We start from the raw sequence: 57671 nt of genomic DNA, 5'->3' as shown, positions 1-57671 counted from the left end.
ACAACTCTCTGCAGGTGATCGACAGCGTCACCAGGGAGGTCCGTGTGTTCGGCCAGAAGGTCACTGAGCGTCGACACCGGTGCGCCCGATCATGCTCTAGGACACCACGGCGATGAGATCGCCCTGCTTTATGACATCGCCGACTTCGACGTCGATCTTGCTGACGATTCCCGCAACCTCGGCCAGAACAGGTATTTCCATCTTCATGGATTCGAGAACGACCAGCGTGTCACCGATTCCGACGGTGTCGCCTTCGGTGACCACGATCTGAAAAACCGTCGATACCATCTCTGCGCGCACGTCCTCGGCCATCGGATTCCCTCGTGTTCTCTTCGGTGGATCAGGGGCGTGATCGGCGCCGGGATCGTGGGCTGGTCCCATACCCGTGAACGGACAGCTGATCACACGTGAAAGACTGTAGTGAACATGCAGAGAGGAGCTCATCATGGGTAAGCGTGGGCGCAAGAAGCGCAGTCGTAAGAACAACAAGGCAAATCACGGCAAACGTCCGAACAGCTGACGAATTGCCACACCAACGGACAAGGCCGTTCAGTGGTTCAGTCGTTCTCGGTTTGCCTGATGAGCACCGTACGTCTGATCTCGACACTCAGACGCTCCCTCAGCCCCGCCGGGGCCTGATCGCCTCCGCACTTACGGCTGATGAGGCTCTTGACCTTCTCTTCGATTCCGTAGGCGGCAAAGCACGACCCGCACTCGTCGATGTGACGTTGGAGCCTCGTACGGCTGCCCTCGTCGCACTCGTTGTCCAGCATCAGCCACACGTCGGCTATCACCGCCGAGCAATCGAGCCGCTCGAACTCGTCTGCATCCGATGTCACTGGGAGACCTCCTGCTCGTGCGCATCGACCGCACCGTTGCGGTTGAATCCACGTTCGCGGGCCACGTCGGACAACAGGCCCCTCAATTGCTTGCGACCGCGGTGCAGCCGCGACATCACTGTGCCGATAGGCGTACCCATGATGTCGGCAATTTCCTTGTACGGAAATCCTTCGACGTCGGCGTAGTACACAGCCATACGGAAATCCTCGGGCAGCGACTGCAACGCGGCCTTGATGTCGTCGTCAGGAAGCGAGTCGAGTGCTTCGACCTCCGCCGAGCGCAGACCCGTCGAGCTGTGTTCGGCGGTGGCAGCAAGCTGCCAATCAGTGATCTCCTCGGTGGGGTACTGAGCGGGCTGCCGCTGCTTCTTCCGATACGAGTTGATGTAGGTGTTGGTGAGAATGCGATACAGCCACGCCTTCAGGTTCGTCCCCTCACGGAACGACCGGAACGCGGAGTACGCCTTGATGTACGTCTCCTGCACCAGATCCTCGGCGTCTGCCGGGTTCCGCGTCATTCGCAGTGCGGCACCATAGAGCTGATCCAACATCGGGAGCGCGTCGCGCTCGAACCGCTCGGTCAGCTCGGCGGCAGACTCCGTTGCCGACTCGTCCGCCGCCTGAGCAGGGCGCTCGACTTCCTCCACGCTGATCCCTTCGGTAGCCATGTTCGACCAGGTTACCGCGGACGTCGTCAGGTCCTTCACGTAGATCGAGCCAATGCCCGACCCGGCCCGAATCCTGCGTTCGGTCGTCGTCACTGCCACAGCAGGTTCCTTCCCTCCACAATCGCGTTCGTCTTGAAGGGAGAACACCGGCACCCGGTCTGCTGTTCCCGCCGCCGTTACAGTGATGGGCATGTCCACCGCGTCGACCCCTGCGATCGCTCTGCTGATCGAGCACGGAGTGGACCACCTCGTACACACGTATCACCACGATCCACGCTCGGAGTCGTTCGGCACAGAGGCATCCGATGCGCTCACCGCCCACCTCGGCGTCGTGCCGCAGCAGATCTTCAAGACCCTCGTGGTCAAGCGGACCGACAGTTCACTCGCTGTCGCGGTCGTACCGGTCACCTCAACGCTGTCGCTCAAGAGTGCGGCGGTAGCGCTCGGTACGAGGAAGGTCGTCATGGCCACTAAGGCGGAGGCCGAGCGATCCACCGGGTACGTGTTCGGCGGTATCTCCCCACTCGGTCAGAAACGTCCGCTGACCACGGTTGTCGACGAGTCCGCACTCCAGTGGGACCGCATCCTCTGCAGTGGCGGACGGCGGGGCCTGGAGATCGAGCTCGATCCACGCGATCTCGTTCGGCTCGCGTCGGCCGCCACGGCTCCCGTCGCGACGGGCTGACCGCTGATGCGCAAAGATGGTGACGTGAGTATCTGGCCCGCACCGTCGTCTTCGTCACCCGTCCACGCGACGGTCACCCTGCCCGGATCCAAATCCATCACCAACCGAGCGCTGATCATCTCCGCGTTGGCATCCGGTCGTTCCACGGTCACCGGAACACTCCGCAGTCGCGATACAGACCTGATGATCGCGGCGCTGCGTTCCATCGGGGTGGCCATAGAGATCGACGCATCCGACCCGACGGCGTTGACCGTCTCGCCCGGCTCGCTCCGCGGGGGTGCGGTCGATTGCGGACTCGCCGGCACCGTCATGCGATTCCTTCCGCCGCTGACGACCCTCGTCCCTGGAACCGTGTTCTTCGACGGCGACGAGCAAGCCCGCACACGGCCTCTGGACACCATTCTGGGAGCTCTGCGCGCATTGGGTGCACAGGTCGACGGTGATGCTCTCCCGTTCACTGTGACGGGCACCGGGCGCTTGCGCGGAGGGGCTGTCGACATCGACGCATCCGGCTCGTCGCAATTCGTCTCCGGCCTCATGCTTTCGGCCGCGAGGTTCGACGACGGCGTCACCATCCATCACATCGGTAAACCCGTCCCGTCCATGCCGCATATCGACATGACCGTCGAAATGCTTCGCCACGCGGGGGTACGAGTCGACACTCCTCAGGACAGCGGCGACGCCGACACCTGGCGGGTACACCCCGGCCCCGTCAGTGCCGCACGGTGGGAAGTCGAGCCGGATCTGTCCAATGCCACCCCGTTCCTCGCTGCAGCCGCCGTCACGGGCGGAGAGGTTCGTATTCCTCACTGGCCGTCGTCCACGACGCAACCCGGCGACGCCATCCGCGGCATCCTCACCTCCATGGGTGCATCCGTGGATCTGGAGGACGGGACACTCGTGGTCCGAGGACCGGACACACTGCGCGGCATCGACATCGACCTCCACGACGTCGGCGAACTGACGCCGACGGTCGCCGCGCTGGCGGTACTCGCGGACGGACCGTCGCATCTGCGCGGGATCGCACATCTACGGGGCCACGAGACCGATCGGCTCGCCGCGTTGGCCACCGAGATCGGCAAGCTCGGCGGCAATGCCGTCGAAACCGACGACGGGCTCGACATCACACCCACCGCACTCCACGGAAACGTGTGGAAGTCGTACGCGGACCACAGGATGGCAACCGCCGGTGCAATCATCGGTCTCGTCGTTCCAGGTGTGAAAGTCGACGACATCGGTACGACAGCAAAGACGCTTCCCGATTTCGAACTGCTGTGGGCGGACATGCTCGCCGGTGCGCCCGCACACGATGGGTCGACGTCCTGACGCGCCGCTACGACGAGTCGGATGTACGGATTCGTCCTGGTAAGAGTTCGCGGCCCAGAACGAAGACGCGGCCCGACCACGCCGATGCCGAGTCCGGCATGGTGGTCTCGGTGGACCGCGGCCGCTGGGGTTGCGTTCTCGGCGGAGACCCGGAGCGTCCTGTGGTCACCATGCGAGCACGTGAACTCGGCCGCACCCCGATCGTGGTCGGCGACGACGTCGACATCGTCGGGGATCTGTCGGGCAAGGTCGACACACTCGCACGCATCGTGCGGGTATCCGAACGCCGAACGGTCCTGCGCCGAACCGCCGACGACACCGACCCGTTCGAGCGAGTCGTGGTCGCGAACGCCGAGCAATTGCTGATCGTTGCGGCGTTGGCAGACCCGCCGCCGAGAACAGGGTTCGTCGAGCGCGCACTTGTCGCAGCGTACGTCGGCGGTCTGAAACCCATTCTGTGCCTTACCAAGAGCGATCTCGCGGACCCGGCGGAGTTCACCGCCGCGTTCGCAGATCTCGACGTTCCGGTGATACTCGCAGGCCAGAGCGAGGATCTCACCGAATTGACGACGACCCTGACGAACACTCTGACAGCATTGATCGGTCACTCGGGCGTCGGGAAGTCCACGCTGGTCAACAGACTCGTTCCCGATGCCCACCGAGCCACTGGCGTCGTATCAGGCGTGGGCAAAGGTCGACACACCTCGACGCAGTCCGTCGCACTCGCCTTGCCCGGCGGTGGCTGGGTGGTCGATACGCCGGGAATCCGTTCGTTCGGGTTGGCGCACATATCGCCCACGGACGTGGTCGCGGCCTTCTCCGACCTGGCCGAGGCCACCGAGAACTGTTCCCGCGGGTGCACACACCTCGGACCGCCGGCCGATCCCGAATGCTCACTCGACACGCTGACCGGAGATGCCGCGCGTCGTGTTGCTGCCGTGCGGCTTCTACTCGAGGCCGTACGCACGAACGACGCCTGGTAGTCGTCGACTCCAATTCGTCGACGACTACCAGGCGTAGTGGGTTCTTTCGTGCGGCTAGAGGACCTTCGCAACCAGTGCGCGGATCCCTGTCTTTCGCTTCGACTCGCGAAGGGCGGTACGAAGGCCGCGACGCTTGCCGGTCTCCGGGTCGATCGTCAGTAGACCGCGTTCGCCGTCGAACTTTTTCTCCGACGCAGTTTCCGGTGCGTCGTCGGCGGACGCTTTGAGGTACTTGTTCGGCAGTGACAGCTTGGCGATGGTTCGCCACGACAGCAGGTACTGCTTTCCGATCGAACCCGTGGTGTAAGGCAAGTCGTACTTTTCGGCCAGCTCGAGCACCCGAAACTTGATCTCCCGCAACCGATTACTCGGCAGGTCGGGGAACAGGTGATGCTCGATCTGATAGCACAGGTTGCCGCTCATGAACTCCATGACCGGGCCTGCGTTGAAGTTCGCGCTGCCGAGCATCTGGCGCAGGTACCACTGTCCCTGCGTCTCACCCTCCATGTCCGACTTGGTGAACTTCTCCGCGCCGTCCGGGAAGTGACCGCAGAAGATCACGGTGTTGGTCCACACGTTGCGAATCATGTTGGCCACGATGTTGGCCGTCAGAGTGCTCTTCCACGCCGGTCCGGTCAGCGCCGGATACATCACGTAGTCCTTGGCGATCTGCTTGCCGACCTTTTCGAGCACCTCGCGACGCTTCTGCTCGAATTCCGCGCGCGGGATGCGTCCCTTTGCGACCTTGCCGAGCTCCAAATGCTGCGCGGCGACGCCGTACTCGAAGAAAAGCTGAAGGAGCAGGTTGTACACGGGGTTGCCGATGTTGAACGGCTTCCACCGCTGGTCACGCGTGACGCGCAGTAGACCGTAGCCGACATCGTCGTCCATACCCAGCACGTTGGTGTACTTGTGGTGGATGTAGTTGTGGGTCTGCTTCCAGTGCGCGGACGGGCCCGTGTTGTCCCATTCCCACGACGTGGAATGGACCTCGGGATCGTTCATCCAATCCCACTGCCCGTGCATGACGTTGTGCCCGAGCTCCATGTTCTCGATGATCTTCGCGGCACCGAGCATGCCTGTACCGAGCAGCCACGCCGGGCGCTTGCGGCTCGCGAAAAGAACTGCACGCCCGCCGATTTCGAGTGACCGCTGCAGACGGATCGTGTTGCGGATGTAGCGCGCGTCGCGCTCACCCCGTGATGCTTCGATGTCTCGGCGGATGGCGTCGAGCTCGACGCCGAGCGCTTCCACGTCAGCGTCGGTCAGATGCGCGTATTCCTTGATATCCGAAATCGCCATGGGTTACGGCCCTCCAGGCAGTCGTCGGTGATGCAGCGAGTGCACGTTCACGTCCTACCGTACCGTAACTTACGGATGCGTAGGTTACGTCTGCGTAGGTGTGAGCGAGTTCACGCGATCTCGCCCGACCTGCTGCATCGCCTTCGCCTGGCGCTTGGCTTCCTTCTTGGCGTTGCCCAACGTCACGCGCGCTTCGGCGATCGCGGACCGCAGGCCGCGCCGCTTACCGGTAAGAGGATCTATTCGCAGCGCATGAACCACCGGCGCGTCGCCGGTGCGGAACCGGCGCTCGGAACTCGTCTCGGGTGCGTTGTCCGAGGTTGCCTTCAGCCAGCTGTCCGGGAACGACAGCTTGTGAATCGTTCGCAACGCGAGGAGGTACTGCTTGCCAAGCGATCCTGTGGTGTACGGCAGGTCGTACTTCTCGCACAGCGCATGCACCTTTTCCGAGATCTCCTGGTACCGATTGCTCGGGAGATCAGGGAACATGTGGTGCTCGATCTGGTAGCACAGATTCCCGCTCATGAAGGCCATGACCTTGCCCGCATCGAAATTCGCGCTGCCGAGCATCTGACGCAGGTACCACTCGGCACGCGTCTCGGTGTCGAACTGCCCCATCGTGAACTTCTCGGCGCCGTCGGGAAAATGCCCGCAGAAAATCACTGCGTACGCCCACAGGTTGCGCACCAAGTTGGCGGTGGCGTTCGCAGTGAGGGTGCTCTTCCACGATGGGCCGCTGAGGGCCGGGAACAGCACGAAATCCTTGCCGACCTGACGAGCGATCTTCCGAGCAAAGGCGCGGTTCGACGGCGACTGCCAGAACTTCTTCTGGTGCTCCCCGTCCAGTTCCTTCTGTGCGTCCAAGTCGTGAAGCGCAATGCCCCACTCGAACGTCGCAGCGAGCAGCACGTTCGCGAGAGGTTGAATCAGGTTGATCGGCTTCCATGGTTCGTCGCGCGTCATGCGCAAGATTCCGAAGCCGATGTCGTCGTCCATCCCGACGATGTTGGTGTAGGTGTGATGTGAGTAGTTGTGTGCGCGTTTCCACTGCTCGGATGGACCGGTCTGATCCCACTCCCACGACACCGAGTGAATTTCCGGGTCGTTCATCCAGTCCCACTGCCCGTGCATCACATTGTGGCCGAGCTCCATGTTCTCGATGATCTTCGCAACGCTCAGCAACGCGGTGCCCGCGAGCCACGCGGGCCGATACTTGCTGCCCAGCAGCACGACTCGTCCGCCGAGCTCGAGGCAGCGCTGAAGTTTGATTGTCCGCCTGATGTACGCGGCATCCTTCTCACCGCGGGAGTCCTCGATATCGCGACGTACCGCGTCGAGCTCCCGGCCGAAGGCTTCCATGTCTTCTTCGGTCAGATGAGCGAATTCCTTGATGTCCGTGATGGCCATCGTGGTCCTCCGAAAGTCGTGGGCGCCAGCCCTAATTACTTGTTCACGACAGTGCGCCGCGGGGTAAGGGCGCAATTGGGACAATGCTCCACTTGCCAAGGGTAGCCGAACTTACAGTGAAGTCCGTGTGTGCTCGTTCACGAACCGCGTGGTCTCGTAAGAAGCTACAACTCGAGAGTGCAGTCGCCCGCAGCAGCCGAGATGCACGTCTGAATCCGATCGCCCTCGCCGTGTTCCTTGCCGGATCGAAGATCGATGACGTGCCCGGCGGTCAACGGCACGACGCACGTCTGACAGATGCCCATACGGCAGCCGAACGGCATCTGTACGCCGATGCTCTCCCCCGCTTCGAGCAGGCTCGTTGCACCGTCGACATCCGCAGACCGATCCGATTTCGAGAACGTGACCTTTCCACCCTTGCCCGACGTGTCTGCCCGTGCGATCTCGAATCGCTCCAGATGGAGCTTGCCTTCGATGCCCTCGTGCTTCCATACTCGCTCGATTTCCTCGAGCAATCCGGCCGGACCGCATGCCCACGTCTCGCGTTCGCGCCAATCCGGATACAACTCGTCGAGCGACGCCAGCGCGAACTTTCCGTCCGATCGTGTCAGCTGGACATGTGAGGTGAACTGCGGATGAGTTTCGGCGAGCGCACCCAACTCGCCGCCGAACATGACCTCGTCCTCGGTCGGTGCGGAGTGGATGTGGACCGTGTCCGGCATGTCTCCGTGACGGTCGAGAGCACGCAGCATCGAGATGATCGGAGTGATTCCACTGCCGGCGGTCACGAACAGAATTTTCTCCGGCGGTGGCGTCGGGAGTGCGAAATTCCCCTTGGGCGCCGCCAGCCTGACGATCGTTCCCTGCGGCACGCCTCCGACGAGGTGGCTGGAGAGGAAGCCCTCCGGCATGGCCTTGACGGTGATGGAGATCAGCTTCTCGTCCCAGTTCGGAGCCGAGGTGAGCGAGTACGACCGCCAGTGCCATCGTCCGCCCAGATGAAGACCGATCCCGATGTACTGACCGGGCTGGTAATCGAAGTTGAAGCCCCACCCCGGCTGGATGACCAAAGTGACCGCCGTGGCGGTCTCGTTCTTGACGGTCACGACTCGTCCACGCAGTTCCCGTGCGGACCACAGCGGGTTCGCGAGATGCAGATAGTCGTCGGGAAGCAGCGGCGTGGTGATTCGCGTGATCGCTCCGCGCAGCATGTTGAGCTTCGGCCGCTTGGGTGCAGACACGCCGGCCGCAGGCGCCTCCAGCCACTTCTTCAAGTCCATCGGAAAGTTTCTACCCCTCGTTCGAGACACACCGATCGGTGGGTTGCAGCCACATCTGGCTGGCCCACCTTGCAGGTTACGCTACCGTAGGTTACCGAGGGGTCCGAGCGGTTACAGGAAGTCCAACAGAAACGGTAATTCCTGTGTCGCATACCAGGCAAGGCTGTGGTCCTCGGCGTCGCCGAGGACGAATTCGGCGTCAGGATCTCCCATGTCGGCGGCATCGATCACCTCCACTGCTTTCGCGACAGCAGTCTCGGCGCCCTCCAAATCGACATGTACCGACGCGACCTGGTCCAAGCGCAACGGATCGGCCAGCCGCACGACCGCGTCATCCAGATCGGGTCGCAACTTCGGATTCTCCACGTCGGCCGCGATGACGGCACGCCGGAACACGACGCTGCCGTCGACAATCCCGTCCTTCTCGTCGTCGAGACCCGCCGCAACGAGCCGGAGCGATGCGCGAGCCGCCTCTCCCAGTGCGACTTCCGCGAGTTCTTCGTCGTCCCCGGAGGAATACGCCTCGCGCAGGGTGGGCGTCACCGCGAACGCAGTGCGGCTCACTGGATGAAATTCGCCGTCCGCCACCAGCGTCCGCAGCATAGAAATCGTCGCCGGAACATAGACCCTCACGGATACCTCACACTCTCGAGTCGTTGCTGGCGTCGACCAACTCTTCGAGGGACTCGAACAGCAACGCGGTGATGACGTCCACATCCGGCATTGCGCCGCGGTCTGCGTTCAAGCCGAAACACACGAATCCGTCGTAGGACGTCAGACCGATACTGAGAGCTTGATTCTCGAACAGCGGCGACACGGGGAACATCTCCAACATACGTGCGCCGCCGACATAGAGCGGAAACTGTGGCCCCGGCGCGTTGGTGACGATCAAGTTGAACAAACGCTGCGAGAGTCGGCTCCCTGCGCGCGCACCCATCGCGTGCAGACTCGCGGGCGCGAATCCGGAGATCCGCATCAGCGTGTGCGCGGTGACGCCGGGTGACTGCTTCGCATGCGCCTCGGTGGCATGTGCGATGTGCGACAACCGCACCACCGCGTTGAGTTCTCCGACGGGAAGATCGATGAGAAACGACGAGATCTCGCTGCGAGGAGGCGCATCCTCCCTCGCCACATCGTGCTCACCCGTTATCCGATCGGTGTACTCGCCGAATCCGGCCCCGGAGTCCGAGACGTACACCGACATGGGCACCATTGCTCGCACCGTCGACGATGCGGTCACCGGTTCGCCCCTGGACAGAAGCCAATTACGAAGCGCCCCCGTGACAACGGCCAGGACCACGTCGTTGATCGAACAGTCGAAGCGAGTGTGGATCTTGCGATAGTCGGCCAGCTCGGTCTTCGCGACGGCGAAACGTCTGTTTCTCGAGATCGGCGCATTCAGCGGACTCGTGGGAGCCACCTGTGCGGCCGTTCGAACCGCGGAAAGGACCTTTCCGGCCGCACCCAAGACCCCACCTGCAGCGCCTGCAACTCCCGCTACTGCACCGCGCAACGCCTCGACGCCCTCACTCGGGGATGAGATCAGTTCGGTGATGGCATCGAATACGAGCGCCGACTCTTTCGGCTCGCGAGCGGGCATCCACAGTTCCTCGGCCATCGCGGGCGGATTCTTGCTCGCATCCAGAATGACCTGGCCGATCTCCAACGCGTTCTCTCCATCGACGAGAGCCGAGTGCGACTTGGTGAAGATCGCGAATCGATTCTTGCTCAGTCCCTCGACGAGGTACATCTCCCACAGTGGACGTGTTCGGTCCAGCGGTCTCGACGTCAACCGCGCAACGAGGTCGTGGAGTTGCTCGTCGGTGCCAGGCTTGGGCAGAGCAGACCGACGAATGTGGTAGGTGATGTCGAAATCACCGTCGTCGACCCACACCGGTCGCGCAAGACCCAAGGCGACCTCGCGAACCTTCTGTCGATACCTCGGCACGAGCACGAGTCGTCGTTCGACGAGTGACAGCAGCGCCTCGTAGCTGAAACCGCTGCGAGGTGTACGAAAGACGCCCAGCGAACCGAGATGCATGGGTGTGTTGCTGGCCTCGAGAAAGTAGAACGACGCGTCCTGCGTAGTCAACCTGTTCGCCATCGCGTGTACCGGTTCCCCGTTCTGCTCGTTACCGAAGGGTGCGAAGTGGACCAACAAGCCCCTGTGCAACACCGCCTCGGCCTAGAACCTAGACGAAGCAAAAGGCTACAGCCATTCGAACTCCGATCCGATGGAACCCACACGTGCCGCGCTCCGTCTGAATCGGTGACGGGACCTTTTCAACCGGCGATGCGGCCGTGAGGTCGGCGACGAGCACAGGGGCCAGAAGTGGACACACCAGACGAATCCGGCGCGCGCACCTTTCTCGTTCCCGCTCCCCCGTTCGAACCACCGATCGAAAGCGACTGCGTGCAACGCGCCCGAGCGTGCAGCCGACACGCACCGGCGCACGTACCACTCGGCGGTCCCGACCGTCGTCGGCGTCCGTTCCCGAGAAGTCTCGGTCCGCACCTCGACTCGACCGCGCCGGGCGCCGATCCCCGACAACGCTTCGCCGGTCACCAACCCGGCTCGACGGCTGAGCGACTCCTGTTGGCCGAGGCGCGGCGCGGCGCCGAACAGGCTGTCAAACTCCTGCTCGAAGTGCTCGACTGCCGCAGGCCCGCCGAACAGATGGAAGCACTGTTCGCCCCGTCCGTCGTCGAATCGGTCAAAACGATCGTCCGAACAAGGCCGCCGGGACTTCGGCTCGGAGCAGCCACCATGCGGCAAGTGCACATCACCAGATCCGCTCCGAACGCCGCCGAGATGTTCGGCACCTACACACGCGGATCACGCGTGTTCGCACTGGCTGCCCGGCTCGAGCACAAACAGGTGGCTCGACGCCCAAGCTGGACGGTGACCTCGCTCCGCGTGGTCTGACCTACGCCCGTCGGCGACGTCGACCAGCCCGAAACGTTGTCTCCTGTCAGCGCTTCTTCTTCGTGCGCGAGGACTTCGGACTCTTGGTCTGCGAGCGGGCAGCTTCGCGGCGCTCCCGTCGTGTCCCCTGCTGCGCGCCGTCGTTGCCGTCCGATCCAGCCGTCGATGCGCTGCTCGAGCGGCGAACAACCGTGCCGCCGTCCTCTGTCGGACCTGAGAACGTGAGCTTCTCTTCGGTCCGCTCGTCCAATCCCTTGGCGCGCAGCGCAGTCGGTACGGGAGCTGGGGCGGACGTTCCCTGAGCCGCTGCGGGCGTCGCCTGCGTGCCCTGCGGCGCCGCCTGCCGTGGCGCCGACTGCTGTGGGACCGACTGCTGCGGTGCCGACTGCTGTGGCGCCGCCTGCTGTGGGACCGGCTGCTGCGCGGTTCCGGATCTCACGGGCGAGGCCAAGCCGGGCGCTACCGCGAGTCCTGCTCCCACAGCTGGGCCCGTAGGAGCAGGAGTGGCCTCCACCTGCAGGTTGAACAGGAAACCGACAGATTCCTCTTTCAGACCCTCGAGCATTCCGCGGAACATGTCGTAGCCCTCGCGCTGGTACTCGACGAGCGGGTCGCGCTGCGCCATGGCACGGAGACCGATACCTTCCTTGAGGTAGTCCATCTCGTACAGGTGCTCACGCCACTTGCGGTCCAGCACCGACAGCAGAACCCTACGTTCGAGTTCGCGCATCCCGTTGTCACCGGCGATTTCCTCGATGCTCTTCTCACGCGTGGCGTAGGCCTCACGTGCGTCTGCGAGAAGGGCTTCGAGTAGCTCCTCGCGAGTCAGATCGCTCTTCTCACCGAATTCGTTCTCGTGCGAGAGTTCCTTGTGGTCGAGGCCGACCGGGTAGAGCGTCTTCAATGCCGTCCACAGCTGCTCGAGGTCCCAGTCCTCGACATATCCCTCCGCGGTGGCGCCGGTGACGTAGGCGGTGATCACATCGGTGATCATCCCTTCGACCTGGCCCTCCATGTCGGCGCCTTCGAGGATGCGGCGACGCTCCTCGTAGATGACCGTGCGCTGCTGGTTCATGACCTCGTCGTACTTCAGCACGTTCTTGCGAATCTCGAAGTTCTGCTGCTCGACCTGGGTCTGGGCACTCTTGATCGCCTTCGACACCATCTTCGCCTCGATGGGTACGTCGTCGGGGAGGTTCAACCTGGTCATGATCGACTCGAGCGCACCGCCGTTGAACCGACGCATCAACTCGTCGCCGAGAGAGAGGTAGAAGCGAGATTCGCCCGGGTCACCTTGACGGCCCGAGCGACCGCGCAGCTGATTGTCGATTCGGCGGGAGTCGTGACGCTCCGTGCCGAGAACGTACAGCCCACCCGCGTCACGCACGGTCTCGGCATCTGCCTTGACCTGTGCCTTCACGTCTTCGAGCGCGGAGTCCCACGCTGCCTGATATTCGTCGGGCGTCTCGACCGGATCGAGACCCTGCTTACGAAGCTGGAGATCGGTGATGATGTCCGGGTTCCCTCCGAGCACGACGTCGGTGCCACGACCGGCCATGTTGGTGGCAACAGTGACCGCGCCGTGGCGGCCTGCCTCGGCGACGATCGTCGCTTCCTGCTCGTGGAACTTGGCGTTCAGCACACTGTGGACGACTCCACGCTTGGTGAACTGCTTGGACAGGTATTCCGATCGCTCGACACTCGTCGTACCGATCAGCACAGGCTGGCCCTTGCTGTGCCGCTCGACGACGTCGGCGACGACAGCGTCGAACTTCGCTTCTTCGGTCTTGTAGATGAGGTCGCCGTTGTCCACGCGCACCATCGGGCGGTTGGTCGGGATGGGGATGACGCCCAAACCGTAGGTCTGGTGCAGTTCGGCCGCCTCGGTCTGAGCCGTACCGGTCATGCCGGACAGTTTGTCGTACAGGCGGAAGTAGTTCTGCAGCGTGATCGTGGCGAGAGTCTGGTTCTCGGCCTTGATCTCCACCTTCTCCTTGGCCTCGATGGCCTGGTGCATACCTTCGTTGTAGCGCCGGCCGACGAGGATACGACCGGTGAATTCGTCGACGATGATCACCTCACCGTCTCGGACGATGTAGTCCTTGTCCTTGGTGTAGAGCTCTTTGGCCTTGATCGCATTGTTGAGGTAGTTCACCAGCGGCGAGTTGGCGGCTTCGTAGAGATTGTCGATGCCCAGCTGATCCTCGACCAGTTCGACGCCTGCCTCGTGCACACCGACCGTGCGCTTCTTGATGTCGACCTCGTAGTGGACATCGACCTTGAGCAGCGGCGCGATGCGAGCGAACTCTCCATACCACTTGGACGATGCATCCGCGGGCCCCGAGATGATCAACGGCGTGCGCGCCTCATCGATCAGAATGGAGTCGACCTCGTCGACGACTGCGAACTTGTGACCACGCTGCACGAGATCGTCCAGAGAATGCGTCATGTTGTCGCGCAGGTAGTCGAAGCCGAACTCGTTGTTGGTTCCGTAGGTGATGTCGGCTGCGTACGCAACGCGCCGCTCGGCCGGTGTCATCCCTGCGAGGATCACGTCGGTCTTCAGACCGAGGAAGCGGTGTACGCGGCCCATCCACTCGGAGTCACGCTTGGCGAGGTAGTCGTTGGTCGTCACCACGTGCACACCTTCGCCTGCCAGCGCATTGAGGTATGCGGGCAGAACACAGGTCAGCGTTTTGCCTTCGCCGGTCTTCATCTCGGCGACGTTGCCGAAGTGAAGCGCGGCACCACCCATCAGCTGGACGTCGAAGGGCTTCTGCGACAGCACGCGCCACGCGGCTTCACGGGCCACCGCAAACGCCTCCGGCAGAAGCTCGTCCAGCGACTCGCCACCTGCGTACCGAGACTTGAACTCGTCGGTCTTGGCTCTGAGAGCGTCGTCGGACAGGCCCTCGACGTCCGGAGACAGGGTGGACACATGGTCGGCGATGTTCTTCAGTCGCTTGACCATGCGACCTTCACCGACTCGGAGCAGCTTGGAAAACGACAGCGAAGGCACGGGCTTTCTCGTCCTCGATCCTCGGTTACGAAAATATGGTTGGGCGGTGGGCAGCACAGCAGTCGGCCGGAGTGCGATCGAACGACACCGATGGCATCGTCCGGACCAGACCCGACGCGTCCATGGTAGGCGTTGGGAGGAAATGCGTAGCAGCCCCACCGCACCGGAGCGGGCCCGGCCTGGTGTTCACCAGGTCGGGCCCGCTGCATCGAATCGATTGCTTCTACGTCAGGTGAGCCTGATCAACCCGTAGTCGAAGGCGTGTCGTCGGTAGACGACCGACGGCCGGTCGGTGGCAGCGTCGTGGAAGAGGAAGAAATCGTGACCGACCAATTCCATCTCGTTCAGGGCGTCGTCGACACTCATCGGAGCTGCCGAGTGCACCTTGGTTCGGACGATCTGCCCCGGGCCGGCGGGTTCGTCCTCGAACGAGTCCAATTTGAGGTCGGGATCGATCGCAAGCGAGTCGTCCTCGGCGAGTTCGGCGGTGGCTTCGGCCACAGACACCGGTGTCTTCTCGCCGTAGTGGACCTTGCGACGGTCCTTGGTCCGACGAAGTCTGCTCTCCAGCTTGGATGTCACGGACTCCAATGCTGCGTAGAAGCTGTCGGCACAGGCTTCGGCACGAACCACCGGCCCTTTACCCTTGGCCGTGATCTCTACTCGCTGACATGCCTTGGCTTGTCGGCGATTTCGTTCGTGCTGCAGTTCGACGTCGAACAGGTAGATCGAGGAATCGAATCGTTCGAGCCTGGCGAGTTTCTCGGATACGTATATCCGGAAATGGTCTGGGATTTCGACGTTGCGGCCTTTGACCACTACGTCGGCATGGGTCTTGGTGGACTCGTCCGAAGGCTTCTCGTCGAAGAAAACCGAAGCTTGTGAAGGGGTCGTCACGCGTACCTCCCGATATCGGCCGCGCCGCCGGTGCGACGTGGCAAGTGCTCATGCCGAGTGGGGAACCAATCGGCATCAGAATCAGCCGCATCACCTCCGCGAACGTCGCTAGGCCCCTGCCGCAATTTCCTCACCACAAGGTCGTGAAATCGACGTTAGTCGGTCATCCGCTCGTGTGCCACCGTTCACCCTAAATTCGCTGCGCGTGGCGTGAGGCATGCACGCGTTCACACCGCTGCGACAACGAGAATTCCGTCGACACGAATGCCGTATTCGTTGAGTACACAGACTGATTCGTTGGCCGTGGCACCGGTGGTGAGCACGTCGTCGATCAGAAGTACTGTCCGCATCCCAGGCTCGGCCACCGGCTCGGCTCTACGGCCGCGCCGCGACCGGGACGGGCGGACAAGATGGATGCGCCCTGCAACGTTCTCTGCGCGCGCCGCAGCACTCAAACCGACCGAGTCCACCGCTCGGCTGCCCATCCGCAGCAATGGGGGAACGCACACGCGCTCGTTCGATTCGAGCATCGCCGCGGCGGCATCGGCGACACGTCGGACGGGATCTCCTCCTCGACTACGCGCAGCGCGTCGACGCGTCGGTGCAGGAATCAGAACGAGCTGAGCCAGCTCCGGCGGGTCGACGTGCCCGAAGATCCGCAGTGCCCCGATCGCCTCGGCCACAGCACTCCCTAGAGGCACTGCCAGATCGTGTCGATTCCGCTCCTTCAAAGCCAGCACCGCACCCCGGCGCGGACCCGAGTACGGGCCGAGAGCCCAGCATGGGACCCCCGGGTCGACGCGAGGACGCACCTGTACCGGCTCACGACGAAGGTCTTCCTCGCACCGGCCGCACCACGACGAATCGATGGCGTCACAGCCACCACACTCTCGCGGGAGCGCGAGATCCAACAAAGACGCCATTAGTCCGACCATGCACGGCAGTGTCGCAGCGGGCACCGACACGAAGTCGCGAACAGACCCGAGACGAAAGTCGTGGGCGTCTCGATCAGCCCGGCAGCACGGGTGTTGCTTTGACTCCGGCCAGTCCGGCGACCTCGCGCCAGTATCTGTCACCGGCAGGGTCTGCATTGTTCAACTGGAACACGGCTCGCGAGTCGGCGACGTACTCGGTGGTGGTGGAGGCATCGACGGACAACACCGGTGCGGTCAGGTTTCGGCTGGGCAACGCGTCGAGACGCGATCCATCGGTGGTCACCTGCACGACTGGGACGTCGGTGGCGATCCTCACCACGACCACAGCGTCACCCGTGCTCCAATCCAGTGCGAGCGCATCGCTACCGAGTCCGTTGGCCACGGCCTTCGGCGACACGAGTGAGTACGTTCCGTTCGCCTGACGCACCACTGTGGCGACGTACACCAGACCGTCGACGATCACCGCGGCGCGAACACCGTCGCGGGACAGTCTCAGATCCGTGATGCGAGAACCGAGTGCCGTCACCGCCCCTGCGTCCACGGGCAACACCGACACCTGCCCGTTCGCTGGATCTCGTGCTGCGCGTATGACATTGGTTCCATCGATGACTGCCCACGCGGCGTTGTTGTCCACTCCCCACGTAGGTCGGGTGATCGACTGGCCCTCGGCCACCGGGAAGGCCCCACTGTCATAACCGCCGATCATCAGCGTCGACGACGGTTGCGGAGCGGGTCGACCGGTGTCGGCTACTCCGGCGACCAGCGTGCCGTCGGTGGACAACGCAGCGCTGCGGAGGTTCTCCACCGTGCCGAAATATCCGGGCACGGGCGTCGTACCGCTGTCTTCGACCGATACGAGCCTTCCGTTGACCAAAGCATGCAGCCCGACGCCGGATTCGAGCGATGCCATCGGGTCGAGCGAGCCGACGTCGGCCGTCGTCCATCCGTCCGGTTTCGAATTGTCCAGGGGCTGGCCGTCTGCGAGCAGTACGTAGGGGCCCGCGATATCAGCGGATGCGAGCGTCCAGACCACCTGCGCGGCAAGAAGTTCGCGATTCTTGGCGTCCACCGCCTGCAGGCCGCCGAAATCGATCTTCACTCCGCCACCCGTACCTGCGCCGACCTGCGACGTGCGCCCGTCGGCCTTGGTGATCGGCCCACGAATGCCGACGTCTGGAGCCAATTCGTTCGACACCGCGGGCGCAAGTGTCGGCTTCGGACCGTCGATCAGCAACTGCACCAACTGGTTCGCCATCTGGTCGGCGCCGCCACTCACCCACCGCACGTCCGGGACCAGCGCGGCGCCGAGCGGATCGACGAAGAACAGTGACCTTCGTTGATATGCGCCGAAGAACTGAGAGCGGTCGACAACAACGCCCGGTGGCAATTCGTCGATTCGCCACTCCCCGTCCACCCGAATCATTCGGATACTCGAATCGACTGTCCCGGCCCCTGCCTGGTAGTCGCCTCCTGGAGCGAGCAGTCCCACCGTGTTGGACCGGAGCGTGAACTGCGCTTCGTTGTCGGTTCGAGGGCCTGTCAGCAGATCGATCTTGTCCGCAACGACGGTCTTCGCGCCGTCGTCCCACGAACTCGACGCCGTAGTCGTCAGAAACTGACGCGCAGCCTGGTGGCGGTTCGCCGAACTTGCGCTGGCAGTGACGAAATCGCGGAGCAAGAGGTCCGGTTCGCGGCCGGCGGCCGGCGGGGGTGGCGTCGTCGACGCCGCTCCTGCGGTGAGTGAGCCGATCGCCTGCGGACTGGAGGATTCCGGCAGATTGGCACACCCGGTGGACACGATCACCACCACGAGAAGGGGCGCGAGAAATGCCGTGAGCGATCGCCTGTTCGTCACCGCTTCTCCTCCGGACGAGAAGAATCCGACGGCGTCGCCATCAACTCGGGCCGACTCTCGCTCGACTTCGCGCTCGCATCGGTGCGGTCGGGCGAAGACGGAAGCGGCTGACCCTGGGTGTATCGCCGGGTGCTCGGTTTGAGGGGCAGCGGACTGCCGATCACCTTGTGCCCTCGCACGAGTGGCAGGGTCAGGCGGAAGCACGCTCCCTCCCCGACTGCACCCCATGCCTCCAATTTGCCATCGTGCAACCGCGCATCTTCGACGCTGATGGCCAAGCCGAGGCCCGTGCCACCGGACCTACGGACTCTGGACGGATCCGAGCGCCAGAAACGGTTGAACACCAGCTTCTCCTCGCCCGGCCGCAAACCGATCCCCTGGTCGCGGACCACGAACGCCGCTGCGTCCGCATTGGCACGAAGCCGAATCAACACCGGCCGTCCTTCGCCGTGGTCGAGAGCGTTGGCAAGGAGGTTCCGGAGAATACGTTCGACCCTCCGTGGATCGACCTCGGCCACGACAGCATGATCGGGCATGTCGACGATCACCTCCGTCGCACTCTCGCGCGCCAGATGCCGAACGGTCGAAACCGCCGCGCGTGCACACATTCGCAGATCGAGCTGTTCCGCGGCCAATTCTGCGACACCGGCGTCGTGACGCGAAATCTCGAGAAGATCACCGAGGAGCGTCTCGAAGCGATCGAGCTCGTTGACGAGAAGCTCGGACGACCGTTTCAGCGCAGGGTCGAGGTTTGCACTGCCGTCGTGAATGAGGTCGGCAGCCATCCTCACCGTCGTCAGCGGCGTACGCAGTTCGTGACTGACGTCGGAGGTGAACCGGCGTTGCAAACTACCGAATTCTTCGAGTTGAGTGATTTGTTTCGACAGACTCTCGGCCATCTCGTTGAACGACATGGCCAGCCGCGCCATGTCGTCCTCCCCTCTGACCGGCATTCGCTCCTTGAGCCTCCCGTCCGCGAATCGGACAGCGATTCGCGAAGCCGAGCGAATGGGTAGAACGACCTGGCGCGCAACGAGCATGGAGATTGCTGCGAGAAGCACCAGCAAGACGACCGCCCCGATCAGCAACGTCCCCCGCACGAGCGAGAGCGTTCGCTCCTCGCTGCCCAGTGGAAAAACCAGGTACAACTCGAGTTCGGCGATGTCCGAGGCCGTCGGGGTTCCGAAGATGATGGCAGGTCCGGTGTAATCACCCTGCTCGGCGTCACTGACCGTGGCATATTGCCAACTGATCAAGCCGTTCTGGACGAAGTTGCGCAGGCTTGCGGGGATCTGATTCGCCGGCCCGATCGAGGAGTCCGCGCGGATGTCGTCACCGCGAACGATCAATACCGGGTCGAACGTGCCCGCCGATCCGGACGTCTGTCCGGCGTCGACGTCTCTGTTCGTCAACTGCGCCCGCGCACGTTCGAGCCTTGCGTTCAGACCGGTGGTCTCCTCGGCCCCTGCCAGCGCGCCTTCGACGGTGGTCCTCGATCGCTCCAGTTCCTCGGTGGCGGCCGTGATCTTGGACTCCAGAAGACGATCGGTGATCTGACTGGTGAGCACCGCGCCGAGGATAGTGATGACGACCAAGGAAAGAGTAAGAGTCGACACGACGACTCGAAGCTGAAGCGATCGACGCCAGGCATGACCGACCGATGTGCTGAGCGTTCGAAACCAGCGCAACAGCGGCGAGAACGTTCCGTTTATTCTCCGCCGCGAAGGGTTGAAACGGATCACGGTGGTCCGGCCTTGTAGCCGACCCCCCTCACGGTCAACACCACCTCGGGATTCTCCGGATCCTTCTCGACCTTCGCGCGAAGGCGCTGAACATGAACGTTCACCAGACGGGTGTCGGCGGCATGACGGTAGCCCCAGACCTGTTCCAGTAGTACCTCACGCGTGAACACCTGACGCGGCTTGCGAGCGAGGGCGACCAGAAGGTCGAATTCCAACGGCGTCAACGACACCAGTTCGTCGCCGCGGCTTACCTTGTGGGCGGGGACGTCGATCACGATATCGGCGATCGAGAGCAACTCGGCCGGTTCGTCCTCGGTACGACGAAGGCGGGCACGAACGCGCGCCACGAGTTCCTTCGGCTTGAACGGCTTCATGATGTAGTCGTCGGCGCCCGATTCGAGACCGAGGACGACATCGACGGTGTCGGTCTTTGCCGTCAACATCACGATCGGTACACCCGAATCTGCGCGCAACACTCGGCATACGTCGATACCGTTCATGCCGGGCAGCATGAGATCGAGCAAGACCAGGTCCGGGCGATTCTCGCGAACCGCGGCCAGCGCCTGGGTGCCGTCTCCGACCACGAACGGTTCGAATCCCTCGCCGCGAAGGACGATGGTGAGCATCTCTGCCAGAGCCGAGTCGTCGTCGACTACGAGAATCCGAGGCTTCATGGACCTATGGTGTCACTTTCCGAGTCCTAGGTGGCTGATTGAACACGTCGGCGGCGAGTCGATCCGGATCGACGTGCGCGTCGACGACATGCCACGGCGATGTCCAATTCGCCGCGGCGAGTTGCCCGTACACCGCCGAGGTACGGCTCTGCAGCGAACTGTCGCGTTCGTATGCGTCTCTGGTGCGTGTCGCATCTTCGCTCTCGCGCGACGCCGCCCGCTCGGCAGCGAGCTCCACTGGGACGTCCAAGAGAATCTGAACGTCGGGCACCGGCACACGAAACCGCTCGAATTCGAGTGTTCGAATCCACTCGACCGCGTCGCCGTCGGCCGACTGCTCGAGGCGGGCAGCGGTGTACGCAGCGTTCGACGCCACGTACCGATCGAGCAGGACGATGTGGTTGCGTGACAACGCTTTTTTCAGCTCACCCACCGCGTCCCTGCGATCGAGCGCGAACAGGAGCGCCATCGCGTGAACACTCTCGGCGGTGTCGCCGTGCTCACCACGCAACGCCTCGGCTGCTAGGTCGGCATACACCGAGTAGTCGTACCGCGGGAAGCCGATTCTGACGACCTCGAGGTCGTCGCGTTCCCACGCCGAGACGAGCCGACGGGCGAGTGTGTTCTTACCCGCGCCGTCGACTCCCTCGATGACGATCAGTTTCCCCATGGAACGTGATCTTCGAGCGATCAGTACCGGTAGTGCTCGGGCTTGAACGGGCCCTCGACATCGACACCGATGTACTCGGCCTGCTCCTTGGTGAGCTTGGTGATGGTGCCGCCCAGCGCCTCGACGTGGATCTTCGCGACCTTCTCGTCGAGGTGCTTCGGGAGGCGGTACACCTCGTTGTCGTATTCGTCCGGCTTCGTCCACAGCTCGATCTGCGCGATGACCTGGTTGGAGAAGCTGTTGCTCATCACGAACGACGGGTGTCCGGTGGCGTTGCCGAGGTTGAGCAGGCGCCCCTCGGACAGCACGATGATCGAGTGACCGTCGGCGAACTGGAACTCGTCGACCTGCGGCTTGATGTTGATCCGCGTGACATCCTTGGCCTTCTCGAGCCCGGCCATGTCGATCTCGTTGTCGAAGTGACCGATGTTGCCGAGGATGGCCTGGTGCTTCATCCGCTTCATGTGATCGAAGGTGATGATGCCGAGGTTGCCGGTCGAGGTGATGATGATGTCGGCCTTCTCGATGAACTCCTCCACCGTGCGAACGTCGAAGCCGTCCATCAGAGCCTGGAGTGCATTGATCGGGTCTGCTTCGGTCACCGTGACGCGCGCGCCCTGGCCCTTGAGCGCTTCCGCACAGCCCTTGCCGACGTCTCCGTAACCACAGACGAGCACAGCCTTGCCGCCGATGAGCACGTCCGTGCCGCGGTTGATGCCGTCGATCAGCGAATGGCGGGTGCCGTACTTGTTGTCGAACTTGCTCTTGGTGACCGAGTCGTTGACGTTGATCGCCGGGAACGTGAGTTCGCCTGCCGCCGCGAATTGGTACAGGCGGAGTACACCGGTGGTGGTCTCCTCCGTCACGCCCTTGACGGACGCAGCGATCTCGGTCCACTTGGTCTTCGACGCCTCGAGCGAGCGACGGAGGAGTCCGAGGAACACCTTGTACTCGTCCGAATCCTGGTCGTCATCGGTCGGAGGCACTACGCCTGCCTTCTCGAACTGCGCCCCGCGCAGCACCAGCATCGTGGCGTCGCCACCGTCGTCCAGAATCATGTTGGCCGGCCTGGCAGTTCCATCGGCACCAGCGGGCCAGGTGAGCATCTGCTCGGCCGCCCACCAGTACTCCTCCAGCGACTCACCCTTCCACGCGAAGACCGGAACGCCCTTGGGCTCGTCCTCGGTTCCGTGCGGGCCGACGACGACCGCTGCAGCCGCGTGGTCCTGGGTCGAGAAGATGTTGCACGACGCCCAGCGCACTTCTGCACCCAGAGCGACGAGCGTCTCGATGAGGACGGCTGTCTGGACGGTCATGTGTAGCGATCCGGACACCCGTGCGCCCTTGAGCGGAAGCACGTCGGCGTATTCCCGGCGAAGGGCGATCAACCCTGGCATCTCGTGCTCTGCAAGACGGATTTCCTTGCGGCCGAATTCGGCAAGTGACAGATCTGCGACCTTGAAGTCGATTTCACCGCGGCGGTCCGCGGTGAGTGCCGATCCTGTTGCCGAACGATCGTCCGGCGTTACTGAGGTCGTCATCGTGCCTCTCCTGTTGTGCGTCGAGTTCCTGCACCAGGCTATCGGGTCGACGAGATGCGGGTCCGGGGTGCCTGTCGACGCCGACCGACCGCATCGCGACCGGGGGTTCGAGTTGTCCGATTTGCCGTGTCCGGCTCACCGAACCTGGCCAGAACCTGCTTGCGACGCCGCGGCAGAATGTTGGCGCGAGTGATGTCGCCGTCGTAGTGAGCGAGCACTCGCCGATCCATCACCTTGCGCCACAGCGGAGGCACGAGCGCGAGCAACACCATCGTTGCGTATCCGGCTGGCAGCTGCGGCGCCTCGTCGTGACTGCGCAGCGTCTGGTAGCGCTTGCCGGGATTGGCGTGATGGTCACTGTGTCGTTGCAAGTGGTACAGAAAAATGTTGGTGCAGAGCCGATCGCTGTTCCAACTGTGTCGTGGGGAGCACCGGACGTACCGTCCGCGCTCGTTCTTCTCACGAAGCAGTCCGTAGTGCTCGACGTAGTTGATCGTCTCCAGCAGCAGGAAACCGACTGCAGCTTGCACGAGCAGATACGGCAGGATTCCGGGGCCGAACACGAGCGCAAGCACGCCGAACAGACCCGCGCTCATCAGGGACGTGTGCAACAGGTTGTTGCGGATGCTCCACCGCCGGATCCCGCGCCGGTCCAGTCGCTGCATCTCGAGCGACCAGGCAGATCGAAGGCCGCCGAGCACACTTCTCGGCAAGAAGACGAAGAGGTTCTCCCCCACGCGCGCGCTGGCCGGGTCTCGCGGTGTGGCGACCCGGACGTGGTGTCCCTTGTTGTGTTCGACGTAGAAATGCCCGTAGAACGTCTGGGCCAGCGCGACCTTCGCCAACCAGCGCTCGTGTTCCTCGATCCGGTGTCCCAGTTCGTGAGCCGCATTGATGCCGGTCCCCGCGACGAGCCCGATCGTGACCGCGAGGCCGATCTTGTCGACCACCGCCAACGTACCGAACGCCCACATCCAGCAGGCGACGAGCAGTGTGAGGAACTGCACGGGCAGAAACAGGTAGGTGCACCAACGATAGAAGCGATCGTCTTGCATCTCTTCGATGTCGTCGTCCGACGGATTGTCTCCGTCCTCACCCGCGACCACGTCGATGAGCGGGATGATGACGAAGAAGACCATCACGCCGCTCCACCAAAATATGGGCATACCGGTCCACAGCACCAACTGCGACGGCAGCAGCGCCGAGGCAGGCGCCAGTAGGCCGAGCAGCCAGAGGGGCCGTTTACCGGCTCGTCTGGCTCCCCGCCCGTCTTTTGACGTGGACAAGGTCCGTTTCGATCTCACAGCGCGCGCGTCCCCCGACACGCATTCACCGGAGTGCTCGTCCAAATTCGTGGACGTCGCACCGGCTCGATTCATCCGAACTCCCCGTAAAAGAAACTCTAGGTCTGTTCGACACAGTAGCAGTCGGTACCGCGGCAAACGGTTTTCAGCCGAGGCGAGGGGGTCACTCGGAAAGCTGTTCCTTACGTTCGCGCAGCGTTTTCTCGACGTTTCTCTTGCTGTACACGAAGTAGATGACCACCCCGATCAGCATCCAGACTATGAATCGGAGCCATGTCTCGACGGACAGGTTCACCATCAGCCACAGGCAGGCGACGACGGCCAGAATCGGGATCACCGGCATGAACGGAACCTTGAAGCCACGAGGCAGATCCGGGCGAGTCCGTCGCAGAACCACCACTCCGATCGACACGAGAACGAAGGCGAACAGCGTTCCGATGTTGACCATCTCTTCGAGGACCCCGATGGGGAAGAATGCGGCCAGGACAGCAACGACGCCACCGACAAGCAGCGTGATGCGTAGAGGCGTGCCCCTCTTGCCCGTGTGGGCGAGCTTCCTCGGCACGAGTCCGTCCCGCGACATGGCGAACAGCACACGGGTCTGGCCCAGCATCAAGACCATCACCACGGTGGTCAGGCCGGCGAGCGCCCCGAAAGAGATGATGTTCTTCGCCCACGTCAGCCCGTTGAGTTCGAATGCAGTGGCCAAGGTCGAGCTGTCGCCCGCGAGTTCGGTGTAGTTCACCATTCCGGTCAGTACGAGCGTCACGGCCACGTAGAGCACGGTCACGATCAGCAGCGATCCGAGAATGCCGCGCGGTAGCGCCTTCTGCGGCTCCTTCGCTTCCTCGGCAGTGGTGGCGACGACGTCGAACCCGATGAACGCGAAGAAGACCAGGCTCGCGGCGGCCAGCAAGCCGTACCACCCGAACGTGCTACCGCCTGCGCCGGTCACGAACGCGAACAACGACTGGTGGATTCCGTCGGCGGTATCGCCCTCCTGCGCCGGCGGGATGTACGGAGAGTAGTTCTCGGCCTTGATGTAGAACGCGCCGACGATCACGACGAGCAGAACTACTGCGACCTTGATCGCGGTGATGATCAATGACACCCGCGAGGACAGCTTGGTTCCGCTGGCCAAGAGCGCGGTGATGATGACGACGATCAGTAGCGCACCCCAATCCACGTCGACGGAACCGATCGACAGGACGGGCGAGGACGATCCGAGAACTTCACCCAGGTACAGCGACCACCCCTTCGCGACGACCGACGACGCGAGTGCGAACTCCAGAACGAGGTCCCATCCGATGATCCACGCGACGAACTCACCGAATGTCGCGTAGGAGAATGTGTACGCGCTTCCCGCGACCGGAACCGTCGATGCGAATTCTGCGTAGCAGAGCGCGGCAAGGCCGCAGGCCACAGCGGCCAGTACGAATGCCAGCGACACCGAAGGACCGGCGACGTTTCCTGCCGTGCGCGCGGTCAGGGTGAAGATTCCCGCGCCGATAACGACCGCAACGCCGAACACCGTGAGGTCCCAAGACGTGAGTTCCTTACGGAGTTTGGTGTCGGGATCGTCGGTGTCGCGCATGGACTGTTCGACCGACTTCGTTCTGAAGATGCCGGTCTTGGTATCCGACTTCGGTGAGCGTGGGTGTTCCATTATCGAAGATTCCGCCTGTTCAGTCGATCGTGTTCGAGAGCGCGTATCACTACGCCACTCGAACCCCTTCGGTCACACAATATGCTTCCAGCGAGCCAGCGCGAGGAGCCTTGGCAAAACCGCGGAATTCAGCCTGCCAAGGCCCCGACGGTGGCCGAGAAGACCTCGGCGTCACCCCAACGCGCCTCGGCGATCAGAAGGGGGTCGGATGCAGACACCCATACGGCGGCGCCCTGCTCCAATACGTATTCCAACTCGCCGCCACCGATGACGACACGTCCTGCGGTACACAGCAGAATTCGTGGCGAGTCTCCATCGAAGCTCACGGACGCTCCACCGGACAGCACCGACCTCGACAGCTCGAACTCGGGCGCAGGCGTGCGATAGAGAACGGGCCCACCCGACCCGACATCGGGCTCGAGCACCTCGACCTCGGCAGGCTCGAAGTCCAACACCCTCAGAAGTTCCGGCACATCCACATGCTTCGGAGTCAGGCCGCCTCGCAACACGTTGTCGGAGTTTGCCATGACCTCGACGCCGGTTCCCGATAGATACGCATGCAGATTGCCCGCGGCCAGATACAACCCTTGGCCCGGACTCAGAGTGACGCGATTGAGAAGCAACGCCGCGAGAACGCCTGCATCGCCTGGATACGACTCCCCCAGTTCAAGCAAGGTGCGGGCCTCGGCGACGAACCGCCCTCCGTCGTGATGAGCCGTGGTGGACAGGTACCGGATGCAGCCGTCGGCCACAAGTGGAAGCAGAGCATCGAGCGCAGGTCCCGGCAGTGTGATCCACGACGTGAACACCGTTCGCAGACCCGCGTCGTCCGGTTGGTCCGCGAGCAACGACCGGTATCCGGACAACGCACCGACATCGAGGGCGTCGATGAACTCCACGGTCTGCCTCGGGCACCGAAACCCTGCGAGGGCATGGAATTCGGTGAGAGCGACGATCAATTCAGGCTTGTGGGAGGCGTCGCGGTAGTTTCTGACCGGCGAATCGATCGGGACCCGACGCGATTCCTCGCGCGCGAAACCTTCTTTGGCCTGATCCGAACTCGGATGTGCCTGCAGCGACAAAGGTTCGTCGGCGGCAAGGAGTTTCAGCAGAAATGGAAGCCGCCCGCCGTAGACGTGCGCGGTCTCCGCACCGAGTTCCAGGCGCGGATTCTCGTCGATCGCCTCCAGCAACGACTTCGGTGACCCGTCACCGAGCAAATAAGCAGGATCGGCCGGATGCGCACCGAGCCATATCTCGGCCTCGGGGTGCTCCGAGGGCACCGACCGTCGCTGCAACCGCGCAAGCGAGGTTCGAGATCCCCATGCGTACGACCGAACTGCACCGCGCAGTGGTTGCACTATCTACCGCCCATCAGATGTAGATACGCGGCGGCCATCTCCAGCCGCGTCGCCGACAATGCCATCGATTCGAACTCACCGAGCCCCGCTCCGCGACGCGCGCGTTCGGGCGGCTCACCCGGTTCGGCGACACCGGAGACGACGACGTCGACATCGTCCAGAGCCGCGGTGCGTCGCTCGGCCGCCGATGCGGCTGTGGGAGAAGCAATAACGAGGACTCGTACGGCAGCCTCCGGACGCGGCCCGTCCACCTCGTCATCGTGGAAGAACGGATCGTAATCGGCCGGACCCGAGGCTGCGGACCGCGACGCATGCACGACTGCCCGGACGACGTCGGACAATTCACCTGCTGCCGAGACCACTCCTGCCACGCCCAACATCACTTCGCTGCCGTGGCGAGCAATCTCGAGGGCCGTCGAGTCGACGCCGCTGAAGACAATGCGTCGATCGGCCATTCGAACTGCGATCGACTTCGCAGGGTTGTGGAAGACCTCGTGGAGAGGGTGATCTTGGGATGCCTCGTCGTCGAGGGCATCGGCAAGTCGATCGAGATCTGGCAGGAGGGAGCGATATACCCCGTCGGAAACCGCGCCGAGAACACTGACTCCTGCGGCAACGTATCGCATGAGGGTGTTCGGTTCGCGGACTGCAATTCGCGGTGGCAGAAACAGTGCGCGCCCCGCTGCCGCGGCTCGCAGTGGGCCCTCGTCGGGTGTGACCAGAACGGTCTCGGCGCCGCGGCGAACAGCTGCGGCAGTCGACTCGGACAGTCGAGGGTCGCCTGCATCGTCGCCGCACACGACGACCACGTCGAGCGGGCCGACCCATGGCGGCGTACCAGTGGTGAGTACGAGTGGCACGCCGATTCGAGGACCGACGCCTGCGATCAACAGCGACGCCGCACGTTCTGCCCGCCCGCCGCCTGCAACGAACACGACGCTTCGCGGTCGGAGGCCACCGAGGCGATCACCGATGGTGTCGGCGAACGATCCAGCGGTCGCACGAACTTGCGCCCCGGCCAACGCAGCACTTCGTAGCACGCCGTCGGTGTCCGCGGCGACGAGTGCGTCGGCGTCGTCCAGATCGAGAAGAGGCGACAGAGTGGTCATTGGTGAGAAGCCACCGTCCTTCCTTGCCGTCGCGCTCAGCTCACTGCTTCCTGGTGCTCGTATACCCGCGCACACGTCCACTATTCCAGTCAGGCCCGAACCACGCCGAGAATCTCCTCCGTCAGTGCATTCACTTCGGCCGCGGTGCGTGCCTCCACGTTCAAACGCAGCAGAGGCTCGGTGTTCGACGCACGAAGGTTGAACCAGGCGCCGTCCGACAGGTCGACCGTCACGCCATCGAGCCTGTCGGTCGAGACCGTGCGGTCGGCGAACACGTCGAGCACTGCTGCCGTGCGTTCGGCTGCATCAGCAACAGTGGAGTTGATCTCCCCCGACGCGGAGTACGACTCGTACGAGCTCATCAGCTCCGACAGCGGTCGATCCTGTGATCCGAGGGCGGCGAGAACGTGCAGCGCAGCCAACATGCCCGAATCCGCACCCCAGAAGTCTCTGAAGTAGTAATGAGCCGAGTGTTCGCCGCCGAAGATTGCTCCCGTGTCGGCCATCTGCTGCTTGATGAACGAATGTCCGACTCGTGTGCGCACCGGCGTACCGCCGAGCTCGGTCACCAACTCGGGAACAGCCCGAGAGGTGATCAGGTTGTGAATTACCGTCGCGCCCGGCTCCTTCGCCAACTCGCGCTCGGCGACGAGGCCGGTCACCGCCGACGGCGAGACCGGGTCGCCCTTCTCGTCGACCACGAAGCATCGATCGGCATCACCGTCGAACGCAAGGCCGATGTCTGCTCCGGTGTCTCGGACGAACTTCTGCAGATCGACGAGGTTCGCCGGGTCCAACGGATTGGCCTCGTGGTTCGGGAAGGTGCCGTCGAGTTCGAAGTACAGCGGCTCGATCGTCACGGGAAGATCACCGAACACTGCGGGCACAGTGTGCCCGCCCATTCCGTTCCCGGCATCGACGGCGATCTTGACGCCGGACACTTTCGTGAGATCGACCAGGTTGCGCACGAACGAGGCGTACTCGCTCAGCACATCTCGTTCGGTCACCGACCCCGGTTCACCGCTGTACGTGGGGACTCCGGCGACCAGTTCGCTCTTGATGGTGTCGAGACCTGTGTCCTGCCCTACCGGTTTGGCGCCAGCCCGACACAGTTTGATTCCGTTGTACTTCGCCGGATTGTGGCTCGCGGTGAACATCGCACCGGGGCAATCGAGGAATCCGGACGCGAAGTACAGCTGATCGGTCGACGCGAGACCGATGTGCACGACGTCCAACCCTTGCGACGTCACCCCCTCGGCGAACGCTCTCGACAGTTCGGGCGAAGACGCGCGCATGTCGTGGCCGATCGCAACAGTCGTGACTTCAGGACTGCGCACCAGCCGGGCGAACGACGCTCCCACATCACGGACGAACGCGGAATCGATCTGCTCACCCACCACCCCCCGAACGTCGTAGGCCTTGATGACTGCGTTGACGGATTCGGCAGTGCGTGCCACGAACAACTCCTCGGATTCTCGACGGGGTGAGGCATGAGCGCATCGTCTCGCGATGCGTCCTACAAGAATGTGTCACATATGGTCACGGCAGGCGCGACCACGGCACACAGATGTGATTGAAACGATGTCTGCCTCGAACGACAGTGTCACGACGGCAATTCCGCGAGCTGACCTCGAATCAGGCCGTGGGATCGGGAAGCACTCGCAAATGGCCGCGACGCCCGGTTCGAACGGGCGATGCCGGGCGCCTGTCGGCTGCGGCAACCTGCCCCCGGGCGCCTTGACGGCCCGTCGCCCCGCTGTCGCGAGAACGTTCTCCCCGGCCGGCTTCGCGTACGGCTTCCGCCAGGGCGGTGAGATCGTCCTCGTCGGGCGAGGTGGTGGTGAAGCCACCCTCGTAGCGCACCAACTCCCAGCCCTTCGGCGCGGTCGTGGTCGATGCGTGTATTTCGCACAGGTCCCAGGAGTGCGGCTCCTCGACGGTGGCGAGTGGGCCGACTACCGCGGTCGAGTCGGAATAGACATACGTGAGCGTCGCAACAGCCGAACGGTTGCACCCAGGCCTGCAGCATCCACGCAGAGATCTCACACACGAGAGAGTAGCCCCCTGCGCCGACACCGAGCCGCTCGACACACCGCTAGTCCGCCCCGATAACCTCTCGCCATGGCTCGAGGCACTTCGGCACGCAGAACGACCTCCCGATCCGCCGCACGCCGTGGGCGGGGCGTGCGAGGACCGATACTTCCCGTCGGCGTACCAGGGCATCGCTCGCGCGCCGACAGATTCGATCGAGCCGTTCTGGAGGCGTTCGCGCGAATAGATCACCGTTGGCACGACAAGCTGGAGCGACTCGACATCGCCGTCGACGAAGTGCCGAAGATTCGCGCCAAGGATCCCGAGTCGGTCAACTGGCCACCCGAGGTGGTCGCCGAGGGTCCGGTACCACTGTCGCGGCTGGTTCCAGCGGGAATCGACAAGCGCGGAGAAGCGACACGCGCTCGGATCGTATTGTTCCGTCGGCCGCTTGAGCGGCGGGCGAAGCACCGGGACGATTTGGAGGATCTTCTCTACGAGGTGCTCGTGGAACAGGTAGCTACCTACCTGGGCGTCGACGCCGATGTGATCGATCCCGGCATCGACGACGAGAACTGAAAGGTCGGACCGTAGATGGTCAGACGATCCCGCGCTTGAGGCGTCGACGTTCACGCTCGGACAACCCGCCCCAGATGCCGAACCTCTCGTCGTTGGCGAGAGCATATTCGAGGCACTCGTCCTTGACCTCGCAGCCGAGGCAGATCCGCTTTGCTTCGCGCGTCGATCCACCCTTCTCCGGGAAGAAAGCCTCGGGGTCGGTCTGTGCACACAGGGCACGTTCCTGCCACTGATCTTCGATCTCGTCGAACATCTCGTCGAAGCCTGCGATGAGGCTCAGCACTGGGCGGACGGGCTCGCGCATCGGCAGATCTTCGACCGAGCCGTCCTCGGACTCGTCGTCCGAGTCCGGTTCGCCGAGTTCGGCGTCTTCCGCCGCGAAGGCATCGCCGCCGATATCGCGAACGACATATCCGGCGCCGGCATCGACTGGAACGATCCCGGAGTCGACTTCGATCGACCCCCCGGCAGGTTCCTGTTCGACGCGCAGCGACGTGCCCTCGGTTCCCTTCTCGCAGTCGCCTTGTTCCGCGCCTGCTATGGAATCGGTCTGCGGCGCGTCGTCGACTGCGCTGAGGTGAGCCGGGGCCTCGCCCCGTTGTTCACGTGTCGCGTTCTGGTCGTACATCGCTTCCGCCTCCTCACCTTCGAATAGCGCAGATACTGCCGGTCGGTTCCGAACACCTTGCCCCGCGCCGGTATTCGTTGTCATGCCGGAACCCTCGACCTCTAGTACACGTATCCATAAGATGACAAGCCACGAGAAGACAAGCCATGGGAACGCATGTTCGAATCAAGGCCAGCTCCAAGCGAACTCGCTTGAAAACCTTGGAATGACATACATGTGATTAGACACGCCGGAGTGCGCTGAGGTCAAGCCGACGACCTATTTTCCAATACCATCTAGGGCCCAAAAACTGCACCCTCCCCGAATCAGCGGCCATCTTGCGCGTGTCGCGGCGGGAAACTGGCCGTCGAACAGGCGCTGAGCTCGGACAGCAATGGGTGCCCACGCAGCTCTGGAACCGACGGCATAGGCTTTCTACCTGTGAAAGTGACTGTCTTGGTCGGTGGTGTGGGAGGAGCTCGATTCCTCCAGGGTCTCAGAACCCTTTTGGGCGACGACGGTGAGATCACCGCAATCGTCAACGTAGGCGACGACGTGTGGATGCACGGCCTCCGCATCTGTCCCGATCTGGACACGTGCATGTACACACTCGGTGGTGGAATCGACACCGAACGCGGCTGGGGCCGAATAGCGGAGACTTGGCATGCGCGAGACGAACTCGCCGCCTATGGAGCCGATCCGGATTGGTTCGGTCTCGGCGACCGCGACATCGCCACACACCTCATACGTAGCCGAATGCTTCGAGCAGGGTATCCGTTGTCGGCGGTGACGGAGGCACTGTGCAACAGGTGGAAGCCCGGGGTCAGATTGATTCCCGTAACGGACGATCGGAGCGAGACCCATGTGGTCGTGTCCGATCCGGAGGACCCGACGGGCGAAACGCAGCGAGCTATTCACTTCCAAGAGTGGTGGGTTCGCTACCGCGCGCAGATCGAGACACACAGCTTCGCCAACGTCGGTGCGGAGCAGGCGAGTCCGGCGCCCGGTGTACTCGATGCAATCGAGAACGCCGACGCCGTGATCCTCGCGCCGTCCAACCCGGTCGTCAGCGTCGGCGCCGTGCTTGCGGTCCCGGGGATTCGTAGCGCTCTGCGCACCACTCCGGCCAAGGTGGTCGGCCTGTCACCGGTGATAGACGGTAAACCGCTGCGCGGCATGGCCGACGAATGCCTGACGGTCATCGGCGTCGAAACCAGCGCGGAGGCGATCGGACAGCACTACGGTGCACGCTCGGACACCGGCATACTCGACACGTGGTTGATTCATTCGACCGACACTGCGGTGGTTCCAGGAGTGGACGTTCGGAGTGTGCCACTACTGATGACCGACCCGGCTACCACTGCCGAGATGGCTGCCGTTGCACTGCGGTCCGCGGGGCTCGATCTGTGAACACCGAGCCCGCGCACTCGATTGCTGCGTCGCCGTCCGTACCCACCGATCACGCGCCGGGCGGAAGCATCGAAATACTTCCGGTACTCGGCCTTCCCGAGTTTCGTCCCGGTGACGATCTTGCCGCCGCGATCGCCGAACACGCGCCGTGGATTCGCAACGACGACATCCTTGTGGTCACGAGCAAGGCCTTCTCCAAGGTGGAGGGCAGGCTCGTCGACGCACCACTCGATCCCGACGAACGCGACGCAGCACGCAGAGTTCTCGTCGATCAGGAAGCCGTTCGTGTCGTCGCCCGCAAGGGGCGAACCCTCATCACAGAGAACAAGCTCGGCATCGTCCAAGCTGCATCGGGAATCGACGGGTCCAACGTAGACCGCGCCGAACTCGCTTTGTTGCCAATCGATCCCGACGCAAGCGCATCGCGGTTGCGCAGCGCGCTGGCGGCATCTCTCGGCGTCTCGGTCGGCGTCGTCGTCACCGACACGATGGGTAGGGCGTGGCGCGTCGGACAGACCGATGCAGCAATCGGTAGTGCCGGTCTTGCAGTAGTGCACGCGTACGCAGGCGCCGAGGACGGGCAAGGAAACGAGTTGGTCGTAACGGAGGTGGCCGTCGCCGACGAGATCGCTGCCGCAGCCGATCTCGTCAAGGGCAAGCTCGGCGGGGTGCCTGTCGCCGTGGTCCGTGGACTCGCCCCGGTCGACAACGGTTCACGCGCACGAGATCTGGTACGGCCGGGAGAGGACGACCTGTTCTGGCTGGGTACCGCCGAATCCATCGAACGCGGACACCGAGAAGCGCTTCTGCTTCGGCGATCGGTTCGATCTTTCACGGAAGAACCCGTCGGCGAGAGCGACATTCGCGATGCGGTTGCCGAAGCCCTGACCGCACCCGCACCTCATCACACCCGGCCGGTCAGGTTCGTTTGGGTACGCACACCGGCACTTCGTGTTCAGCTACTGAAACTGATGGCCGAGCAATGGCGCAGCGATCTTCGGGAGGACGGTCTCGACGAAGAGCGAATCGATGCCAGAATCGCCCGTGGATCCATTCTCTTCGACGCACCCGAGGTCGTCATCCCGTTCTGTGTGCCGGACGGGGCGCACCGATATCCGGACGAACGGCGCACGCGCGCCGAGGAAACCATGTTCACCGTCGCGGTGGGTGCCGCGGTGCAGGGGCTGCTGGTCTCTCTCGCGGCGCGCGGAATCGGTAGTTGCTGGATAGGTTCGACGATCTTCGCCGCCGATCTCGTGCGCAGCGAACTGGGACTCCGTGCCGACTGGAAAGCCATGGGCGCCATAGCTATCGGCTATCCCGACGAGCCGCTGACGCCGCGCACTCCTGCTGCTGTCGATACTGGGCTGGTGGAGATCTGAGGTGAGTTCGCAGTCGCTGCACAACTCCGCCGTCGCCGCCCTGGAGGGGTGGTCGGTGCGCGAGGACCACGAGGAATCGTTACGTCAGACGATGCTCGCGTTTCTCGCTGCAAGTCCCGACGGTTGCCTTCGCGCCAATGAACCGGGACACATCACTGCATCGTCGCTGGTGCTGACTGCGTCGGGTCGCGAAGTCCTGCTGACGCTTCACCCGAGGGTGGGCCGCTGGATCCAACTCGGTGGACACTGCGAGGAGACGGACGAGACGGTAGTCGATGCGGCATTGCGGGAAGCGCGAGAGGAGTCGGGAATCGACGAGCTCACGATCCATCCCACGCTTCTTTCCGCGCACACGCATCCCATTACGTGTTCGCTCGGTAAGCCGACCCGTCATCTCGACCTGAGATTCCTCGTCCGTGCTGCGCCCGGGTCACGCGCCGTGCGCAGCGAAGAATCGACCGACCTACGGTGGTGGCCGGTCGATTCGCTGCCCGATTCTGCCGAAGTGGAAACGATCGACCATTTGGTCCAGTTGGCGCGCACTAGAGCTGGAGTGGAGCCTGCGGAATGACCATTCGGCTGGAGTGGAGCCTGCGGAATGACCCTCTGACCGGAGTGGAGCCTGCGGAATGACCCTCTGACCGGAGTGGAGCCTGCGGAATGACCCTCTGACCGGAGTGGAGCCTGCGGAATGAGCGGTAGCTGATCAGACGTCGGTGGAGAAGCGAATTCCGCCGTCGGGAAGTTTGACTCCCGGCCAGACCCGAGCTCCGCGCAGGAGTTCGCAGCGTGCGCCGATGTCAGCGCCGTCGCCAATCACTCCGTCTCGTACCAGAGCGCGAGGCCCGATGCGTGCGCCGAATCCGATGATCGACCGTTCGACCACCGCTCCGGCCTCGATCACGGCACCGTCGAACACCACGGCACCGTCGAGCCGTGCGCCCGCACCGATTTCGGCTCCCCGTCCGACGACCGTCCCACCGATCAGCAGCGCCCCTGGAGCCACACCGGCACTCGGGTGGACGAGCGACTCGCCACGCGTTCCGGTCAGTGCCGGTGATGGCGCGATGCCGCGCACGAGGTCGGCAGAGCCTTTGACGAAGTCCTCCGGCGTTCCCATGTCGCGCCAGTATGCGCTGTCGACATGGCCGTAGACGCGCTTGTTCTCAGCAAGCAGCGAGGGGAACACCTCTCGCTCGACCGACACCGGCCGATCCGACGCGATCGTCTCGATGATCTCTCGCTTGAACACGTAGCAGCCGGCGTTGATCTGATCGGTCGGTGGATCCTGCGTCTTCTCCAGGAAAGCAGTGACGCGCCCGTCTTCGTCGGTCGGTACGCATCCGAACGCCCTCGGGTCTCCGACGCGCACGAGGTGCAGCGTGACGTCGGCCTCGGTTCGCTGGTGCGTATCGAGCACGGCCGTCAGGTCGGTTCCACCCAGAACGTCACCGTTGAACACGACGACGTTGTCGGCACGAAGCTTCGGCAGTACGTTGCGGATTCCGCCGCCGGTACCCATCGGCTCGGTCTCGGTTACGTACTCGAGTTCGATGCCGAGCGCTGATCCGTCGCCGAAATGCTCTTCGAACACTTCGGCTTTGAACGAGGTGCCGAGCACGACATGGTCGATTCCCGCTGCTTTGATGCGGGCCAGCAGATGGTGGAGAAACGGAAGTCCTGCGGTGGGAAGCATGGGCTTCGGCGCCGACAAGGTGAGCGGCCTGAGCCGGGTTCCTTTGCCGCCCACGAGAATCACGGCATCAGTTGTCTTGTTGGTGTCAGCTGACACGGTCGGCCTCCCTGTTGTCACTTGTGTCGAGGATCATCGATGTGTCGCTGCCGAAGCGCCGAAGCCACAACCACCTTCGACCGCGCTGCCAAGCCCATGCGCAGCGCCCATCGTAAGGGAGCTTGCCATACGTGGGGATGTCGATCGGCTTGGAAGCGATACGCACTCGCATGGTGCGCTGGAAGCATCAGCTCCGGATGTCTACCTGCCGCATGCCCTTTGGAATGGGTTACTTCCACCTCGGGTACGTAGACATTGAGCCATCCTGCGGTGCCGAGGCGATCGCCCAGATCGACATCCTCCATGTACATGAAGTAGCGGGAATCGAACCCGTTCACCGAATCGAACGCAGACCGCCTGAGCAGTAGGCAGGATCCCGACAGCCATCCCACCGTGCGTTCGGTCACAGCTTCGTTGTCCTGTCGGTAGCGCGATGTCCACGGATTGTTCGGCCAGATCTTCCCGAGCAACGCGTGTCCCGCCCCTGACGTGAGATCGGGTACCGACCGAGCCGACGGATACCGACTCCCGTCGGGCTCCCTGATCAGCGGCCCGAGGGCGCCTGCGCGTGGCCACCGCTCCGCCGCGGCGAGCAAGCCATCGAGGGATCCGGGATGCCACCGCACGTCGGGATTGGCAACCACGACGAACTCGACGCCCTCGTCCACCTCGGCGACCGCGCGGTTGACGGCTCCCCCGTACCCGAGGTTGGCGCCGGTCCTGAAGAGCCGTGCGCTCGGGTACTTCGTCTCCGCTGCCTCGGGGGTGCCGTCGGTCGAACCATTGTCGGCCATGATGACCTGTGGGTTCTCGGTCGTCGCCGACGCGAGGGAATCGAGGAACTGATCCAGATATTCTCCGGGCGAATAGGTCACCGTAACGACGGCCAGCTTGGAACTCACGCAGGCAACACTATCGGTCGTGCGCCGGTGCAACCCGCAGCGCGTCGTCGAGCGCATCGCGCCAGTCGCGAAGAGGGGCCAGGCCGGCGCCGATCCAGGCATCGGCCGAGAGAACCGAGTACGCAGGCCGCTGCGCCGGTCTCACGTATTCGGTGCTGGAGCACGGCTGCACCCGGTCAGGGTCGGCCCCGACGGCTGCGAACACTGCACGGGCAAGCTCGAACCAGCTGGCTGTGCCCGTGTTGGTCAGGTGCAGTACCGGCGCCTCGATGTGCGACCCTGCCAACTCCAGGAGCCCGCCCGCCAGGTCCCACGAGTAGGTCGGCGAACCGATCTGATCGTCGACGACGCTGACCGTGTCCCGTTCGCGTTCCAGCCGCCTCATCGTCGAGACGAAGTCCGAGCCGGATCCGGTGTACACCCATGCAGTACGGACCACGTTCGCTGTAGGCAGCGCACGGAGAACGGCGAGTTCACCGGCCAGCTTTGTCCGCCCGTACGCACTCTGCGGAGCAGTGGGGGCGTCGACCGGGTACGGAGCCTCGGCAGTTCCGTCGAAGACGTAATCGGTCGACACGTGCACAAGCCGCGCGCCCACTCGTGCACACGCCTCGGCGAGAATGCGTGGCCCCTCGGCGTTGACGGCCCAGGCCTGATCCTCGTCCGATTCCGCAGCGTCGACGGCCGTGTAGGCAGCGCAGTTCACAACGACCGCGCCCGGTTCCACAGCGTCGGCGACGGCCGAGGCGTCGGTGATGTCCAGCTCTCGGCTGGTGACACCGACCGTCCGGCCCTGCACTCCCGGCTCGTCCGAGCGCCTGAGTATCTGCTTGCCGAGTTGCCCCCCGGCTCCTGTTACAAGGATGTTCGCCACAGTCGCAAAGTGTGGCACGCCGACCGCGCTTGAGCGAGGCAGTGAGATTTCACAAGTAGCCTTCGAAGAGCAGAGGACGAGACACACGACGAAACGAACAGGAATCATCCAAGGTGCCACGAGAGTCGGACGGATCACGGGGCGAGCCTCGCCCCGGTCGCGGCGAGGCTCGCCGACGCCCCGCACGCGAGGGCGTCGACCGACCGGACCCGGCGGAACGCCCGCGACGGACCAGGGCAGCCGCAGACCGGGCTCCTCGAGCCTCCGGTGGAGTATCGCTTCGGACACCGCAGGTCATGATCGCCGCGCTCGCCGTCGTCGTTCTCGTCGTGACAGGAGTGGCGTGGCGCAGTGTGGACAGCTTGCGGTCGAACATCGCAACCGCCGGGGCGCTCGGACTCGGTGGCGGCGTCGACGGCGCCGTGGATATTCTCATGGTCGGCACCGACAGCCGTACCGATGCGCACGGCAATTCCCTCTCACAAGCCGAACTCGACTCGCTACGGGCGGGTGAGGAGGTCGCGTCGAACACCGACACCATCGTCCTCATTCGCGTACCGAACGACGGGTCGTCGGCCACCGCGATCTCGATTCCTCGCGACTCCTACGTCGAGGTTCCTGGCATCGGGATGTCGAAGATCAACGCGGCGTACGGCGCTACCAAGGAAAACAAGCGTCTCGAACTGGTCGAGCAGGGTGTCGGTGACGCCGACGCCGAAGATCGGTCCACCGAGGCAGGCCGTGAAGCCCTCATCGAATCGGTGGCGAACCTCACCGGAATCACCGTCGATCATTACGCCGAGGTCGGTCTGCTCGGCTTCGTTCTACTCACCGACGCCGTCGGCGGCGTGGCAGTGTGCCTCAACGCACCGGTCGACGAGCCGATGTCGGGAGCGAATTTCCCTGCAGGAGAACAGACTCTCTCGGGAGCAGATGCACTGAGCTTCGTTCGCCAGCGACACGACCTTCCCCGCGGCGATTTGGATCGCATCGTGCGTCAGCAAGTGTTCATGGCCTCGCTCGTGCGCAGCGTGCTCAGCGCGAAGACGTTGAGCAACCCGAGCAAGTTGAGCCAGCTCAGTGGAGCGGTCCAGCGGTCCGTCGTTCTCGACTCCGACTGGGACATATTGCAGTTCGCCACCCGCCTGCAAGATCTGGCAGGCGGAAAGGTGAAGTTCGAAACCATTCCTGTGGTGGACATCAACGGAGTGACCGACTACGGCGAGTCCGTCGTCGAGGTCGACCCGGCTGCAGTGAAGAGATACGTCGAAGGGCTTCTCGACGGTTCGTCGGAGGACACTGGCTCTCCCCAGCCCACCGACGCACCCGATATCGACCCGTCCTCCGTGACCGTCGACGTCGCCAACGACAGCGGAATCGACGGTCTCGCAAACGGAGTCGCCAGTTCGCTCGGCGCACTCGGTTACACCGGCGGTACGGTCGGCAACTACGAAGGAACGTCGGTGTCGGGCACGACGGTTCAAGCATCCGATCCCGACAGCGATGCAGCGAAGGCGGTTGCGGCAGCCGTCGGCGGTGCCGCGGTGACGGTGGACGACTCTCTCGCGAGCGATACGGTGCGCGTCGTACTCGCTGCCGACTATGCGGGCCCAGGAGTCGACGGAACCGCCACCACCACCACGGCCGAACCCGAACTCGCTGCAGCGGGCGGCGAATCTCCCGCGCCACCGATCGATGCCGGTTCGACCGGTCCTGCCTGCGTCAACTGAGATATTCGACTCTGTGGGTAAGGTCGATGCCGTGGCTTCGACTCTGACTCAGGAACTGCTCGATCCGATTCTCGCGACCGATCCGGCAGGTCCTCGCGTGACCTATTACGACGACGGCACCGGAGAACGCGTCGAGGTGTCCACCGTGACGCTGGCCAACTGGGCAGCCAAAACGGCGAACCTGCTTCGAGACGAATTCGGCCTCGAGCCCGGCGCGCGTGTCAGCGTCCTGCTTCCCGCTCACTGGCAGACCGCAGCGGTGCTGCTCGGCGCCTGGTGGGCGGGCGCGGACGTAGTACTCGGTGCCGACGACGACGCCGAAGTGGCCTTGGCGCACGGTAGCCGAATCGACGAGGCAGGAGACGTACCAGAGGTTCTGGCGCTTTCACTCGACGCGTTCGGCAAGGCCGTCCCGAATCTTCCCGTCGGTGTGACGGATTACGCGACATCGGTTCGTGTTCACGGAGACCAGTTCCGGCCCTCAGGACCAGGCGGCGCACTCGCAGGGCGCTCGGTCGACGAAGTTCTGGCCGCGGCGCGCGCGCGGGCAGAAGCTCATTCACTGGCCGTCGGCGATCGGGTGCTGTCCTCGTTGCCGTGGAGCACCGCCGACGAACTGATCGACGGACTGTTGTCCGTTCTCGTTGCCGGTGGATCTCTCGTCCAGGTCAACAATCCCGACGCGAGCAAGACCGAACACCGCTCTGCCACCGAGAAAGTGACCAAAACTCTTGGCTAGGTCCGGTATCCACCGTCGGCCAGGCCGGCCTCGATCTCGTATCGGTTCCTGATACCAGGATGTCGCACTTCTTCGACCAGATAGCGCGCGGCGAAAAGAATGCCGAAGCGCGCCCACTGGTCGGCGTGGACCGCTTCGTGGCGAAGTACGGCGCGTGAGACGTTCCTTCTCGTGAGGTAGACGCCGCCGATCGTCGTGCCACCACGCCCGAATCCGGCGCGCATGCCGGAGGCCACGATGAGCGAGAACTCCTCGTCGAAGTGCAGGTCGGCGCGCCACGCCCGGGCGTACGCGATCGCCGCGTAGGTCACGAGCGTGGCCTGAAACCTCCCGCGGGACGCGCTCCGAACCCGTGGGTGCACTACCCCAGCAACTTCGCCCTGAGCGCAGCGTCCTTCTCCAGGACCATCGTCTCCAGACCTGCCTGGAATGCGACCATCCGCTCACGCAGGGATACGTCCGACGCACCGAGGATCCGAACGGCCAGCAGACCCGCGTTCCGCGCGCCGCCGATGGACACCGTCGCCACCGGCACGCCGGCCGGCATCTGAACGATCGACAGCAACGAGTCCATCCCGTCGAGGTACTTCAGCGGAACAGGAACGCCGATGACCGGCAACGGCGTCGCCGACGCCACCATGCCGGGAAGGTGTGCTGCTCCCCCTGCGCCCGCGATGACGACCTTCAGACCGCGATCGGCCGCACTGTTCGCGTAGTCGATCATGCGTTGCGGAGTTCGATGGGCGGAGATGACACCGACCTCGAAGCGAACACCGAACTCGGCCAACGCCTCTGCGGCCGCTTCCATGGTGGGCCAATCGGAGTCGCTGCCCATGATCAGTCCGACCTGTGGTCCCTGGCCTACAGCTGCTTCGGTCATGCGTGCGGATCCCATCCGTCGGTCCATTCCGCGTGCGACATCCAGTGCGCCGCGCGCTCGGCTTTCTCTCTGACCGCTGCAACGTAAGCGGCGTCTCCGCTGTTGCCCGCGCCGCCGACTACGTTCACGTGGCCGATCTTGCGGTCCTTGCGTTCGCCCTTGCCGTACAGATGAACCTTGGCGTCGGGCATACGTGCAAAAAGGTGGTGCAGTCGTTCGTCCATCGTCATGGCAGGTGCTTCGGGCGCTCCGAGGATGTTGGCCATCACCGTGACCGGGGCGAGCGGCGTCGTGTCACCGAGTGGATAGTCGAGAACCGCGCGCAGGTGCTGCTCGAACTGAGACGTTCGGCACCCGTCCATGCTCCAGTGCCCCGAATTGTGCGGACGCATCGCGAGTTCGTTGACGAGGATTCGCCCATCGGTAGTCTCGAACAGTTCAACAGCCATGGATCCGACGACACCGAGTTCGGCTGCCAGTCCGAGCGCCATCCGCTCGGCGTCGATGGCTGTGTCCTCGTCGAGACCTGGAGCAGGTGCGATCACCACGGCGCATTGGCCGTCCCGCTGGACGGTCTCGACGACGGGCCATGCCGCGCCCTGCCCGAAGGGCGAACGGCCGACCATGGCCGACAGCTCTCGTCGAAGGTCCACTTTTTCTTCGACCATCAACGGCACTCCGAGATCCAGCTGGTGCTGGACGACCTCTTCGGCCTCCTCGGCATCGGTGGGCATCCAGACGCCGCGACCGTCGTATCCCCCGCGGATGGACTTCACCACAACCGGCCAACCGTGCTCGTCACCGAACTTGGTCACGTCACCTGCCCACGTCACCTCGGCAAAAGACGGGATCGGAATACCGAGCTCGGCAAGTTTGCGTCGCATTTTCAGCTTGTCCTGCGCGAAGATCAGCGCGCTGGGAGGTGGCTGGACGTTGACGCCCTCGGCGACGAGGACCTCGAGGTGTTCGGTCGGTACGTGCTCGTGATCGAAGGTGACGGCATTGGAGCCTGTCGCCACCATGCGCAGTGCGTTCAGATCGTCGTGATGACCGAACACAACGTCGGCGCTGACCTGCGCCGCAGGCTCGTCTGCGCCTGCAGAGAGCACGCGGAGCGTTTGACCGAGCGCGATGGCAGCCTGATGCGTCATGCGGGCGAGTTGACCGCCTCCGATCATGGCGACAACGGGCATTCCGCTCGTCGACGTGCGAGGGGTGTTCGGTCGCGGTGGGTTGGCTGCACCTGCGGGGGAATGTGGACCAGTCACGGCTTCATATCGTGTCATGCGAGCGCCGCTCGACTTCTCTCAGGACCCGGCCGGTCCTGAGAGAAGACTGATGATTCGCGCGTCGGTTCGTGAAATGGCACCAACGTTTCGTAGACTTCTCCGTTGTGCCCTCGATCGACAACGTGATTCATCGCCTTCCCGGCCCGATTCGGGAGCTGGCGATCCGTCACAGCGAACTGATCAAATTCGCGATTGTCGGTGGTACGACGATGGTGTTCGACCTCGCCATCTTCTATTCGCTCAGCCTTACTGTGCTCGAGCAGAAGCCCGTCGTCGCCAAGATCATCTCCGGAGTGATGGCGACCATCTTGAGCTACATCCTGAATCGGGAGTGGGCGTTCAAGAATCGAGGGGGTCGCGAGCGACATCACGAGGCGCTGCTGTTCTTCACCATCAGCGGCATCGGCGTCATCCTGGCCGCAGCCCCGTTGTTCATCGCAAACAATCTCTTCGACATCCGCGAGGGGCACAACAGCCTGACGATGCTCGTGATCGTCGACTTCGTCCTCAACTACATCATCGGCAATCTCATGCAGATGGCGTTCCGCTTCTGGGCGCTGCGTAAATTTGCATTTCCCGACGAGAACGCACGCGGAGCCGCAGCCGGCTCGACGGACTTCGATCCCAGCGAAGAGGAAGCCGCCGAAGAGCAGCTAGGCCACAGTTAGCGCGGCTCCCTCGCAGGCACAACCAGCGCACCAGCGTTCCTGGACGCGGGCAAGAACACGGAGAACATCGCAGGCCTGCGGCGCTGCAGTTCGAGTCGGCCGCCGTCTGCTTCCACGAGGGCGCGGGCGAGTGCAAGCCCGACTCCGGTCGACCCCGCACCGGAGAATCCGCGATCGAAAATGTGTGGTGCCAGCTCGTTGCTGACGCCGGCCCCCTCATCCGAGACTTCGACGCATGCCAGCGGGTCCCGCCTGCGCTCGGCCGTGGCGAGGGCAGGCACCAGACGCACCGCTACCGTGCAGGTCCCACCCCCGTGCGACAAAGCGTTGTCCACGAGCACGGAAACCGCCTCTCGAAGTCTCGAGCCCGTCACCGACGCCGTAACCGTGGCGTCGCCTTTCAGCTCGAGTCGCCGATCGACGTCTTCGAAGCTGCGCTGCCACTCGGCGATCAGCGCGGTGAGTTCCTCGATCACCGGAACTTCCTCGGCTCCTGCCGATCCGTCGCTTCTGGACGACCTGACGAGCTCGTCGATCGCGAGGGTCAGACGATCGACTTGCGCCATTGCCTCGTCGGCCTCGCCGACGACGTCCGGGTCGGGGTACGTGGACAACTCGTCCAGGCGGAGCCGGACGGCGGTAAGCCTGCTGCGGAGTTGATGCGAAACGTCGGCGACCAGAGAGTGCTCACGTTGGAGTCTTCCCGCTATCTCGACCGTTGCGGAGTCGAGCACCTCGGACACCCGGTCGAGTTCAGCGATGCCGTGACGACGTGGATCCGGCCGGAAGTCGCCCTCGGCCAACCTCGCAGCCCGTCGCGCCACGTCCTGGAGAGGGTCGGCGAGCCGTTTGGCCGTCAAGACGGCGACAGCGGTTCCCGCCAGAATCGACGCGAGTACGACAAGCCCTACGGCCCCGACGGCTTGTCGCTGCAGACTCCGCATATCGTCCGAGGGCACCTCGAGTCTGAGCGAACCCGACGTACCCATCGACAGGGACTCCGTCAGGGGCTGGGGCACGAACGGCTCACCGATATCGATGCGAGACGCGGCGTCCTCGGGAGTCGGAAAGACCACGACGAGCCTGCCTTCCCGGGGGATGGCCAGCCGGAGTGATCCGACGTCCAGATCCCCGATGACCATGCCGGTGTCGCCTTCTTGCGACAGAATTTCCGACGCCATGCGATCCAACCGGCTCTGTAGGTCGTCACGGGTGAAATCCTCGACCCACAACCATGCTGTGTACATCAGCGGGAGGCCGAGCAGAAGCGCGGTCAGGATCACCACGGCCAGAATGGACTGGAGAATGCGGCGGCGCATCGTTCTTTACGGCCTAGTCGCTGTTGATCCGGAATCCGACTCCGCGGACCGTCGCAATCCGTCGTTCGGCGACAGAACCCTCGTCGCCGATCTTTCGCCGCAACCAGGACATGTGCATGTCGAGCGTCTTGGATCCTCTGAGCTCGGCGTCACCCCACACCTCGCGAAGGATGGTCTCTCGTGAGACGACCTGACCTGCGTGGTCGAGCAGCACCTTGAGGAGCTCGTATTCCTTGTTCGCGAGCGAGATCTCGGTTCCGTGAACCAATACACGCCGGGCGGCCGGTTCGAGACGAATGGCACCGACCTCGATGGGACTGTCCTCGCCGGGTCCTCGTCGCCGAAGCAGTGCTCGCACTCGCGCCATCAACTCCGCCAACCGGAACGGCTTGCCGACGTAGTCGTCGGCACCGGCGTCGAGACCGACGACGAAGTCGACCTCGTCGGTTCTGGCGGTGAGCATCAGGACTGCGAGCTCGGAGCTGTTCGCCCGTACCTGCCTGCACACCTCGAGGCCGTCCATGCCCGGTAGCCCGAGATCGAGAATGAGGAGGTCGTAGTTGCCTTCGAGCGCGCGCTGCAATGCGGCCGGACCGGTCTGCTCGACCGTCACGGTGTATCCCTCCCGACCGAGCGCACGGGACAGGGGTGCAGCAATAGCTTCGTCATCTTCGGCAAGGAGCACATCGGTCACAGCGACGAGCCTACGGTTCGAACCTGTGCGTTGCCTGCGATTACCTGCGTCTTCCGGCGCGCCACCCGGGCTTCGATCCTTCGGTGTCGGACGCGTCGGCGCTGTCGAAAGGGTCCGCGCCAGGCCGGCGGAACTCCATGGAATCGAATACCTGCTGGTAGAGGAGGGAATGGACGCGCTGCACGCGCGGGATGTCGTCGAATTCGAGGGGATCGTCGGACGCCGACGCGATGATGAGGGTTCCGGTGCCGAGCATGCGGTCGAGAAGACCGTGTCGAAACTGCACGTTGCTGATTCGACCCATCGGAATGTCGATGCCGGAATGGGTGATGACGCCCTGCCGGATGAGGACACGACGGTCGGTCACGATGAAGTGCGTGCACTTCCAGCTGATCAACGGGGCGACACATCGCCAGCCGACGACAATCACCCACACGAGCGCGACCGCGATCATCAGCGCCGTGGCACTGGTCCCGTCCGCTTTGGCCGAGGCCAACCCGATGAGGAACCCCGAGACTGCGGTGAAAAGGATGAACGTCACCGCAGGCAGCAACAGCATCTTCCAATGCGGGTGGTGATGCAACAACAGCTCTTCCTCGTCCGCCAATGCATCCTGCGGATAGCCCATGCGGCTCACACCTCTCTTCGAGCGAGTCTCCGCGCCCAATTGTCTTCGCCGAATTCTCGTTTCCGTGACGAGATCCTGCCACGCTTTCGTCCTTCCGAGACCGGCGTCGAGGCCCGTGGTCGCGCGAACCGAGGAGTCAGTCGGTGTCGACAGCGCGCAGGTGCGTGACGTCGCCCGCTGCGACTGCGATCGTCTCGCCCGTGTCGTCGACGCGAACGACGATGCGCCCCTGGCCGTCGACGTCGGTCGCCTCTCCCAGAATCTGCTTGTTTCCCGGCAGTTCGACGCGAACTCGCCGACCGATCGTGTCGCAGCGTTCGCGGTACCGGTGGGCGAGATGCTCGGTGCTCCAGTTGACGTTCCGCCACGAGTCGATCTCGGCACCGATCCCCCGCAGGATCGCCCGGAGAAGGCTGTCGCGGTCCGACACCGCGGCGTTCTCGAGCACGAGCGACGTCGCAGTCGGGACCGGAAGTTCTTCTTCTCTCATCGACACGTTCAGGCCGATTCCGACCACGACGGCAGGCGACGAGCCGTGCTGCGCAACCTCGGCAAGGATCCCGGCGACCTTTCGGCCCCCGACGAGTACGTCGTTCGGCCATTTGAGCGACGCATCGACCGCTGCGACGGTGCGGAGTGCATCGACGACCGCGACGCCCGTCAGCAACGACAGCCATCCGAGAACAGCGGGATCGATCCCTGGAAATTTGACAAGAACCGACAGCAAGAGCTGTGACCTCGGTGGGCCCGAGAACGGTCGGGCGTGCCTGCCTCGTCCACTGTCCTGATGCTCGGCAACGAGCGCGGTGCGATCGGCCAGACCGTCGGCCTGCGCGATGAGGTCTGCGTTGGTGGAACCGGTCTGCTCGACAACATCGAGTCTGGACCAGGAGGCCTGCGGTCCGTCGACGAGAGCTCGTCGCAGCGCAGAGACGTCGAGCGGGGGTCGATCCAGGTTGGTCCACATGGTCACCGAGCATATGGGCTCGACTGTTCGAGGTCCGCGTCGATGCCGAAGAGTACTGGCCGGTAGTGCCGAGTACTTGTGGGCAAGGCGCACCTCGGTCGGGACAGCCGTCACACCCGTGGTTAAAGTGAGTGCCCATGACCAGTGTTCAGGATCCGACTGCGCAGGATACGGCCGACAAACCCGACATCCACACCACGGCGGGCAAGCTCGCCGACCTGCGCAGGCGCCGAGAAGCGGCTATGGCCCCCTCCGGGGAAGCCGCGATCGAGAAGGTGCACGCCAAGGGCAAGCTCACCGCTCGCGAACGCATCACCGCGCTGCTCGACGACGGCTCCTTCGTCGAAATGGACGCCCTCGCACGACACCGCTCCCAGAACTTCGGTCTCGGTGAGAATCGCCCCTTCGGCGACGGCGTCGTCACCGGCTACGGCACCATCGACGGGCGCGACGTCTGCATCTTCTCCCAGGACGCCACCGTCTTCGGCGGCTCTCTCGGCGAAATCTACGGCGAGAAGATCGTCAAGGTCATGGACCTGGCCATCAAGACCGGCCGCCCCCTGGTCGGTATCAACGAAGGTGCAGGCGCACGGATCCAGGAAGGCGTTGTCTCCCTCGGCCTCTACGGTGAGATCTTCCACCGCAACGTCCAGGCGTCCGGCGTCATCCCCCAGATCTCGCTCATCATGGGACCCGCCGCAGGTGGGCACGTCTACTCCCCCGCGCTGACCGACTTCGTCGTCATGGTCGACGGCACCTCGCAGATGTTCGTCACCGGACCCGACGTGATCAAGACCGTCACCGGCGAGAACGTCACCATGGAAGAACTCGGCGGCGCACACACCCACATGGAGAAGTCCGGCGTCGCGCACTACGTCGCCTCCGGCGAGCAGGACGCCCTCGACTACGTCCGCGACCTCCTGGGCTACCTGCCGAGCAACAACCGCGCAGAAGCACCACGAACCATCCCGACGGATCCGATCGACGGCGCCATCGAGGACAACCTCACCGCCGAGGACCTCGAACTCGACACCCTGATCCCGGATTCTCCGAACACCCCGTACGACATGCACGAGGTCATCCGCCGCATCCTCGACGACGACGAATTCCTCGAGGTCCAGGAAGGCCGCGCCCGCAACATCATCATCGGCTACGGGCGCGTCGACGGCCGCAGCGTCGGCATCGTCGCCAACCAGCCCACGCAGTTCGCCGGCACGTTGGACATCGACGCCTCCGAAAAGGCCGCACGCTTCGTGCGCACGTGCGATGCGTTCAACGTTCCGATCATCACCCTCGTCGACGTACCGGGATTCCTGCCAGGAACAGGCCAGGAATTCAACGGAATCATCCGCCGCGGAGCCAAGCTGCTCTATGCCTACGGCGAGGCCACGGTCGGCAAGATCACCATCATCACCCGCAAGGCCTACGGCGGCGCCTACGACGTCATGGGCTCCAAGCACATGGGCGCCGACGTCAACCTGGCCTGGCCGACCGCACAGATCGCCGTCATGGGCGCCTCCGGCGCTGTCGGGTTCGTGTACCGCAAGCAGCTCCTCGAAGCGGCGAAGAACGGTGAAGACGTCGACGCGTTGCGCTTGAAGTTGCAGCAGGAGTACGAGGACACCCTCGTCAACCCGTACGTCGCCGCCGAACGTGGCTACCTCGACGCAGTCATCCCCCCGAGCCATACCCGCGGACAGATCGTCTCCGCACTGCGTCTGCTCGAGCGCAAACAGGTGACCCTGCCTCCCAAGAAGCACGGAAACATTCCACTGTGAGCGCCGAAGCCATCGAAAGGGAGACCGACATCGCGGGTGCAGACGAGCTGATCGAGTCGGCGGATCTCACCGATTCGGCCGTTGCGGAGAGCGTTCGGGATTCGATCCGCGTCGTGAAGGGGAATCCTTCCGACGAAGACATCGCGGCGCTCGTCGCAGTCCTGACGGCCGCGGCGGCATCGGCGTCGGCGTCCGCCGCTGACACTCGTCCCCCCGAGCTGTGGGGCACGCCCGCGTCGATGCACCGTACGTATCTGCCGTACTCGCCGTCCTCGTTCGCGGCGTCGCAGCGCTACTGACGGCTTTCTCTGCAGTGACCACTTTTGTCCTCGCATCGGCCTCGCCCGCTCGGTTGGGTGTTCTACGAGCGGCGGGCGTCGAGCCGGTCGTCCGAGTCTCCGGTGTCGACGAGGACGCGCTGACCGCCGCGCTCGGGGATTCTCCCTCGCCAGACGATGTGGTCGTCAGCCTGGCGCGAGCCAAAGCCGCAGCGGTACAGAGCGAGTTCGACGACGCCGTGATCGTCGGCTGCGATTCGATGCTGTCGATCGACGGCACACTTCAGGGCAAGCCCCACACCGTCGACGTCGCCCGTCGACGATGGGCGACCATGGCAGGACGATCGGGAGAGCTGCTCACCGGCCACGCTGTCCTGCGAATCGTCGGCGGTGAGACCGTCGCTGTCGCCGCAGCATGCAGCGCGACCACCGTGCACTTCGCCGAGCCGTCGACCGAAGATCTGGAGTCCTACCTTGCGTCCGGGGAACCACTGGAGGTGGCAGGGGCCTTCACTCTGGACGGCCTCGGCGGATGGTTCGTCGATCGCATCGAAGGTGATCCGTCCAGCGTCATCGGTATCGGCCTGCCTCTCGTTCGCCGCTTGCTGAACGAGGTGGGCGTGTCGATGGTCGATGTGTGGTCAGCCGGCAAGTAGGCCGGTCAGCTCGCGGGCCCATTCCTCGGCCTGAGCCTTGGGCTTGATATTCGACGAACTGTCGTGCCGTGCGTGCTCGTGAACTTGCTCCGCACCCAACTCCACCAGTTTCTCGGCGATGATCTCGCCGCCACGGTTGAACGTGTCCTCGTAGATCTTGTCGCCGAGGCCGAACAATGCGAACTTGAGCCCCGTCAGATCGGGCGCATCTTCGACGAGTGCCTCGTAGAACGGTTCGGCGCCCGTAGGCAGCTCGCCATCGCCGTAGGTCGAGCAGATGATCACGTGGAAGTCGTCGGTGTCGATGTCCGAGACTTCGTACTCGAGCATGTCGCGAACTTCGGCGTCGTGGTCGGCGAGGACGTCCGCGATCTTGTCTGCAACCTCCTCGGCGGTACCGGTCTCCGAACCGAACAACACGACTACTGCCATGTTCGCTTTCCCTTCACGTGTAGTGCGCCGCTACTCGGCGGCTGAATCGGTGGATAAGCATAGCCTCACCAGAACGCCGGAGTCAGCTGCCACCTGTCGTACTCAGCGGCGACGAGTCCTCGCAAATGCTCCCTGCTGGGGAACAGATCGGGATCAAGGCCCGTGACGCACAGTGTTGCGGTCTCCCCCGAGGTATTCCACCACACGCTCACGCCGCCCTGTGTCCTCCGCAGAAGCTCCGCGGTCGTATTCTGCGTGATCGACCGCATTGCCACCGAACGCGCCGAGGCGCCGCCCACACTGCGCAGTGCGGCGCCTCGGGTGCCGAGGTTGGAACACAGGCACAGCGGCGCCGTCGCCGACCTCGCCGCCCACTTGGCGAGTGCGTCGGGCAACATCTGCATGAGTGGTTTGGCCAACTCGAAGTCGCTCGAGTGGGTGGCGTCCGCGAGGGTGGTGAAAGCAGTTTTGCTGCCGCGTCTGATCGGGCCGAGGTCCGTTCGATACCCAGCGCCCCCCTCGACCTGAATGGACACCCCGGACGTGGCGTTGGCTCGATGGTCACCGTCGACCCTGGTGCTGACGGGCAGCGAGACCTTGACGGGGTCGGATTCGTCGACTCGGCCGCTCGCGGTGAGGATCCCCAGGGCCAGGGCAACCAGGAGACTGTTGGGGCTTCCTCCGGCTGCCGAGGCCGCCGCTGTCCACTGTTCGGTCGAACAGTCGACCACGACGGTGCTGGGTGCGAACGATCCGGCACTCGATGGACCGGTCACCGCCGTCGCGGTCCGCCCCGCCGGGGGTTGCCCTATCGGCTGGCGGCTGAAGACGCTGCCGAGCGCGCGTCCCACCACCCGCGCGAGGCCCGAAGCGGCGGTCCTGATCTGCCCGAGCGAATCCGCCAGGTCGGATGGGGAGTCGTCGCCCCATGCCGAACGGAAGTCCGCCGGATCGTCGGGACCTGAGACCGCCGCAATCGCCGCTGACGTCAACGCACCTCCATCGCCCACGACGTGCGAGGCCACGAGCGACACCGCGGAGCCGCCGTCGAGAAGATCCACGTACGCGAGTTGCCACACCGCGCCGCCCACGGGCTCCAGAGGCACTGCCGCACGATGCTCCATCCAATCGGACAACGCATCCGGGCCGAGAACAACGTCGTGGATGTCCAGCGGCAGAGAAGTCGACGCCTTGATCCATCGATCACGTGCTCCGGGCACCGCGACCCGCTCGACGTTCCTGTTGATGGGTCCACCGGCGAGGTTGGTCCACATCGACTCGAGAACCGTCCGGGCGATGGGGGTGTCGAACCGCCATACGATCTGATTGACGACGGGGACGTCGAGGACGCACTCCATCCGGAGAAACAGGTCGTCGTCGTACGTCAATCTACTCACGACGAAAAGCGTATCCGACAGTTGTGCGGCGAGCACTCACCGAAAATGTGATGTACTCCAAAGAACCTTGTGTCCGTTCGTCTTACGCGGATCGAGCGAGGTTGGGGTAGGTTGCAGGCTTGTCATCGGTGCCGCCGAGATGTCCTCGAAGTATTCAGCAGGGAGCTGCGCAATGAGGTTCGTACTGCCGTTCACCGGCAGCCGGGGCGACGTTCAGCCGGGCCTGGCGCTGGCACTCGAACTGGCGACGCGGGGCCACCACATCGACTTCGGTGCACCACCCAACCTGGTGAGTTTCGCCACAGCGGTCACCGAAGGCGTCGACGCCATCTCGGTGACGCCGTTCGGGCCCGACACCAAAGCACTCCTCGAATCGGACCTGGTCCGAGTGCGCATCAAGTCACGGAATCCGCGCACGCGCCTTGCGGCCTTGGCGGAGCTCGCAGGCGTCGGCTGGGACGACATGGCCGAGCAGCTTTCATCGTTGGCGGGCGACGCCGACGCTGTCATCACGGGCACTCTGGGTCAGGAAATGGCCTTCAACATCGCAGAGGCACAGTCGATCCCGTTCCTTGCGCTCCACTACTGCCCGGTGCGAAGCAACGGATCCATGTCCGTGGTTCCCGGTCGCTCGCTTCCGACTGCAGTGAACAGGGCGACGTGGTGGCTCCTCGAGGCCATGCGATGGAACTCGATGAAGACGCGAGAGAACAAGCAGCGCACCGCTCTCGGGCTCGCCGAAGCGCGGTCCCCCTTGTCCAGGCGCATCGCCGACCATGGGGGCACCGAGATCCAGGCTTACGACAGCGCGTTCTTCCCCGGCCTCGCCGACGAATGGGGGTCCCCCAGGCCGTTCGTCGGATTTCTCGAACTTCCCTCCAGCGCAGGCTCTCTCGGATCCGCGCGCGCCGCTGATTCGGCGTTACGGGAGTGGATCGCCGAGGGTCCCCCGCCGCTGTACTTCGGCTTCGGCAGCATGCCCGTCCGCGACCCCGCGTCGTTGATTGACACCATCACGCGCACCTGTGAGGCCGGCAACCACCGCGCCGTCGTCAGTTCGGGATGGAGTGCGATCGACGAACGGGTCGACCGATCCGACGCAGTCGCGGTCGTCGGTCCCGTGGATCACGCATCGATTCTCCCGATGTGCCGCGCGGCGATTCACCACGGCGGCGCGGGAACAACCGCGGCGAGCATCCGAGCCGCCCTACCGACGATGATCTGCTGGTTCAGCGCCGACCAACCGTTCTGGGGCGCTGCCCTCACACGGACGGGCGCGGGCCACTCGATTCCATTCTCCCGGCTCGACAGCGACACCCTTACCCGTGGGCTCGACATCCTTCTCACTCCCGATTTCGCTGCACGTGCCAGTTGGCTTGCGAAATCGATGACCGCGCCCGCCGATGCGGTCCGCGCCGCAGCCGATCTCGCCGAAACCGCAGTTCACCAGAACCGGTAGTCGACGCCCCATCGATCCAGCACGTCGGCGACGACACCGCGCATCTCCTCGTCGGTGGCCATCCGATCCGGGTCCATTCCGTGCATCGAGATCGTGATGAAGTTCTCGGTCTCGCTCGCCCAAGCCGTCAAGCCTCCGCCGAGTGTTCGAGCGAACTCCGCGTCGGCCCCGCCGAATGTCGCTCGCGCCGCAACGCTTCTGGCGGTCACCCCACCGATCGTCGTGAATGCCTCGGGCAGGGTACCCAGGTTGGAGCACAGACCCTCCGCACCGTCAGCGGGAATCGGCATCCTCCTCACGAGCGCGTCGGGAAGCATCTGAATCAAAGGCAGCGGGATCAGATCGGTGGACACCCCGGTCGCCTGCCGAGCGGCGAACTCGGTGAATGCCGTCTTGCTGGCCTTCCTGATACGGGTGAGATCGCGGTCGCCCGGCTCGGAGACCGGGACACGAACCGGGATGATCTTGGTCGAGTTCGAGTCGAGGTCGTCGGCGGCGCGATTGTTGAAGGGGAGCGACCATCGGAGTTCGTCACCGGGCCGCGCGCGTCCGATCGATTCGGACACGGCCGTGAGCATCCCGATGAACAGCGAATTCGACGTGCCACCCCATTCCGACGCGACCGCGTTCCACCTGTCCAGCGGACACTCGACCACTACGTACGGCGGCGTCCACGAGCCGCCGCCCGGTGACACAGCACGCCTGTGTGGCCCGTCCGTTCGCGCAGGCAGTTCCGCGGACTTCGAACTCGTCCGCGAAAGGGTCCGGGCCGCCTTCTTCCCCAGCCAGGACAGGATCGGACGCACTTGACCCGCGGTGTCGGCGACGTCGTCGATCGCGGCATCGACCAGCGAGGGCCGCGATCCGAGATCGGCTGCACCGACGCGCCCAGCCTCTCCGTTCGCTCGTCGAACTGCGGCTATCATCGCGGCTCCGTCCGCAACCATGTGTGAACACACGAGGGAGACGATCGTCCCCCCGCCGACCACGGGGGCTGCAGAGAGCTGCCAGCCGGTGCCGCGCTCGGGATCGATCTCACCGCCCGCGTGCTGCTCCGCCCAGCGGCGGAGTCCGTCGACCTCTATCGGCGACACACCGAAAACGATCGGAAGAGCGTTGTCCGACGCAACCCAACGATGCCGAGCGGTCGGTAGAAGAGGTGGAACAACCTCCCTCGACAACAGTCCGCTCATCAGGTTCGCGTGCAGTTTTCGCAGCTCGGAGTCGGGAACCGTACTGTCGAACCACCACAGAAATTGATTGAAGACCGGCTTGCCGATTCCGTGATGCATTCGCAAGAACAAGTGATCCGCAAATCCAATTCGGGTCATCGCAAAAATGTACTACAACGACCGAAACAGAACAGAAGATTAATTCGCGGCTTCGACTCCCATGCAGATGTAAATGCGCAATTCGGAGCCGCCACCCGTACGGATTGGTCCGTTTCGTAATTGTGTGAGAAGCCATGAAGCTCGGGCGGATCTCCGGTGCCATTCGGCCACCGCGCCCATATCGAAAGGAGGCGGCGGACGGACACATACCCTCTCCAGAACTCTCGAATAGATTGCGTCATACTGCATTTCAACGCGCCACGGTTCGGTGACCGCAGATCGTTCGTCGTGCGAATCACCGATACGGGCAGTCGTCAACTCGAATCGAGGTGACGAACAACACTTTCCTGCGTAGCGAATTACCCGCGGATTCGCCTTACTGTAATTCTCGGACCTTCCGCTACGCGTAATTGCGCCCCAACGTAGCCAGTCTCCCGCTGGCCGAGCTCGGAATTGGATACTCGATGGAATACACCGAACTGGCCGACTACCCGTTACCTGCTGGAAGACTCACCGAGTGGGTTCCTGCCGCAGACAGTGATGCTTGGACCGAGGACCCACGCGGCGTCTCGTTCACTCACGAAGACCATTGCAGCCGGGGTAGCGACGGATCCTGGATCGGCACCGTGTTCGAGGTCCACCGGCGCTACGACGCGGAGGTCATGCGGCAGACCATCCTCAGCTATATCGCCCGTCACGAGGCGTTTCGAACTCGTGTCGAACGCGACCCCGCGGACGGCGTCTGGCACCGATTCACCGTGCCTTCGGACGCGGTCCGTGTGGCCGACCGCCGGGAACAGCGGATCCGAAGCGAATCGCAGGTCTTCGAACACCTCGAGTCGTGGTTCGCCGACGTGGTCTCACCGACCCTGTGGCCGCACTTCGTGCTGGCGACCGTAGTACCCGAACCCCACGTCGCGGCAAGCGCGCCACACCAGGACAAGTTCCTCGTCATCTTCGCCGCCGATCACTCGGTCATGGACGCCTACAGCCAGATCTACGCGATCAACGAGTTCGACCGGCTCTACGCGCATGCCCTCGACGGAACCGACCACAAGCTTCCAGACGTCGGCAGTTACGTCGACTTCTCGGCAGCCGAACGAACCCTGGGCGAGTCGCTGACCCTCGACCACGACGCCGTGCAGGCCTGGCGCAACTTCCTTGCCGAGGAGGGCGGCCGGTTCCCGGCGTTCCCTCTGCCACTGAACGCGGAGGATTCGTCGGCCGCCACCGACCTCGCGACCCGTCAGAGCAGCGTGTCGTCCTGGCTGCTGACCACCGACCAGGTCGACCGTTTCAACTCTGCATGCCGTGCAGCAGGGCAGAACATGCAATCCGGCATTCTCGCGGCTCTCGCACTCGTCAATGCCCGCTTGACCGGGAACGGGACATTCCGAACGATCATGCCGATGCACACCCGATACGCCGAGAAATGGGCCGCGAGCGTGGGCTGGTACGTCGGGATTCTCCCGATGGAAATTCGACTCGACCACGCCGAGGACTACACGGTCGAGAATTACACCGCCGAGCACTTCACCCACGCCATCGACCGCGCTGCAGAAGGTGCCGGGGCCTACAAAGGCCTCGCGGCCGTTCCGTACTCCCGGGTCGCCTCGCTCCTCTCCTCGACCGAGATCCCACGCTTCGTCGTCTCCTACATCGACCTTCGATTCATGCCCGACGGTGAAGAATGGCAGGACCGCAGGGGCCGCGCGCTCCGGAGCGAATGCCATGCCGAGAACGAGGTCTACTTCTGGGTGAACCGCACCCTGCAAGGCTTGAACATCTCGGCGCGCTTCCCCAGCTCGGACGTCTCGACCACCAATGTGCACCGCTTCATTGCCGAGTTCGTCTCCGTGATGACCGAGGTCATAGACGGATCGAGCGAATCGCTCGATTCCGTGGGCGCAGCCGTCGGAGCAGGTCGAGACTAGAGCCGGAGGTAGACGATGATCATCACCGCGCTCGGCAATTGGACGCCGCAGCCTGGCACGCTCGTGGAATGGCACCCTGTCGAGGCTGCACTCGATGCCGCACGGGACGCGCCTGTCCACCCTGCGCCGCCGTCTTTCCTGCAGGAAGATCATCTTCGAGCCGCGTCCGCCGCCGCACTTCGCGGAGACGAGCACCATGCGTACACGGGCGTCGCAACCGAGATCGACGGTTCGCTCGATCGAGGAGGACTGTCGCGCGCAGTTGCCGCGTACGTGTTGCGCCACGAAGGGCTTCGCTGCTGGTTTCAGATCTCCGGCGGTGAGGTCGTCCGCAGGCTCGCCTCACCCGACGTGGCGTCGTTCGAAGCACGGGACGTCGGGACCTTCGATACCGATGCCGAGTTCCAGAGCTACGTTCGCGCACGCTTCTCCGCCGAAGCAACGGCGTTCGAGTGGCCTGGGTTCGTCGTCGGCGCTGTCGAACGCGAGGGAAGTTTCACCCTGTACTACGCAGCCGACCACGCGTTCACCGACGGCGGTTCACAAGCACTGGTGATCAGCGAACTCGCCGACCTGTACGCCCTGGAGATCGGCGAGGATGCGCCGGTGCCCCCAGCTGCAGGCAGCCATCTGGAGTACGCAGTCGACGAGCGTTCGCGGGCAGCAAGATTCGGCTCTGATGCCCCCGAAATCGATGCGTGGAGAAAGATTTTTCGAGACAACGACGGGAAGATGCCACGGTTCCCACTCGATCTGGGTCTGGCGGACGGCGAACGCGATCCGGTTCGCATCGTCGAACGGCACCTCCTCGACGCCGAAGCCACTGCTGCCCTCGACGCTGCCTGCAAGGCTGCGGGCGCTCGAATCAGCAGCGGCGTCTTCGCAGCCGTTGGCATCACCGATTACGAGCTCGCCGGCTGTGCCGACTACTTCGGGATCACCGTCTTGAGCACGAGACATCTCGGCGACTACGCGCAATCACAGGGTTGGTTCGTCAACTTTGCACCGGTGGCGTTCGCGGTCGGCGACGCCGAGGATTTCCGAACCGTCGCGCAGAGGGCGCACTCCGGCTTCGAGCAGTCGAAGAAGATCGCAGCCGCCCCGGTGCATGCGGTTCTGGGTGCGCTGGCCGCGGACGGAACGCTCGGCAGCGAACTCGCCGTCAGTCCAAACATGTTGTCCTACATCGATTTTCGATGGTTTCCAGGTGTCGGACGGCCTGCCGACACGCGAGGCGAGCACTTCACCGGCGAGGGCCTCACTTCCAACGCTTCCATGTGGATCAATCGCGACGCCGATCACCTGTATCTCTGCGCGCAGGTCCCCGACAACGCCGTTGCCGCGGAGTCGGTCGAGCGTTACCACTCGCACCTGCAGACCGTGCTGGAAACCATTGCCCGCGATGGCAACTACGCACTCCGAGTGACCGAGTCGGTCGGAGGCTGAGCGGATGCAGGTGACGTCGATCGGCGAATTCCGCACGGCACCGGGCACTTACCTCGAGTTCCCCCTCTCGCTGGGATCGGGCGAGGTGTCCTCGATTCCGCCGTCGTTCAACCAGAGCTTCCACCTGGCGACTGCGCTCGCGAGCGACGGCGCGGCGGTGGCCTCGACGGTGTGGATTGCGGTTGCCTTCGACGTCGAGGGTGCTATCGACATCGAGGCTCTCGCCTGGTCCTTCGAACGGTTCGTCGAGCGTCACTCGGCCCTGCGAACGACGTTTCAC

56 protein-coding genes (2 of these 56 running past the window's edge) are annotated in these 57671 nt (G+C 63.8%); 19 read left to right on the top strand and 37 right to left on the bottom strand.

Features of this window, described 5'->3' with window-relative positions; genetic code table 11:
• Together D8W71_RS14060 and D8W71_RS14055 are read right to left on the bottom strand one after the other, a co-directional pair.
• Positions 1–77, bottom strand: the 5' end (the start) of a protein-coding gene (locus tag D8W71_RS14060) for a sensor histidine kinase (protein WP_121114192.1). The gene continues 1408 nt to the left of window position 1, outside the view; 77 of the gene's 1485 nt are visible here — the first part of the coding sequence; its start codon is at positions 75–77; the stop codon falls past the left edge of the window.
• A gap of 19 nt (positions 78–96) precedes the next feature.
• On the bottom strand, positions 97–312 hold the full coding sequence (locus D8W71_RS14055) for a biotin/lipoyl-binding carrier protein (protein ID WP_121114191.1): 216 nt from the start codon (positions 310–312) through the stop codon (positions 97–99).
• A 133-nt stretch (positions 313–445) separates the two neighbouring features.
• On the opposite strand from D8W71_RS14055, the gene D8W71_RS28420 reads away from it, so the two are divergent.
• A complete protein-coding gene (locus D8W71_RS28420; protein WP_099052202.1) occupies positions 446–520 on the top strand; it encodes a 50S ribosomal protein bL37 in 75 nt (24 codons plus the stop codon).
• Between the two features lie 37 nt (positions 521–557).
• Here the strand turns inward: D8W71_RS28420 and rsrA are convergent, their stop codons facing one another.
• Entirely contained in the window at positions 558–839 is a 282-nt protein-coding gene (rsrA, locus tag D8W71_RS14045; RefSeq protein ID WP_121114190.1) for a mycothiol system anti-sigma-R factor, read from the bottom strand.
• Complete coding sequence (locus D8W71_RS14040) at positions 836–1507, bottom strand: sigma-70 family RNA polymerase sigma factor (protein ID WP_121119165.1); 672 nt, start codon at positions 1505–1507, stop codon at positions 836–838. Before D8W71_RS14040 ends, rsrA begins: the two co-directional genes overlap by 4 nt.
• 190 nt (positions 1508–1697) lie before the next feature.
• Between D8W71_RS14040 and ybaK the strand changes: the two genes are divergently transcribed.
• Genes ybaK through rsgA form a run of 3 tightly spaced genes read left to right on the top strand, consistent with a single transcriptional unit; the run spans position 1698 to position 4501 of the window.
• Positions 1698–2192: a Cys-tRNA(Pro) deacylase gene (ybaK, locus tag D8W71_RS14035; protein WP_121114189.1), complete on the top strand. Its 495-nt coding sequence runs from the start codon at positions 1698–1700 to the stop codon at positions 2190–2192.
• Positions 2193–2198: 6 nt separating this feature from the next.
• Entirely contained in the window at positions 2199–3518 is a 1320-nt protein-coding gene (gene aroA, locus D8W71_RS14030) for a 3-phosphoshikimate 1-carboxyvinyltransferase (RefSeq protein WP_121114188.1), read from the top strand.
• On the top strand, positions 3467–4501 hold the full coding sequence (gene rsgA, locus D8W71_RS14025) for a ribosome small subunit-dependent GTPase A (protein ID WP_201265062.1): 1035 nt from the start codon (positions 3467–3469) through the stop codon (positions 4499–4501). Before aroA ends, rsgA begins: the two co-directional genes overlap by 52 nt.
• A gap of 54 nt (positions 4502–4555) precedes the next feature.
• On the opposite strand, the gene D8W71_RS14020 is transcribed toward rsgA, so the two are convergent.
• From D8W71_RS14020 to D8W71_RS14000, 5 genes are all read right to left on the bottom strand, one after another.
• Positions 4556–5803: a fatty acid desaturase family protein gene (locus D8W71_RS14020; protein ID WP_121114187.1), complete on the bottom strand. Its 1248-nt coding sequence runs from the start codon at positions 5801–5803 to the stop codon at positions 4556–4558.
• Between the two features lie 84 nt (positions 5804–5887).
• Positions 5888–7210, bottom strand: coding sequence for a fatty acid desaturase family protein (locus D8W71_RS14015; RefSeq protein WP_121114186.1), 1323 nt, complete (start codon positions 7208–7210; stop codon positions 5888–5890).
• Positions 7211–7374: 164 nt separating this feature from the next.
• Positions 7375–8490 (bottom strand): ferredoxin reductase, encoded by a 1116-nt coding sequence (locus tag D8W71_RS14010; RefSeq protein ID WP_121114185.1) that lies wholly within the window; start codon positions 8488–8490, stop codon positions 7375–7377.
• A 111-nt stretch (positions 8491–8601) separates the two neighbouring features.
• Entirely contained in the window at positions 8602–9123 is a 522-nt protein-coding gene (locus D8W71_RS14005) for a DUF6912 family protein (protein WP_121114184.1), read from the bottom strand.
• A 7-nt stretch (positions 9124–9130) separates the two neighbouring features.
• Complete coding sequence (locus D8W71_RS14000; RefSeq protein WP_121119161.1) at positions 9131–10594, bottom strand: WS/DGAT/MGAT family O-acyltransferase; 1464 nt, start codon at positions 10592–10594, stop codon at positions 9131–9133.
• A gap of 228 nt (positions 10595–10822) precedes the next feature.
• Between D8W71_RS14000 and D8W71_RS13995 the strand changes: the two genes are divergently transcribed.
• Entirely contained in the window at positions 10823–11416 is a 594-nt protein-coding gene (locus tag D8W71_RS13995) for an Rv3235 family protein (RefSeq protein WP_121114183.1), read from the top strand.
• 46 nt (positions 11417–11462) lie between these two features.
• Here D8W71_RS13995 and secA read toward each other — a convergent pair whose 3' ends face one another.
• The 14 genes from secA to D8W71_RS13925 all read right to left on the bottom strand — a co-directional run bounded on the left by secA (position 11463) and on the right by D8W71_RS13925 (position 30235).
• Positions 11463–14435, bottom strand: coding sequence for a preprotein translocase subunit SecA (gene secA, locus D8W71_RS13990; protein ID WP_121114182.1), 2973 nt, complete (start codon positions 14433–14435; stop codon positions 11463–11465).
• A 228-nt stretch (positions 14436–14663) separates the two neighbouring features.
• Positions 14664–15332, bottom strand: coding sequence for a ribosome hibernation-promoting factor, HPF/YfiA family (hpf, locus tag D8W71_RS13985; RefSeq protein ID WP_121114181.1), 669 nt, complete (start codon positions 15330–15332; stop codon positions 14664–14666).
• A gap of 227 nt (positions 15333–15559) precedes the next feature.
• On the bottom strand, positions 15560–16267 hold the full coding sequence (locus D8W71_RS13980) for a ComF family protein (RefSeq protein ID WP_121114180.1): 708 nt from the start codon (positions 16265–16267) through the stop codon (positions 15560–15562).
• Positions 16268–16340: 73 nt separating this feature from the next.
• Positions 16341–18122 (bottom strand): MtrAB system accessory lipoprotein LpqB, encoded by a 1782-nt coding sequence (gene lpqB, locus D8W71_RS13975; protein WP_121114179.1) that lies wholly within the window; start codon positions 18120–18122, stop codon positions 16341–16343.
• Positions 18119–19864, bottom strand: coding sequence for an MtrAB system histidine kinase MtrB (gene mtrB / locus D8W71_RS13970; RefSeq protein WP_328588791.1), 1746 nt, complete (start codon positions 19862–19864; stop codon positions 18119–18121). The genes lpqB and mtrB overlap by 4 nt, the downstream gene beginning before the upstream one ends.
• Positions 19861–20538, bottom strand: a complete 678-nt coding sequence (gene mtrA / locus D8W71_RS13965) for an MtrAB system response regulator MtrA (RefSeq protein ID WP_027496508.1) — start codon at positions 20536–20538, stop codon at positions 19861–19863. Before mtrA ends, mtrB begins: the two co-directional genes overlap by 4 nt.
• Positions 20539–20542: 4 nt before the next feature.
• Positions 20543–21208, bottom strand: a complete 666-nt coding sequence (locus D8W71_RS13960) for a dTMP kinase (protein WP_121114178.1) — start codon at positions 21206–21208, stop codon at positions 20543–20545.
• A 20-nt stretch (positions 21209–21228) separates the two neighbouring features.
• Positions 21229–22749, bottom strand: coding sequence for an adenosylhomocysteinase (gene ahcY, locus D8W71_RS13955; protein ID WP_121114177.1), 1521 nt, complete (start codon positions 22747–22749; stop codon positions 21229–21231).
• A gap of 38 nt (positions 22750–22787) precedes the next feature.
• Positions 22788–24128, bottom strand: coding sequence for an alkane 1-monooxygenase (locus tag D8W71_RS13950; RefSeq protein ID WP_121114176.1), 1341 nt, complete (start codon positions 24126–24128; stop codon positions 22788–22790).
• Positions 24129–24216: 88 nt separating this feature from the next.
• Entirely contained in the window at positions 24217–25719 is a 1503-nt protein-coding gene (locus D8W71_RS13945; RefSeq protein WP_121114175.1) for an amino acid permease, read from the bottom strand.
• A gap of 128 nt (positions 25720–25847) precedes the next feature.
• Positions 25848–27080, bottom strand: coding sequence for a mannose-6-phosphate isomerase, class I (gene manA / locus D8W71_RS13940; RefSeq protein ID WP_121114174.1), 1233 nt, complete (start codon positions 27078–27080; stop codon positions 25848–25850).
• Positions 27080–28189, bottom strand: a complete 1110-nt coding sequence (locus D8W71_RS13935) for a tobH protein (protein WP_121114173.1) — start codon at positions 28187–28189, stop codon at positions 27080–27082. The genes manA and D8W71_RS13935 overlap by 1 nt, the downstream gene beginning before the upstream one ends.
• A gap of 89 nt (positions 28190–28278) precedes the next feature.
• Positions 28279–29646: a phosphomannomutase/phosphoglucomutase gene (locus D8W71_RS13930; RefSeq protein ID WP_121114172.1), complete on the bottom strand. Its 1368-nt coding sequence runs from the start codon at positions 29644–29646 to the stop codon at positions 28279–28281.
• Positions 29647–29824: 178 nt separating this feature from the next.
• Positions 29825–30235, bottom strand: a complete 411-nt coding sequence (locus D8W71_RS13925) for a DUF3499 domain-containing protein (RefSeq protein ID WP_201265060.1) — start codon at positions 30233–30235, stop codon at positions 29825–29827.
• A gap of 75 nt (positions 30236–30310) precedes the next feature.
• On the opposite strand from D8W71_RS13925, the gene D8W71_RS13920 reads away from it, so the two are divergent.
• Positions 30311–30799: a metallopeptidase family protein gene (locus D8W71_RS13920; RefSeq protein ID WP_121114171.1), complete on the top strand. Its 489-nt coding sequence runs from the start codon at positions 30311–30313 to the stop codon at positions 30797–30799.
• 19 nt (positions 30800–30818) lie between these two features.
• On the opposite strand, the gene D8W71_RS13915 is transcribed toward D8W71_RS13920, so the two are convergent.
• Positions 30819–31052, bottom strand: coding sequence for a WhiB family transcriptional regulator (locus tag D8W71_RS13915; RefSeq protein ID WP_201265393.1), 234 nt, complete (start codon positions 31050–31052; stop codon positions 30819–30821).
• Between the two features lie 795 nt (positions 31053–31847).
• On the opposite strand from D8W71_RS13915, the gene cofD reads away from it, so the two are divergent.
• The 3 genes from cofD to D8W71_RS13900 are packed head-to-tail and all read left to right on the top strand — an operon-like array spanning position 31848 to position 34769.
• Entirely contained in the window at positions 31848–32816 is a 969-nt protein-coding gene (gene cofD, locus D8W71_RS13910; RefSeq protein WP_121114170.1) for a 2-phospho-L-lactate transferase, read from the top strand.
• Positions 32813–34198 (top strand): coenzyme F420-0:L-glutamate ligase, encoded by a 1386-nt coding sequence (locus D8W71_RS13905; RefSeq protein WP_236077428.1) that lies wholly within the window; start codon positions 32813–32815, stop codon positions 34196–34198. The genes cofD and D8W71_RS13905 overlap by 4 nt, the downstream gene beginning before the upstream one ends.
• Position 34199: 1 nt before the next feature.
• Positions 34200–34769 carry an NUDIX hydrolase gene (locus D8W71_RS13900; protein ID WP_121114169.1) on the top strand — a complete coding sequence of 190 codons (570 nt, stop codon included), beginning with the start codon at positions 34200–34202 and terminating at the stop codon, positions 34767–34769.
• Between the two features lie 135 nt (positions 34770–34904).
• Here the strand turns inward: D8W71_RS13900 and D8W71_RS13895 are convergent, their stop codons facing one another.
• Genes D8W71_RS13895 through rfbD form a run of 3 tightly spaced genes read right to left on the bottom strand, consistent with a single transcriptional unit; the run spans position 34905 to position 37766 of the window.
• The gene (locus D8W71_RS13895) at positions 34905–35990 is read right to left on the bottom strand and encodes a sugar phosphate nucleotidyltransferase (protein ID WP_121114168.1); all 1086 of its coding nucleotides are present in this window, start codon (positions 35988–35990) and stop codon (positions 34905–34907) included.
• Between the two features lie 17 nt (positions 35991–36007).
• Entirely contained in the window at positions 36008–36892 is an 885-nt protein-coding gene (locus D8W71_RS13890; RefSeq protein WP_121114167.1) for a glycosyltransferase family 2 protein, read from the bottom strand.
• 10 nt (positions 36893–36902) lie between these two features.
• Positions 36903–37766 carry a dTDP-4-dehydrorhamnose reductase gene (gene rfbD, locus D8W71_RS13885; RefSeq protein WP_121114166.1) on the bottom strand — a complete coding sequence of 288 codons (864 nt, stop codon included), beginning with the start codon at positions 37764–37766 and terminating at the stop codon, positions 36903–36905.
• Positions 37767–38062: 296 nt separating this feature from the next.
• Here rfbD and D8W71_RS13880 point away from each other — a divergent pair, with 296 nt between their 5' ends.
• Positions 38063–39496, top strand: coding sequence for an LCP family protein (locus tag D8W71_RS13880; RefSeq protein WP_121114165.1), 1434 nt, complete (start codon positions 38063–38065; stop codon positions 39494–39496).
• Positions 39497–39527: 31 nt separating this feature from the next.
• Positions 39528–40235, top strand: coding sequence for a TIGR03089 family protein (locus D8W71_RS13875; RefSeq protein WP_121119153.1), 708 nt, complete (start codon positions 39528–39530; stop codon positions 40233–40235).
• Here D8W71_RS13875 and D8W71_RS13870 read toward each other — a convergent pair.
• From D8W71_RS13870 to D8W71_RS13860, 3 genes are read right to left on the bottom strand one after another with little or no spacing between them, the layout of a single operon-like run.
• A complete protein-coding gene (locus D8W71_RS13870; protein ID WP_121114164.1) occupies positions 40232–40546 on the bottom strand; it encodes a hypothetical protein in 315 nt (104 codons plus the stop codon). The two genes, D8W71_RS13875 and D8W71_RS13870, sit on opposite strands and share 4 nt — an antisense overlap.
• 50 nt (positions 40547–40596) lie before the next feature.
• On the bottom strand, positions 40597–41115 hold the full coding sequence (gene purE, locus D8W71_RS13865) for a 5-(carboxyamino)imidazole ribonucleotide mutase (RefSeq protein WP_201265058.1): 519 nt from the start codon (positions 41113–41115) through the stop codon (positions 40597–40599).
• Complete coding sequence (locus D8W71_RS13860; protein WP_201265057.1) at positions 41112–42401, bottom strand: 5-(carboxyamino)imidazole ribonucleotide synthase; 1290 nt, start codon at positions 42399–42401, stop codon at positions 41112–41114. Before D8W71_RS13860 ends, purE begins: the two co-directional genes overlap by 4 nt.
• A gap of 107 nt (positions 42402–42508) precedes the next feature.
• Between D8W71_RS13860 and D8W71_RS13855 the strand changes: the two genes are divergently transcribed.
• Entirely contained in the window at positions 42509–43072 is a 564-nt protein-coding gene (locus D8W71_RS13855) for a GtrA family protein (protein ID WP_121114162.1), read from the top strand.
• Here D8W71_RS13855 and D8W71_RS13850 read toward each other — a convergent pair.
• The 4 genes from D8W71_RS13850 to D8W71_RS13835 form a co-directional block, all read right to left on the bottom strand.
• On the bottom strand, positions 43069–44391 hold the full coding sequence (locus D8W71_RS13850; protein WP_121114161.1) for a sensor histidine kinase: 1323 nt from the start codon (positions 44389–44391) through the stop codon (positions 43069–43071). The genes D8W71_RS13855 and D8W71_RS13850 overlap by 4 nt on opposite strands.
• Positions 44392–44404: 13 nt before the next feature.
• Complete coding sequence (locus tag D8W71_RS13845) at positions 44405–45085, bottom strand: response regulator transcription factor (RefSeq protein WP_121114160.1); 681 nt, start codon at positions 45083–45085, stop codon at positions 44405–44407.
• A 40-nt stretch (positions 45086–45125) separates the two neighbouring features.
• Complete coding sequence (locus D8W71_RS13840; RefSeq protein WP_121114159.1) at positions 45126–45713, bottom strand: PH domain-containing protein; 588 nt, start codon at positions 45711–45713, stop codon at positions 45126–45128.
• 136 nt (positions 45714–45849) lie between these two features.
• Entirely contained in the window at positions 45850–46680 is an 831-nt protein-coding gene (locus D8W71_RS13835) for a biotin--[acetyl-CoA-carboxylase] ligase (protein ID WP_121119149.1), read from the bottom strand.
• Between the two features lie 137 nt (positions 46681–46817).
• Here D8W71_RS13835 and D8W71_RS13830 point away from each other — a divergent pair, with 137 nt between their 5' ends.
• From D8W71_RS13830 to D8W71_RS13820, 3 genes are read left to right on the top strand one after another with little or no spacing between them, the layout of a single operon-like run.
• Positions 46818–48458, top strand: a complete 1641-nt coding sequence (locus D8W71_RS13830; protein WP_121114158.1) for an acyl-CoA carboxylase subunit beta — start codon at positions 46818–46820, stop codon at positions 48456–48458.
• On the top strand, positions 48455–48757 hold the full coding sequence (locus D8W71_RS13825; protein WP_121114157.1) for an acyl-CoA carboxylase subunit epsilon: 303 nt from the start codon (positions 48455–48457) through the stop codon (positions 48755–48757). The genes D8W71_RS13830 and D8W71_RS13825 overlap by 4 nt, the downstream gene beginning before the upstream one ends.
• A 14-nt stretch (positions 48758–48771) precedes the next feature.
• Positions 48772–49392, top strand: a complete 621-nt coding sequence (locus D8W71_RS13820; protein WP_121114156.1) for a Maf family protein — start codon at positions 48772–48774, stop codon at positions 49390–49392.
• Here the strand turns inward: D8W71_RS13820 and D8W71_RS13815 are convergent.
• Complete coding sequence (locus D8W71_RS13815; RefSeq protein ID WP_121114155.1) at positions 49378–49824, bottom strand: flavodoxin domain-containing protein; 447 nt, start codon at positions 49822–49824, stop codon at positions 49378–49380. The two genes, D8W71_RS13820 and D8W71_RS13815, sit on opposite strands and share 15 nt — an antisense overlap.
• A 65-nt stretch (positions 49825–49889) precedes the next feature.
• The gene (locus D8W71_RS13810; protein WP_121119147.1) at positions 49890–51221 is read right to left on the bottom strand and encodes a hypothetical protein; all 1332 of its coding nucleotides are present in this window, start codon (positions 51219–51221) and stop codon (positions 49890–49892) included.
• A 172-nt stretch (positions 51222–51393) separates the two neighbouring features.
• On the opposite strand from D8W71_RS13810, the gene D8W71_RS13805 reads away from it, so the two are divergent.
• Positions 51394–52680: a glycosyltransferase gene (locus tag D8W71_RS13805; RefSeq protein ID WP_121114154.1), complete on the top strand. Its 1287-nt coding sequence runs from the start codon at positions 51394–51396 to the stop codon at positions 52678–52680.
• On the opposite strand, the gene D8W71_RS13800 is transcribed toward D8W71_RS13805, so the two are convergent.
• A complete protein-coding gene (locus tag D8W71_RS13800; protein WP_236077427.1) occupies positions 52665–54011 on the bottom strand; it encodes a hypothetical protein in 1347 nt (448 codons plus the stop codon). The two genes, D8W71_RS13805 and D8W71_RS13800, sit on opposite strands and share 16 nt — an antisense overlap.
• A gap of 410 nt (positions 54012–54421) precedes the next feature.
• On the opposite strand from D8W71_RS13800, the gene D8W71_RS13795 reads away from it, so the two are divergent.
• The 3 genes in view from D8W71_RS13795 to D8W71_RS13785 are tightly spaced (at most 15 nt apart) and all read left to right on the top strand, a layout consistent with a single transcriptional unit that may run on beyond the window.
• Positions 54422–55945, top strand: coding sequence for a condensation domain-containing protein (locus D8W71_RS13795; RefSeq protein ID WP_236077426.1), 1524 nt, complete (start codon positions 54422–54424; stop codon positions 55943–55945).
• A gap of 15 nt (positions 55946–55960) precedes the next feature.
• On the top strand, positions 55961–57391 hold the full coding sequence (locus tag D8W71_RS13790) for a condensation domain-containing protein (protein ID WP_121114152.1): 1431 nt from the start codon (positions 55961–55963) through the stop codon (positions 57389–57391).
• 4 nt (positions 57392–57395) lie between these two features.
• On the top strand, positions 57396–57671 hold the 5' portion of the coding sequence (locus tag D8W71_RS13785; protein WP_236077425.1) for a condensation domain-containing protein. Its footprint extends 1119 nt past the window's final position; 276 of the gene's 1395 nt are visible here — the first part of the coding sequence; its start codon is at positions 57396–57398; its stop codon lies off the right edge, out of view.

Source organism: Rhodococcus sp. P1Y, from assembly GCF_003641205.1.
In the GTDB taxonomy this organism is placed as follows: Bacteria; Actinomycetota; Actinomycetes; order Mycobacteriales; family Mycobacteriaceae; genus Rhodococcoides.
Note: the sequence above shows the minus strand (reverse complement) of the source record. Positions and strands in the feature narration are given on the sequence as shown.

Coding starts and splice junctions, on each gene's coding strand:
- D8W71_RS13915 (WP_201265393.1), bottom strand. CDS start 31,052: ATGTTCGACGAGATCGAAGATCAGTGGCAGGAACGTGCCCTGTGTGCA.
- D8W71_RS14055 (WP_121114191.1), bottom strand. CDS start 312: ATGGCCGAGGACGTGCGCGCAGAGATGGTATCGACGGTTTTTCAGATC.
- D8W71_RS13880 (WP_121114165.1), top strand. CDS start 38,063: ATGATCGCCGCGCTCGCCGTCGTCGTTCTCGTCGTGACAGGAGTGGCG.
- D8W71_RS13960 (WP_121114178.1), bottom strand. CDS start 21,208: ATGGGGAAACTGATCGTCATCGAGGGAGTCGACGGCGCGGGTAAGAAC.
- aroA (WP_121114188.1), top strand. CDS start 2,199: ATGCGCAAAGATGGTGACGTGAGTATCTGGCCCGCACCGTCGTCTTCG.
- D8W71_RS13830 (WP_121114158.1), top strand. CDS start 46,818: ATGACCAGTGTTCAGGATCCGACTGCGCAGGATACGGCCGACAAACCC.
- D8W71_RS13850 (WP_121114161.1), bottom strand. CDS start 44,391: ATGCGCCGCCGCATTCTCCAGTCCATTCTGGCCGTGGTGATCCTGACC.
- D8W71_RS13920 (WP_121114171.1), top strand. CDS start 30,311: ATGGCTCGAGGCACTTCGGCACGCAGAACGACCTCCCGATCCGCCGCA.
- D8W71_RS13945 (WP_121114175.1), bottom strand. CDS start 25,719: ATGGAACACCCACGCTCACCGAAGTCGGATACCAAGACCGGCATCTTC.
- D8W71_RS13840 (WP_121114159.1), bottom strand. CDS start 45,713: ATGGGCTATCCGCAGGATGCATTGGCGGACGAGGAAGAGCTGTTGTTG.
- D8W71_RS14015 (WP_121114186.1), bottom strand. CDS start 7,210: ATGGCCATCACGGACATCAAGGAATTCGCTCATCTGACCGAAGAAGAC.
- D8W71_RS13950 (WP_121114176.1), bottom strand. CDS start 24,128: ATGAATCGAGCCGGTGCGACGTCCACGAATTTGGACGAGCACTCCGGT.
- ybaK (WP_121114189.1), top strand. CDS start 1,698: ATGTCCACCGCGTCGACCCCTGCGATCGCTCTGCTGATCGAGCACGGA.
- D8W71_RS13815 (WP_121114155.1), bottom strand. CDS start 49,824: ATGGCAGTAGTCGTGTTGTTCGGTTCGGAGACCGGTACCGCCGAGGAG.
- D8W71_RS13790 (WP_121114152.1), top strand. CDS start 55,961: ATGATCATCACCGCGCTCGGCAATTGGACGCCGCAGCCTGGCACGCTC.
- D8W71_RS14040 (WP_121119165.1), bottom strand. CDS start 1,507: ATGGCTACCGAAGGGATCAGCGTGGAGGAAGTCGAGCGCCCTGCTCAG.
- D8W71_RS13835 (WP_121119149.1), bottom strand. CDS start 46,680: ATGTGGACCAACCTGGATCGACCCCCGCTCGACGTCTCTGCGCTGCGA.
- D8W71_RS14020 (WP_121114187.1), bottom strand. CDS start 5,803: ATGGCGATTTCGGATATCAAGGAATACGCGCATCTGACCGACGCTGAC.
- D8W71_RS13935 (WP_121114173.1), bottom strand. CDS start 28,189: ATGACCACTCTGTCGCCTCTTCTCGATCTGGACGACGCCGACGCACTC.
- D8W71_RS14010 (WP_121114185.1), bottom strand. CDS start 8,490: ATGGACTTGAAGAAGTGGCTGGAGGCGCCTGCGGCCGGCGTGTCTGCA.
- D8W71_RS13805 (WP_121114154.1), top strand. CDS start 51,394: ATGAGGTTCGTACTGCCGTTCACCGGCAGCCGGGGCGACGTTCAGCCG.
- purE (WP_201265058.1), bottom strand. CDS start 41,115: ATGACCGAAGCAGCTGTAGGCCAGGGACCACAGGTCGGACTGATCATG.
- D8W71_RS13980 (WP_121114180.1), bottom strand. CDS start 16,267: ATGGTCGGACTAATGGCGTCTTTGTTGGATCTCGCGCTCCCGCGAGAG.
- D8W71_RS14000 (WP_121119161.1), bottom strand. CDS start 10,594: ATGGCGAACAGGTTGACTACGCAGGACGCGTCGTTCTACTTTCTCGAG.
- D8W71_RS13800 (WP_236077427.1), bottom strand. CDS start 54,011: ATGACCCGAATTGGATTTGCGGATCACTTGTTCTTGCGAATGCATCAC.
- D8W71_RS13860 (WP_201265057.1), bottom strand. CDS start 42,401: ATGACACGATATGAAGCCGTGACTGGTCCACATTCCCCCGCAGGTGCA.
- ahcY (WP_121114177.1), bottom strand. CDS start 22,749: ATGACGACCTCAGTAACGCCGGACGATCGTTCGGCAACAGGATCGGCA.
- mtrA (WP_027496508.1), bottom strand. CDS start 20,538: ATGAAGCCTCGGATTCTCGTAGTCGACGACGACTCGGCTCTGGCAGAG.